Below are 55,846 nucleotides of genomic sequence, written 5' to 3'. Positions count from 1 at the left end.
ACTGCACACCCAGCCCTTGCCCTTCGGCCAGGGCAGCGTCCAGCGGGTAGTTCTCGAACACCAGCAAGGTATCGAACAGCGCATCGCTGCCCTGCCCCGACCAGCGCTGGATATCGAACAACGGCGTGTGCTCGTGCTCGCGCAGGGCCAGGTTGGTCTGCTGTACCTCCTGCAACCAGCAACTGAGGGTGTGCCCGGACTGCGGCCGGGCAATCACCGGCAGGGTGTTGATGAACAGGCCAATCTGTTGCTCGATGCCGCGAATCTGCATCGGCCGCCCAGCCACGGTAGCCCCGAAGGCCACCGTGTCCTGCCCGGTGTAGCGTTGCAACAGCAGCAACCAGGCCGCCTGCACCAGCGTATTGAGGGTGACTTTCTGCTGACGGGCAAAACCGCTCAGGCGCTCGGTGATCTCGCTGCCCAGGTGCTGATAATGATCGCCATGGGCACAACGCTCGGCGACGGCCGCGGGAGCCCGCAGGGCATTGGCCAGGCGTGTGGGCAGGGCCAGGTTGGCCAATTGCGTACGCCAGAACGCTTCACTGGCCTGCGCATCCTGACGCTGCAGCCACTCGATGTAGTCCCGGTACCGACCCGCTACCACCGGCACCGCCTGGCCGCTGTAGCGCTGGAGGACTTCGCCGAGCAGGCGAGCGTTGCTCCAGCCATCGAGCAACAGGTGATGGCTGGTCTGGATCAGGTGGTAGCGCGCTGCTGCGGTGCGTACCAGGGTCAGGCGCAGCAAGGGCGCCCGGCTGAGCGCGAAGCCATCCAGGCGTTGCTGCTCGGCCAGTTGCCCAAGGGCCTGTTCAAGGTCGTCGCGATCACGCCAGTCCAGTACCTGCCACGGCAGCTCGACCTGCTTGTAGACCATCTGCAGCGGGCGCTCCAGCTCACCTTCCCAGACGAACCCGCTGCGCAGAATATCGTGGGCCTGCACCGCACCTTGCCAGGCAGCGTGCAAGCGCTGTGGGTCAAGGCCATCAACATCGACGCGCATCTGGTTGATGTAATCGCTGCCACCTTGCTCGTACAGGCTGTGGAACAGCATGCCCTGCTGCATCGGTGACAACGGGTAGATGTCTTGCAGTTCGCGACTGCACACCGGCAGACGGTCAAGGGCGCCTTGATCCAGGCGTGCCAGGGCAAAGTCCGAGGCAGTGGCCTGGCCCGGCGCCTGCTGGCAGCAATGGGCAATCAGTTCGCGCAGCTCGTCGCTGAAGGCGTCGACCAGCGCCTGGATGCTGTCGGGGGCGAACATCTGCTGGCTGAAACCCCAGCGCAAGGCCAGCTCGCCGCCGTACACCTGCCCTTCCACGGTCAACCAGTTGGCCAACGGCGCCTGCGGGTCCTGGGCCCGGCCGCCGCTAGCGCTAGCCGGGACGAACAGCGCCTGCTCGTCGAACTGGCGATCGAACTGGCCCAGGTAGTTGAAGGTCACCCTTGGCTTTGGCAGCACAGCCAGGCGCGCAGCCAGCTGCGGCGCCCCCAGGTAGCGCAGCAAGCCATGACCGATGCCCTTGCCGGGGACGCCGCGCAATTGCTCCTTGACGCCCTTGATGGCCTCGCCGATCTCGGTTGCCGGCACCAGGAGCAGCGGATACAGGCTGGTAAACCAGCCGATGCTGCGCGACAGGTCGAGGTCATCGAACACGTCCTCGCGGCCATGCCCTTCAAGCTCGATCAACCCCCCCGGAGCCTTTGTCCAGCGGCTCAGCACCCGCGCCAGAGCCGTCAGCAACAAGTCATTGACCTGGGTGCGGTAGGCCGCTGGCGCCACTTGCAGCAACTGCCGGGTGGTGTCGGCATCGAAGCGGCACTCGATCTTCAGTTCATGGCGGTTTTCCAGGCTGGCCCCAGGGTCGGCGGCAGGCAACTCGGCAACGCTGCTGGCCTGCAGTTGCGATTCCCAGTAATCCACCTCGTCGCCGCGCCGCTGCGCTTCCTGCTCAAGCTGCAACGCCCAGTCCTGGTAGGCGCTGGTGCGAGGTGCCAGGGTGGGCACTTGCCCCTGCTGGACCTGGCGATACAGCGCTTGCAAGTCTTCCAGCAGAATCCGCCACGACACCCCGTCGACCACCAGGTGATGAAGCACCAGCAGCAGTTGCTGGGTCCCGTCAGCAAGGTCCAGCAGCAACACCCGCAGCAATGGGCCGTGCTGCAGATCCAGGCTGCGCTGCGCTTGTTCGCAGCATGCCAGCGCCTGCTGCGCGTCACTGGCCTGGCGTACCCAGAGCACTGCGCCCGGCTGCGCCGCGTACTGTTGCTGCCAACCAGCGGCCTGCGGGGTAAAACGCAAGCGCAAGCTGTCGTGATGGCCCAGCAGGTGGTCCAGCGCCTGTTGCAGGTGCTGCGCATCCACCGGCTCACGCGGGGTCAGGAGCAACGACTGGTTCCAGTGCTGGCGCTGCTCGATCGCCTGGTCGAAGAACCAGCGCTGGATCGGCGTCAGGACGACATCGCCACTGGCCGCCGCCCGCGCCACCACCGCCTGGCCGCGACCGGCCACCTGGGCCAGGCTGCGCACCGTCTGGAACTGGAAAATGTCCTTGGGACTGAGGACCAGACCTACCTGGCGAGCGCGGCTGACGACCTGCATGGAGACGATGGAATCGCCGCCCAGCTCGAAGAAGTTGTCCAGCACACTGACCTGCTCAAGCCCCAGCAGGTCCTGCCAGATCGCCACCAGCGCCTGTTCGTGTTCATCGGCGGCGTCCACGTGCTCGCGCGCCGCCAGGAGCGTATCGGCCGCCGGCAGCGCCTTGCGATCGAGCTTGCCGTTGGGCGTCAGCGGTAGCTGCGCCAGGAATATCAGCGCCGCAGGCACCATGTAGTCCGGCAGGTGCTCGGCCAGTGCGGCCTTGAGCTGTTCGCGCAGGGCGATCTGCCGGGCAGCCTGGGCATCAACGATCGTCGAGTCGACGGGCACCCCGTAGGCGACCAACTGCTGGCCGGCCGGTCCTTCCTGCACCAGCACCGCCACTTCCCGTAGCAACCGGGTGCCCAGCAGGCGGGTTTCGATCTCGCCCAGCTCGATCCGAAAACCGCGGACCTTGACCTGGTGATCGATACGCCCGACATACTGGATTTCACCGCCGTCGCGGTACCGCACCAGGTCGCCGGTGCGGTACAGGCGTTGACCTTCGCCGGCAAACGGATTGGGCAGGAACTTCTCGGCGGTAAGCCCCGGCCGGCCCAGATAGCCGCGCGTGATGCCGGCCCCCGCCAGGTACAGCTCGGCAGCCCGCCCCTGGGCTACCGGTTGCAACTCGGCATCGAGCAGATAACTGGCGGTATGCGGCAACGGGCGCCCGATACTGGCCCGCCCACCGGCCTGGCGACGCGTCCAGGTCGAATAGGTGGTGTCTTCGGACGGCCCGTACAAGTCGTAGACATGCTCCAGGCCCGGGAGTTGATAGAGGCTGTCGACCAGGCTCTGTTTCAGCGGCTCGCCTGCCAGGTTGATAATCCGCACGCCCGGCGGGATCTGTCCGCTGCGCTGCAATGCGCCAATCGCCGACGGCACGGTGTTGATCAGGCGCACCTGATCACGCCCAGGGAGTTCGGGCAACGCCAGGGCATTGCGCGCCAGCACGATGAAGCCACCACCGGCCAGGGTCACGAACAATTCCCAGACTGACAAGTCGAAACAGATCGACGTGGACGCCAGCACCCCCTGAATGTCTTCTGGGCGATAGGCCTGCTGCGACCAATGCACCAAGGCCAGGACATTGCGATGAGTAATCGCAACCCCCTTCGGACGCCCGGTGGAACCGGAGGTATAAATAACATAGGCGAGGTTGCTGGCGCTGCCGCGCAGGCCGGGGGCAGTGGGTGGCCAACTGCTCAGCGCCGACTCTTGAGGTTCGACCAGCATTACCTGTGCACGGGTTTGCAAGGCCAGTTGCTCGACCACTCCGGCATCACTGAGCAGCACCCGCGCACCGCTGTCCTCAAGCATGTACGCCACCCGCTCGGGCGGGTAATCCGGATCCAGCGGCACATAGGCACCGCCGGCCTTGAACACTGCCAGCAACGCCACCAGCAGGTGTGGGCTGCGCGGCAAGGCGATGCCCACTCGCACCTCCGGGCCAACCCCGGCGGCGATCAGGCGATGGGCCAGGCGGTTGGACCAACGCTCGAGCTCAAGGTAGCTGTAACCCTCGTGACCGTGCAGCAACGCCAGCGCATCGGGCTGTGCGGCGGCCTGCTCAGCGATCAGCTGGTGCACACACAGGTCCTGACGGTAGCCTGGGCCGACCGGGTTCCAGTCATGAACCATGCGCTGGAATTCAGCAGGGTCGAGCAGGCTCAGTTGGCCGATGCTTTGCTGGGGCGAGGCGACCATTGCACGCAGCAGGTTCAACCAGTGCCCGGCCATGCGCTGGATCGTTTCCAGCGTGAACAGGTCTTCGGCAAAGGTCAGTGCCGCCTGCAACTGCCCGGCCTTTTCCCAGGTGTCCAGGCTCAGGTCGAACTGAGTGGTGCGCCCCTGCTGTTCGATCAAGCCCAGGCTCAGGCCCGAAGCAGTCTTCACCGAGGTAATGTCGGTGACCACTGGCTGGTGGTTGTACATCACCTGAAACAGCGGGTTATGGCTCAGGCTGCGCTCCAGCTTGAGCGCTTCCACCAGGCGCTCGAACGGCAGCTCCTGATGTGCCTGCGCCCCTAGCGCGGCCTCGCGCACCCTGGCCAGCAGTTCGCTCACGCACGTCTGGCTGTCGACCTGGCAACGCAATACCTGGGTGTTGACGAAAAAGCCGATCAGGCCCTCGACCTCATTGCGATTGCGGTTGGCAATCGGCACGCCGACGCGCAGGTCGGTCTGCCCGCTGTAGCGATGCAACAGGCATTGGAATCCGGCCAACAGGACCATGAACAAGGTCGATTGATGGGCCTGGGCCAAACCCCGCAGTTGCTCGGCCAGCGCCGTATCGACCGTGAAGGTGTAGCGCTTGCCACGGTGGCTCGGCAACGCCGGCCGGGGGAAATCACAGGGCAGCTCCAGCACCGGATGCTCGTCGCCCAGCACCGATTGCCAGTACTGCAGTTGGCGCTCCTGTTCTCCGGCTTGCAACCAGCAACGCTGCCACAGCGCGTAGTCGCTGTACTGGATCGGCAGCGCTGGAAGCTCGGGAGCCTGGCCGCGCTCATGGGCGTCGTAACAGCGAACGAACTCATCGATCAGCACGTTCATCGACCAGCCGTCGGAGACAATATGGTGCAAGGTCAACAGCAGTACGTGGCGCTCGGAGTCAAGCTGCAGCACGGCCACCCGCCACAAGGGGCCCTGCTCAAGATCAAAAGGCCGCAGCGCCTGTTGTTGCGCATGTTCACGGACGGCGGCGTCCTGCTGCGCCGGGTGCAGTGCACTGAGGTCGATGCATTCTATCTGCAGCGCTTGCGGCGCCGGCACTTGCAGCAGGCTCCCGTCGTCCTGCCGGGCGAATGCGGTACGCAGGGTTTCGTGCCGCTCACTGAGGCTGATGAACGCTTTTCGCAGGGCCTGTTCATCCAGGCGGCCCTGCAAGCTGACCGCACCCGGCAGGTTGTAGGCGGCGCCTTGCGGCTCCAGTTGCCAGAGAAACCACATGCGCTGCTGCGCATAGGACGGCAGACCGCGCTCGGCTGCCTGAACCTGGGCGGGAATGGGAAAGAGCGCGAAATCGACCCCTTCACGGGCCAGTGCTTGCAGAAAGATCCGGCGCTTTTCCGGCGGCAATTCTAGGAATCGGCTGGCAAGTTTACGGGAGTCTTGTGCATTCATCGGCGTTCATCCATCCAGTGGGGCAGCGAGCCGGGCAGCTCGGTATCCATGGGAAACGGATGGCCAACGGGGAAAATTAACCGTTGTAGCGGGGCGCCACCGGTCGGCTGAAACATTTGCTTTCAACTAACCCTGCGGGTTTTACGATTCTCGTTCGTCTTATCTATTGCAGTCCCAAGGCTGAGCATCGGCTCGACCTCAATTTCTCTGAAAAGACACCTGCAATGTCCCAGAAAGCGAAAAAGTCCAAATCCAGGCTGTGGTTCCTGGTCCATAGCTGGCTCGCCCTGCCGATCTGGTTTTTCGTCCTGATCGTCTGCGTCACCGGCACCCTGGCGGTGGTCAGCCAGGAAATCGTCTGGCTGGCCAACCCCGATGTGCGCGCCAGCAAGCCTGATGGCGACGCCGAGCGGCTGAGCTTCCAGCAGGTGCTCGATGCCCTGCACAAGGCCGAGCCGGACATGGCCGTGAACTTCATCAGCCAGCCGGATGGCTCGCACTTCGCCCTCACCGCCTCCGTGGTATTCCCCGACGGCAGCGCGCCGACCCTGTACGTCAACCCCTACACCGGGGCGATCCAGGGCAAGAGCCCGTCGTTCAGCTTCGAGGCCTTCACCCGTGCCCTGCACGGCTGGTGGCTGGTGCCGTTCACCAATGGCTACAGCTGGGGCTGGTACCTGGTGTCGCTGCTCGGCCTGCCGATGCTGGCCTCGCTGGTCACCGGGCTGGTGGTCTATAAACGGTTCTGGAAAGGTTTCTTTAAGCCGACCTTGCGCTTCAACCATGGCGCGCGGATCTTCTGGGGCGACTTCCACCGCCTGAGCGGCATCTGGTCGATCTGGTTCATTGCGGTGATTTCCATCACCGGCACCTGGTTCCTGATCCAGGCGATCCTGGGTGACAACCACATCACCCTCTCCACGGAACCGGTGGTGCCGGTGATTGCCCGTGAAGACGTGCCACGCACCGAATCGGGTGCACCGGCCCCGCGCATCAGCCTGGATGACGCCACGCGCATCGCCAAGGAGCAGATCCCTGGCCTGGACGTGAGCTTCGTCTCCCTGCCCGGCAATGCCTATGCCCACGTCTACCTGGGCGGACGCGGCTGGTACCCGTTGATGTTCCAGACCGTCAACGTCAACCCGTACAACAGCAAGATCGAGTCGCAGTTCCTGATCGACGACCGCTCAACCCTGGAGTTCGTCACCGAATCCATGCGCCCGCTGCACACCGGCGACTTCGGCGGCCTGGCGATCAAGCTGATCTGGGCTTTCTTCGGCCTGGTGCTGTCGATGATGGTCTTGAGCGGCCTGCTGATCTGGACCAAGCGTACTGCCCAGGCCACCGCCGCCGCCCTCAAACGCGAGCAGAGGCCTCGCAAGCAAATCGCCACCGCTACCGATACCGCCACGGAGGCCAGCCTATGAGCAAGGCAGCAGTTGCGCCGCAAAGCCCGTTGAGCCGTTTCTGGCACAAATGGCGCTTTCACCTGAACATCCTGTTGTTGCTGATTCCGCTCGGCTTCATGCCCAAGTACTTTGCCGACGCGGCGTTGTTTCGCGGTGACAGCGGCCTGGGCGAGCGTGAGCTGGGCGAGATCCAGGTCGGCCCCTGGAGCGTGCAGCTGGCCGAGTTGCGCGATGAAGCTCCGCGCGCCGATGGCCCTGCCGGTTACTTCAAGGCCTTCAATCTGGCCCTGTGCCAGGCCTGTATCCCCGAGGTCAAGGCGGCTTACCTGCGCATCGGCAAGCCGCGCAGCCTGCGTGCCGCCGGGACAATCTTCTTCGGCACCCCGTACCGCATGAGCACCGGCCTGCCAATCCCGCTCAAGACCCGCGCGGACGCCGACATCTGGATCACCCTCGAAGGCTGGGACGGCAGCATGCACCAGGCCGCCGTGCCGCTGAGCAAGGCTTCGCCGGCCACCGTTGCCTGGCTGAACAAACAAGGAGGCAAATGATGAAGTCCCGCAAGCTGCTCCTGCCGTTACTGCTGCTCGGCGCTGCCGGCCCGGCCCTGGCCCACAACCCGATGTGCGAATGCAAGCCGATCGATGGCGAGCAGATCGAATGCACTGGCGGCTTTTCCGACGGTAGCGGCGCGCCCGGTGTAACCCTCGATGTGATCGGCTACAACGAAGAGATCCTCGTGCCGGGCAAGCTTGGTGAAAACTCCAAGCTGACTTTCAAGCGCCCGGACGGCGAGTTCTACGTGCTGTTCGACGCCGGCCCCGGCCATGTGGTGGAAATCGACTACGCAGATATCGAGCAATGAGCCGCGTCCAGGTGGTGCGCCCGGCCGGCGCCGGGCATGAAACCTTGTACGTGCTGCTGGTCAGCCTGCTGATCCTCGCGGTGGCCGCCGGCATCGTTGCCCTGCGCGGCGAACGGCATGACGAGGTGAGCATCGAGGCCCACCAGCTGGATGCCCGCCGCGACCTCAATGCGGCCGAGCAAGGGGTGTACGCCGACCTGCGGGTGGCCTTCGACGAGATCCAGGCACGCCGCGAAGAGGAGCCGCAACTGCTGGCTGTCGAAGTCCTCGCCGAAGAAGGCTTCCCTCCATTTGTGCTCGACGCCAGTAGCGCCAGCCGCGGCCAGCACCAGTGGCAACTGCTGCAGGAGCGTGCCTATCTGGGCCTGAGCCAGGCCAGCGCGGTGGCCGGCAGTTTCCTCCTGCTGGTGCCTGAAGCCCAGGACGGCGCCGCCGATGTCTGGCTGCAGCGCAGCCCCGCCGCCGCCGTGCCTGCCGACTTCAGCCAGGCCGCCCTGATCGCCGCCGGCTGGCAACAGATCGCCGCCCACTACGACGCCGGCGTCACCCGCCAGCATAGTCACTGACACAAGGACGCCCCATGTTTCGCGCCACCCTCGCCCGTCGTCTTCTAAGTGTGTTCCTGGCCTGCGCCCTGCCCGCCCTGGCCCTTGCCGATAACGGCAAGCCGCTGCGCATCGGCATCACCCTGCATCCGTACTACAGCTACGTGAGCAATATCGTCGGTGACAAGGCCGAGGTGGTGCCGCTGATTCCGGCCGGCTTCAACCCCCACGCCTACGAGCCACGGGCCGAGGACATCAAGCGCATCGGCACCCTGGATGTGATCGTGCTCAACGGTGTTGGCCATGACGATTTTGCCGACCGCATGATCGCCGCCAGCGAAAAGCCCACCATCGCCACCATCGAATCGAACAGCAACGTACCGCTGCTGGCCGCTACCGGCGTGGCTGCACGCGGTGCCGGCAAGGTGGTCAACCCGCACACTTTCCTGTCGATCAGCGCCAGCATCGCCCAGGTCAACAACATCGCCCGCGAGCTGGGCAAGCTCGACCCGGACAACGCCAAGTACTACAGCCAGAACGCCCGCGCCTACGCCAAGCGCCTGCGCAAGCTGCGTGCCGAAGCCCTGGCCCAAGTCACCGAAGCGCCGGGCGCGGAGTTTCGCGTGGCAACCATCCACGCCGCCTACGACTACCTGGTGCGCGAGTTCGGCCTGGAAGTCACCGCCGTGGTAGAACCGGCCCACGGCATCGAACCAAGCCCCAGCCAGCTGAAAAAGACCATCGACCAACTCAAGGCCCTGGACGTGAAAGTGATCTTCTCGGAGATGGACTTCCCCTCGGCCTACGTCGAAACCATCCAGCGTGAATCGGGGGTGAAGATCTACCCGCTGACGCACATCTCCTACGGTGATTACAGCAAGGAGAAGTACGAAGTCGAGATGAAGCGCAACCTCGACACCGTGGTGCGGGCGATCAAGGAGTCCCAGGCATGACCGTGGCGCAACCGCTGCTCAACCGCGCCTGCGGGCCGGACATCGCCTTTGCCGAGGTCGACCTGACCCTGGGCCGCACGCGAATCCTCGACAAGGTCAGCTTCAACGTCGCCGCCGGCAGCGTGCATGCGCTGGTCGGGCCCAATGGCGGCGGCAAGAGCTCGCTGATCAAGACCCTGCTCGGACAGATGCCGCACCACGGCCAGTTGACCCTGACCTGGCCGGGTGAAGAGCAGATCATCGGCTACGTGCCCCAGGCACTGGAATTCGACCGTGGCCTGCCGATGACCGTGGATGATTTCATGGCCGCCATGTGCCAGCGTCGCCCGGCTTTTCTCGGCTTGTCACGCAAGGTGGCGCCCGCCATCGATGCCGCGCTGCAGCGGGTCGGCATGCTCGACAAGCGCAAGCGGCGCATGGGCGCCCTCTCCGGTGGCGAGCGCCAGCGCGTACTGCTGGCCCAGGGACTGATCCCGGCGCCGCAACTGCTGGTGCTCGATGAGCCGATGTCGGCGCTGGACGAGGCTGGTATCCAGGTGTTCGAGCGCCTGCTGCACGAGTGGCGCGCCGCCGGGACCACGGTGCTGTGGATCGAGCATGACCTGGAAGCCGTGGCACGCCTGGCCGACCGCGTCACCGGCCTCAGCCGCCGGGTGCTGTTCGATGCGCCACCGAAACAGGCGCTGACCCCGGACCGCCTGCTCAGCCTGTTCTCCATCCACCCGCGCAGCGAGAGCATCGCCTGATGAACTACGAAGAATTTCGCCTGCTGATCCAGGGTTGGGCTACCGCCGGCTACCTGCCCGAAGCCCTGGCCTATGGTTTTGTGGTCAATGCCCTGCTTGCCGGCCTGATGATCGGCCCGGTGCTCGGCGGCCTCGGTACCCTGGTGGTGGTCAAGCGCTTTGCCTTCTTCTCCGAAGCCGTCGGCCATGCGGCGCTGACCGGTGTAGCCATCGGCATTTTGCTCGGCGAACCCTACACCGGCCCCTACGGCAGCCTGTTCGGCTACTGCCTGCTGTTCGGCATCCTGCTGAACTTTCTGCGCAACCGCACCGGCCTGTCGCCCGACACGTTGATCGGCGTGTTCCTCTCGGTGTCCCTGGCCCTGGGCGCCAGCCTGCTGCTGATGCTGGCCGGCAAGATCAACGTGCACATCCTCGAGAACGTGCTGTTCGGCTCGGTGCTGACCGTCAGCGGCCAGGACCTGCTGGTGCTCGGCATCGTCGGCAGCCTGGTGCTGGCCCTGGCCCTGCCGCTGTACAACCGCATCATGCTGGCCAGCTTCAACCCGCAGCTGGCAGCGGTGCGCGGCGTCGCGGTGAAGCGCCTGGACTACCTGTTCGTGGTGCTGGTGACCCTGGTCACCGTGGCCGCGGTGAAAGTCATCGGCGCGATCCTGGTCGGCGCCCTGCTGGTGATTCCGGCAGCGGCGGCGCGCTTGATCAGCCAATCGCTCAAGGGTTTTTTCTGGGCCTCGGTGCTGATTGCCACCCTGAGCACCCTGGTGGGCATCCTGCTGCCGATCGTCTTCGACCTGCCGGTGCCTTCGGGTGCGGCGATCATCCTCGTCGCCGGCTGCTGCTTCGCCCTCGCCGCCCTCGCCCGCGGCCTTGTTCCACGCCTGCAAGGAAACCCGGCATGACCTTCAAACTCCAGCACCTGTGCCTGACCCTGGCGCTCGCCGGCCTGCCGACCCTGAGCCTGGCCCAGAGCGCCCCGGCGGCGGCCAGGCAACAAGCGGCCGGGGTCACCGTCCTGGCTTCGCTGCCGGTGACCAACACCCTGGCCAGCGCCCTGCTCGACGGTACTTCGGTAAAAGTGCAGCGTGCGGCGCCGGCGAACATTCCGGCCTCACGCCAGCCGTCGTACTTCAGTGGCCGCGGTGGTGCCAGCCTGCAAAAAGCCGCTGGCGGCGCCGACGCGGTGATCGGCCTGCGCTCGATCTGGAGCGACGACCCGCTGTACCCGGTGGCCCGGCGCAGCAATATCCGCATCGTCGAGATCGACGCCGCGCGCCCGGTCGATGGTGCCCTGCCGGGCATCGCCGTGCAGGGCAACAACGCCTTTGCCGGCTACCCCTGGCTCAACCCGAGCAACCTTGGGCGCATGGCCGATGTGCTGGCCAACGACCTGGGGCGCTTGAGCCCGGCGGACCAACCGAAGATCCAGAGCAACCTGGCCGCCCTCAAGCGCCAGCTGCTGGAGCTCAGTGCCGGCAGCGAAGCGCGCCTGGCCGAAGCGGACAACCTCAGTGTGGTCAACCTGTCGGATCGCCTGGACTACCTGGTCAGCGGTTTGAACCTGGACCTGATCGATCACCCGCAAGTGGCCGATGACCAGTGGGATGCGGCGGCGCTCAAGCGCCTTGGCGATGAACTCAAGGGCCAGGACGTGGCGCTGGTGCTGCATCACAAGCAGCCGAGCAAGGCAGTGGCCGAGGTGATCGCCGCGTCCGGAGCCAAACTGCTGGTGGTGGAGACCGATGCCCAGGATTCGCTGGCGGGGTTGAAGGCCAGTGTCGAGCAGGTGGTGGGGGCGTTGGTGGCGGGTAGCAGCTGACCTTGGCTATTTTGGGGCTGCTTTGCAGCCCATCGTCGGCAAAGCCAACTCCCACAGGTATTGTGGGAGCTGGCTTGCCAGCGATAGCTTCACCACCGACTCATCGCTTCATACAGCGCTGATAGCGCTCATCCACCCGCTTGGCAAACCAGGCCGTGGTCAGTTTGCGGGTGATCTTCGGGCTTTTCAGCTCGATCCCCGGCAACTGCGCCCGTGCCACGGCCTTGCCCGCCGCGCCATCGGCCAGGGCATAAACGCCCTTGTACAAGCGGGTGTCTTCAAACTCCAGGCTGTCGCCCTTCTCCAGCTGGTTGCGGATGCTGACATTGCGCAAATCCAGCTTCAGCCCCAGGCGCCTTGCCGCCTGCTCGGTGGTACCGGGCATGATCGCCCCCGGCGCGATCAGGTCGCCGTCCAGCGCCAGCGCCACGCCCGTGGCCCGGCTCAAGGCACTCTGGAATGCCGCGTTGCGGCTGGCGTACCAACCGGCATTGAAGTCACCAAAGCGATAGAGCTGGCGATCATAGTGGGTGGGGTAACCGAGCAGGTGGGCGATGCCGAAGTACATGCCGCCGCGCCGACTGAAGACTTCCTGGCGGATGGTGCCGCCATAGGGATAGGGATAGTCCTGGGCATGCTGTTCGGCAAAGTCGATGCTGACCTGCATCGGCCCGCCGGTGCGCACCGGGTTCAAGCCGCCGAGCAGGGTCTTGCCCATGGGCAAGGCACCGATCAATTCATCGAACAGGTCGCTGAGCTCTTTTTCGCTGCGCACCGCATCCAGCCGCTGGCCATAGGTCTTGCCGGTCGGCGAGCGGGTTTGCAGGGTGGCGTCGATCAGCAGGTTGGGGATATGCAGGCTGGCGGCGCGGCGGTCGATCTCTTGCCGGGCGATGCGGCCCAGACCCGGTACTTTCGGGTCGGCCTGGAAGGTCGACTCCTGTTCGGTGACCGCCAGCACTGCGCACAGGTTGCTCTTGCTGGCGGTGATCTTCTGCGCGGCAAAGGCGCTCTGGATATCCCGCGCCCAGCCTTCGCGGTCCTTGGCGGTGGCCGGCAGCAGGCGCACGATCTGGGCGCGCACCTTGGCCGGGGCCTGCTCAGGCGCTTCACGCTGGGTGACGCAGCCCTGAACGGCCAACGCCACGCTGATAACAACCAGCCAACCGGGTAATTGCATGGGCTCTCCCGCCGCGTCTGGCAATAGCTGCACAGTAGCGGCGGGCGGCCACGACTGCAATCAGCAGCCTGGTTTGGTCAGTTGCGTACCAATGGTCACTGCGGTGATGGCCACCGGCTTGAAGCTCTGCAGGGCGACCGGGTCGAAGCTGCGTTCGCAGTTGTATTTGTTGTCGATGACAAAGTCATCGCCCTTGCGCTTCTTCATTTCGTCCGCCCATTTTTGCGAGGCAGCAATGGCCGCATCATCGATGAGTATGGCTTCCACCAGGACCTGGGTGAAGCCGACCGCACGGGGCCCTTCCCACAGCGCATACACCGATGGATCGAAGGCGTTGCCACACATCGTCAGACAGTCGGCATAGAACTCCAGCGGGCCACCGGTGGACTCATGCAGGGCGGCAAAGGTCAGCGGCTGGTTGGCGGGCGGGGCGAAGGTGCCGATGAACGAGCCGAGGTCGGCCTTGCAGGTCGGCGACAGCTCCAGGCGCAGGTCGTTGATGCTGCCGCCGGTTGCGTCGGCAGTGATTTCGCAGCCCTGCACCTTGTAGGTGTGCTTGTCGCCGAAGCTGGTGCGGGCGACGCCTGCGACCGATTCGAAATACTTGAGGTTGGTGCCGAGCATTTCACCATTGAAGACCTGGGCAACAGTGGCGTTGGCCTGGGCGATCATCGGCAGGCAAGCCAGGGCCAGGGTCGAGCCGATAGTCAGCAGTGCACGCGATTTCATCTGAACATCCTGTAAGCAATCAAGTGCCGCGCACTTTAATGCAGCGCCGCGCGCAACACCACTGGCCAGCGTCTCAGTTCGACGCTTACGGCTGCTCGCCCACCATGTAGGTCTTGCTGATATGACGGAACTGCTCATGGGCCGAGCTGCCCATCAGTTCGAACACCACCATCTCGCGGGTGACGATCTGCGCCCCGGCCGCGCGCATGCGGGCAATGGCGGCGTCGCGATTGTGGGCCCCGCGACAATCGCAGGCATCCTCGACCACGAATACCTGCTTGCCCAGTGCCAGCAGGCCGAGCACGGTTTGCAGCACGCAGATGTGGGTTTCCATGCCGCACACAACCACCTGCTCGCGAGCCAGCAGCGATGCGGGCAGGCACTCGGCAGCGACGCAGGAGAAGTGCAGCTTCTCCACCACCTGGGCACCTGGCGAAGCTTCCTTGAGTTCGGCCACGGTCGGCCCCAGGCCCTTGGGATACTGCTCGGAAAACACCGTCGGCAACCCCAGGGTGGCGGTCGCTGCCAACAACCAACGGGTGCGCGCCAGGGTGCCGGCCGGGTCGCTCACCGCGCCAATGAGTTTTTCCTGAACATCGATGACCAGCAAGCTGGCCTGGTTCGGCTTGATCAACATCGCATGCACCTGTGTTCCGGGTAAACCTCAAGGCTCGCCCATTCACCGTCGCTGCGTCAATGTTCAAGCCGACAGGCGATGGGGCTCCAGGGCCGCGCTGAGCACGCCGAGAACGCGCTCTTCATGCTCATGGATGAAGAAGTGTCCCCCTGGGAATACCTCCAGCGAGAAGTCACCGACACTCTCCTGACGCCAGGCCAGCAATTGCGCCTCGCTGGCTTTGTCGTCTTCCCCGCCCAATACATGCAAGGGGCAATGCAGGGGCGGACGCTGACGATAGACATAACGCCCGCACAGCAGAAAATCGGCGCGCAGCACCGGCAGGGTCAGGCTCATCAGCTCCTGGTTGGCCAGCACCTCTTCCGGCGTACCCTGCAGCTTGCGCAGCTCGTCGATCAGCACCTCATCGCTCTTGGGCTCACGCCAGTTGCCGCCGTCATAGTCTTCACGCCGGGTTGGCGCGGCCGTGCCGCAGGCAAACAGCGCCACCGGCGGCGGGCAGCCCAGCGCCTGCAGCTCGTGGGCCAGCTCGAAGGCAAGCAAGGCCCCCAGGCTGTGGCCGAGCAAGGCATAGGGCTGACTGGCTGCCAGACGCTGCTCGCTGGCCAACTGGCGGGCCAGCACCTGCATGTCAGTCAATAACGGCTCGCCCAAGCGCGCACCGCGCCCGGGCAGCTCCACCGGGCGCACGCTCAACCAGGCCGGCAGCTTGCGCCGCCAGCGGCTGTAGACCATGGCACTGGCACCGGAGTACGGCAGGCACAGCAGGGTCAATGCAGACACGCGCGCCCCTTACTGCGTCGCAGCGGTTTCGGCCATCTTCTGGCGCAGGCTCAAGGGGCGCATGTCGGTCCAGACTTCGTCGATATACGCCAGGCACTCCTTCTTCAGGCCGCTTTTGCCAACCGTGCGCCAGCCCGCCGGGATCGCCTTGTAGTCGGGCCAGATGGAATACTGCTCTTCGTGGTTGACCACTACCTGGAACACGATGTCTTCGCGGTCGAATACGGATGTCATTGCCTGTCTCCTGGATTGATTGGGCCCGTCACGCCGGTGGCGTACGGTGGCTTTCTAGAGAACGAACGACAGGCGCGACAAATTAATCCGCAGTGACCAGCACACTGGCCAGCTCACAACGCTGAAACGGACCCGAGGCCTGGCTGTCGCCGCTGACCACCACCTGCACGCTGTATGAACCCGGCACCGGGGTGTCGAGCCAGGTACCGAGCTGACCGGCAGCGGCCCCCAGGTGCACCACGCGCTGCTGGTGGGCGAGGATGTCCAGCTCCGGCAATAGCGTGTGGCGCAACGCGGCGAGCCTGGCCAGGGGCTCGGCGATGCCGGTGGCACGGTCGAACGGCAGCGCCTGCACCGTGCGGAGTTGACCGTGGTACTTGACCAGGGCGTCAGCCAGGCTGAGGGTCGGCCCCTGCACGATGGCATGGGCGCGGACATTGCTGATCACCTCGCCACCGGCCTGCAGGTGCGCCGTGAGTGCCAGCGGCTGGCCAACCGCGTGGCGCGCGGCCATTTCGACGCCCAGGCGAATGTTGGCAGGCCCGCTGCGTGCCGTCACCGAGTGCTGCAACGCCCCGGCCGTGCAACTGATCGATTGCCCGCTGCCGGCGAACTCGACCTGCAGGTACCACTGCCCCGGTTCCGGGTGGGGAAGATTGAAGATGACAAAACCGGCACCGATGATACTCGGCGCCAGCGGGCTGGTGACGCCACTGGGGTCGACCAGAGTCACCGACAGCTGATTGCCCCGCGGGCTGCCACTGGTATAGCTCACCTCGCGACTCGACCACACCAGCGACAGCTGCGCCGCACCCGGACGCTGGCCGATGACCAGCGGAATCAACTGGTAGCCATGCTGGGCGATGTCGTTGAGCTGGTTGGTCAATAGCGCTGCATTGGCGCTGGTTGCGCGGATCTGGTTGTAGACCTTCATCAGGTCCACCGCGCGGGGCGCATAGAAGTAGCGCCCGCCGGTGCGCTGGGCAATCTGCTGGAGCAGGTGCTGATCGGCCTGGGGGCCCAGGGCGCAGGCCATCACCGGATAGATCGGCAGCACCTCCAGCGGTGACGGCCCGTCATTGTGCTGGCCGTCGCTCAAGAGCACGCAGGCACGCGACAACCTGGACGAATCGAGAAAACTGCGGCTGTGCTGCAAACCCAGGCCGAGGGCGCTGGACAGGCCGTCAAAAGCCAACCCGGCCACCGCGGTGGCGGCACTGGCGGTGATATTGAGCAGCGGGTCGACCGTGGCCAGGCCACCGTTGCCGGTGAACACCGTGCGCGCCTTGTGATCACAGGCCACCACGGCCAGCTTGTCACCCGCCTTGAGCAAACGCAGGAACGCCTGGGTATCGATCAGCGCCTGCTCGACGTGACCGTATTGGCTCATGCTTTCCGATATATCGATTATCGGCACTACTGAAACCGTGCTCATGCCCTGTGCTCCCTGCTCATGGGCTGTTTCTGGATCATAGCTACGGCGAATACCCTGTCAAACGACCTGGGTGACATAAAAACACCATTGGTCGGCGCAGGGTACTCAAGACAGCGCGGGTCGAGGGACGACACCCGCCCCTCGCTGCACTGGCACTCAGGTGTTGGACTTGAGCTTGGTCCACAGCCGCGTGCTCAGGCGGGCGATGGCCGGTGGCAGGTCTTCGACGGTGAAGAGTTTTTCCAGCACGTCCTTCGGCGGATAAATCGCCGCATCCTGCTTCACCGCAGGCGTGAGGAACTGATCCGCAGCGCTGTTGGGGTTGGCGTAGTGGATGCTGTTGCTGATGTTGGCGATCACTTCAGGGCTGAGCAGGTAGTTGAGGTAGGCGTAGGCGTTCTTCTCGTGGGGCGCGCTTTTGGGAATGACCAGCATGTCCATCCACAGGGTCGAGCCCTCCTCCGGGATCGAGTAGGCGATATCGATGCCGTTGTTGGCCTCCCTGGCGCTGGCCGCAGCCTGGACCACGTCGCCGTTGAAACCGATCACCGCGCAAACGTTACCGTTGGCCAGGTCGCTGATGTACTTGGAGGCATGGAAGTACTGCACATAAGGACGGATCTTCAGCAGTGCCTGCTCGGCGTGCTTGTAGTCCGCAGGCGTATGACTGTGGTGCGGCAGGCCCAGGTAGTTGAGGGTGATCGGCAGGATCTGCGTCGGGTTGTCGATGATCGCCACGCCGCACTGGCTGAGCTTCTTGATGTTCTCTTCGTCGAAGAACAGCTTCCACGAACGGGTGACGTCGGTGCTGCCGAAAATTGCCTTGATCTTCTCGACGTTGTAGCCGATGCCGGCGGTGCCCCACATGTACGGGAAACCGTACTGGTTGCCGGGGTCGTTGACCTCGAGCTTTTTCATCAGCAGCGGGTCGAGGTTCTTCCAGTTGGGCAACTGGCTCCTGTCCAGGGGCTGGATCGCCCCGGCCTTGATCAGCCGTGACATGAAGTGGTTGGAGGGGCTGACCACGTCATAGCCAGTGTTGCCGGTCATCAGCTTGGACTCGAGCACTTCGTTGCTGTCGTGAATGTCGTAGGTCGCCTTGATGCCGGTGGCCCTGGTGAAGCTGGGCAAGGTGTCGTCGGCGATGTAGCCGTTCCAGTTGGAGATGTTCACCTCTTCGACAGCGTATGAAGCGGCGGAAAAAGTCGCGAGCAAGGCAACCAGGGGCAGCGTTTTGAATTGCATGATCATTCACCTTTCAAAGGAGCTTTGTTCTTGTTGGGATAGACGGTGTTCTAGATTTCAGTCCTGGCTCGCAGTGCTTCCACACGCATCCGCAGCATGGCACCGATATCGAGCAGCGGCTTGGGGGGCAACCAGCCGGGTTGCGCCCGGGCCATGACCGAGGTCAGCAGCGGCGAGCTTGCCCCGCTGGCAAGCTCTGCCAGCAAACGCCCCCACAAGGTGCCGCGGGCAACCCCGGAGCCATTGCAGCCGGCCACGGCAAACACGCCCTCTTCGACCTTGGCGAAGTACGGCTGGCCGGAGCGCGAGGCGCTGAGGTGGCCGGTCCAGGTGAACTGGATGTCTTGTGCGCTGAACCACGGAAAACGTCGCTGCAAGCCCCGCAGATGATGCTGCTGACGTTGCTGCAGTTCTCTCGGGCCAAGGTCCCGCGCGCGGTATTCGGCGGTGTTGCGGATCATCACCCGGCGGTCCGGGGTCAGCCGTACTGTGGCGCCCAGTGGCCGGGTCGAGAGCACGCCCCACGGCTCGACGTTGCCGATGGCGCTGAACTCGGCGTCGGTCATCGGTCGGGTGAGGCTGGCGCTCAATTCCATCGCGAAGGTGCCACTGGTGTCGATGCCGGCCCGTGGAACAAAGGCGTTCAGGCACACCAGTACCTGTTTGGCCTCGATGCTGCCATCGGCACTGTTGGCGCGCACGCGGCCCTGATCGAGGCGCTCAAGGCTGTTGATATCGGTGTTTTCATACAGTGTGACACTGGCCGGCAGTGCATCGAGCAAGCCCTTCACGTACTTGGCCGGTTGCAGCAAGGCGTTGCCGTTGCCGCACCAGATCGCTGCCTGGTAATGGCTGCTGCCGAGCTTGTGCTTGAGCGCCTCACCTTGCAGGAACTGCGCCTCGGCGCCGACGGCACGCAGGGTCGCCAGCTTGGCTTCGACATGGGTGAGCTTGTCCGGGTCGTTAACCGCGAAAAAGTAGCCGTCGTCGCGAAACTCGCAGTCGATGTCGTGGCGCACGATGCGCTGGCGCACTTCGTTGCTGGCGACCTGGCCGATCGCGGTATCGGTTTCGTAGTCGGCAAAGCCCCCATGGCCAAGCAATTCGTTGTCGGCCGGGTGTTCATGAGCGACGACAAAACCGGAGTTGCGTGCCGACGCGCCTTGCGCGGCGTGCTGGCGATCAACCACGACAACCCGCGCCTGCGGGTGCATTTCAGCCAGGGTATGGGCGGCACTGAGCCCGGTGATGCCCGCGCCGATCACCAGCCAGTCGGCTTTTTGCGCGCCGCTCAGGCGAGCGCGTACCGGTGAACTGCCCGCCAGGGCAATCCAGCCACATTGGTTTTTCATGCATCACCTCTCGACCTGTATGCACACAGCGCATGGACGTTTTATGCTGGTGGCGGTTGCCATGGCCAGAATCTAAAAGGTCTTTGCTGATACAACCAACGTTATAAATTCATCGGGGCATTCGAAAAACGCATGGATAAAGTTCGCCACCTGCCTTCGCTGCAAGCCCTGCAGGCGCTGGTTGAAGTTGCCGACGCTGGCAGTTTCACCCAAGCCGCGCACACGCTGTGCCTGACCCAGAGCGCAGTGAGCCGCAAGATCCAGTTGCTGGAGAGCCATTTTGGCGTAGCCATGTTCGTGCGCAGCAGCCGCAGCCTGCAGCTCACTGCCGAGGGCGAACAGGTGCTGGCCAGCGCACGGAGTATTCTCGAGCAACTGAAAACCCTCGAAGAACGCCTGTCGCCGCAACAGCGCCCGTTCCGCATCCGCATGCACGTGTCGCTGGCGGTGCGCTGGTTGCTGCCCAGGCTTAGCGAGTTCTACCGCTTGCACCCGGACATCTCGTTGTCGATCGAGACGGTGGCCACCGAGATTGTGGAACCGGCCACGGACAGTGATGCGTACATCCTTTACCTGCCCGAGCCTTCCAGTGATTCGGCCTGCTCGACACTGTTCGAGGAAACCCTGGTGCCGGTGTGCACGCCCGGCCTCGGGCTGGATTCAGAGGCAGACCTGGTGCGCTTTGCACTGCTGCATGGCTCCACCGACCAGCAGACCTGGAGCCAGTGGCTGGCGGCGCGGAGCGGCAAAGCGCTGGCGGATTACCGGCACATACCGTTCAACCTCGACGAACTGGCGCTGGATGCGGCGGCGCGAGGCTTGGGGGTGGCGATGACCGACCTGACCCTGGCCGCGGAATCGATTGATCGCGGCGTGCTGATCGTGCCGTTCGGGCAGCCACTGAAGACCGGCGGGGTGTATTCGTTGTGCCTGCAGGCCGCAGGAGCCGGGCATCCGGCGTGCGCGGTGGTGATGCAGTGGTTTGCCGAGCAGCGCGGTGGCTGATCCTGTTACATTTACCGCCTGTCCAACCCTCCAGAGCCTGAAAATGGATCTTCACGCACTTCTCGCCTTCACCCTGGTTGCCGCGATTGCCATCGCCAGCCCCGGCCCCGCTACCTTGATGGCGATCAACAACAGCCTGGCCTACGGGCCGCGTTATGCGGTGTGGTCCTCGCTGGGTAACGCCAGCGGGCTGTTCTGCCTGTCAGCGGCGGCCATGCTCGGCCTCGGCGCGCTGCTCGCCAGCTCCGAGTGGTTGTTCAACGCGGTGAAGATCCTCGGTGCCGGCTACCTGTTCTACCTCGGTGCCAAACAGTTGATGAAAAAGAGCCCGATGCTGGCAAGCGATGTTGCAGCGGGCCAGGCACCGGTCAAGCCCTCACGCTGGAAGCTGTACAAATCGGCCTTCCTCACCGCCGCCACCAACCCCAAGGCAACGATGTTCTTTACCGCCCTGTTCCCGCAATTCATCGACCAGAGCGCTGCGCTGTTGCCGCAGTTCCTGATCCTCACCGCGATTTTCATGGGCTTGTCGCTGACCTCCCTGAGCCTGTACGCCGCCCTCGCCTCGCGGGCCAAAGGCGTGCTGACCCGGCCGGCGTTCTCGCGCTGGGTGAGCCGGGTGGTGGGCTCGACGTTTATCTTCTTTGGTGCGGCAATTCTGACCATGCGCCGTCAGGGTGCTTGATCCAGAGAGCAGCGCAAATCCTGAGGGAGCTGGACTTGCCAGCGATCGAGCGCGTAGCGGTCGTAATTCAGGCAATACAGCCGGCGCCCTTCCTCACACTGCCGACACACCTTTCGGGGCTTGTGCTGCAGGTCATCCTCCGTTGATTTCTGTACGCGTCGGAATCGAGGCGCATGACGCGTTGCGGCCCATCGCTGGCAAGGCCAGCTCCCACAAGTTCTGCTGCGATCCCCAGAGCGACACAAAACCTGTAAGAAAAGAGTTTGCCTCATCCAATGCCTACCCCCCTGAAAAGCTGTTGGCCGTCAAGCTGGCGCAACGTGCCCGGTATCGACTACAGCGCGCCGACCCTCGACCTGCAGGCCATTGTGCCGAAGGCTGGCGACAAGACCTGGGCGCAGTTCGACAGGCACGACAGTGTGCAGGCTGGCGAGACCGTGCAACTGCTATGGTGCCCACCGCTGTCCGCCATCAATGGCTGGAGCGAACAGCCTTCGGAAATTGCCCTGAGCTACCTGCTGAAGGCGCTCGTGCTCAGCTGCATGGGCGACACCTATGAACTCGACATCCTTGGCAGCGAGCGGCTACTGCCAATGCTCAGGTCCCTGCCCCACGATCAGGGCGCCTGGGCACTGCAGCAAGTCGGTGGCGAGGAGGCGCAGATCTTTGCCCTGGAGGAAGCCTGCTGGAGTGCCTGCGCGGTGGTCGAGGGGCTGACCTACCTGAGTGCCTGCACACCATTCGAAGCGCATATGGAGCTGCTACTCGAGGTGACAGGCGATGAGGTTGTCGGGCTGTTCTCGGCGCATGTCGACCCGGGCGGGGCTTTCTATTCGTTTGGCCGGCGCAAGCTGGAAGGTCGGGAGCTGAAGGCGGTCGAGCAGGTGCTGAAGGTTGCGCAACCGCTCAAAGACTCTCAGGGCCGCTCCTGCTGACTTGAAGGCCTCATCGCTGGCAAGCCAGCTCCCACAGGCCCTGCACCTTTCCTGAGAACAGCGGCAAACCTGTGGGAGCTGGCCTTGCCAGCGATGGGTTGCAAGGCAACCCCGAGGGCCTACTGGCCGAGTAGCTCCCGCGACATCAACCACTGCTCCTTGCCCCAGGCCTCGAACCGCTCGCGCACGCTCCAGCCGCGTTTGGCGTAGTACGCGCTCTGGTCATGGGTGTGCAGGTACAAGGTGGCCACGCCGCGCTCCCGGGCTCGCTGACAAATCCCTTCAATCAGTTTTTCCGCCAGGCCCTGCCCGCGTGCCTGCGGCTCGACCAGCACACAAGCAAGCCAGGGCCCTAGCTCCGGGCGCCCGGGCAGGTCATCGCGGGCCAGCGCAGCGCCACCGAGCAAGCGTTCTTGATCGAGCGCAACCAGGCATTGCCAGTCACCGTTGCGCTGGCCCTCGGCGAACTCTCGCCGCCATGCTTCCAGCGAAATATCGGCGTACTCATAGCTGAACTGCCGATACAGCCGCTCGGCGAAGGTGTCGCAGTGCTGCATGTGGTGTTCAAGCCATTCCAGGTTCGGCATGTGCAGTCCTTTTTATGTTTTGCTCAGGTGCCCGAGCGCTCGGGCAACAGACTACGGTCAAACACGAAGGGCGTCTCGGCTTTCGGCGTGTGTTCGAACAGTTGCTGGGGCCGGCCCATTTTCGGGAAGTTCTTGTCGCCGGTGTCGCGAATCCAGCCCTCGTCCTTCATGCGCTCCAGGCGCTTGCGCAGGGAGGTGTTGTTGACCGGGTGACCGAGGCAGGCCTGCACGGCGTTGAGTGCATCGAGCACGGTGAAGCGCTCGGGCGCCAGGTACAGCGGCAGGTTGGTATACACCGCCTTGGACGCCAGGCGCTCGCACGCCAGCTGCACCAGCAGGTTATGGTCGAACGGCAGCACCCGCTTGCGCCCGATGACGCTGGCGACGTCGACAAAGCACAGCTGCTCAGTGCCGGCCTCGACCTCCGGGCCGAGCAAGGCCAGGTAGTAGGTACTCATCGACCAGCCACGCGGGTCGCGAAAGGCGTTGCCCTCGGTGCCCACCTGTTCCAGGTGACGCGGCAGGATCCGGGCCTTTTCGCTCATCGCCCGGTCAGCCGCGGCCGCCAAGGTATTGTCCGGGGTGCGGCCGTTGACGATCACCCCGGGCAGCGCCCATTCACCTTCGTGGGGCGCGCGATCGCGCCGGTACAGCAGCACTTCCAACTGCTTGCTCTCGGGGTTCAGGCGCAACGCGACGATGTCGACGCTGGCCAGTACTTCTGCAGCACTCACTGTGGACTCCTATACACCTCAAACTCTGCAACGATGTCGGGCAGGCACCAGGCTGCCGGCAACGCCTGGCCATTGCGCAGGCCGGCGCGGATGGCCGAGCTGTGCACGCCCAGTTGCTCCTCGGCCACCAGCAGGCCGAAGTCGTCCAGCAGTTCCTGGCCTCGATAGAAGCCAGCAACATTGGCCTGGTTATCCTCGCCGATGACCAGGGCGATATCAGCGCGGGCAATACCTCTGCGCTCGCTCAACGCGCACAGCAGGTCATAGCTGTACACCGCCCCGCCCTCGCCGCCCAGCTCACGCTCCACGGCCGAGCAACTGACCCGCTCGCTCCCGAGCCGCTCGATCAGCCGCTGCAACCAACGACAACGCAGGTCGAAGTCGACCATGCGCTTGCCATGGGCATGCCGGTAACTGGGCACCACGACCACCTGATCGGCCCACTCCAGCGCCCGGGTGATCACGCTCAGGTGGCCGGGGTGCGGTGGGTCGAAAGCACCACCGTACACGGCCAGACGAAACCGCACCGGGCCCGACTCATATATTTCACTATGCATACTATATCCACCGTGGTTGCTTCTGAAAAAGAAAAAGCGGTTGACATACATATTACACCTAGTGAATTATGTGTCCACACCCAGTGCAGGAGCCACCCCATGAAAATCGCCAGCTTCGATGTCGACGCCCAAAACGGCTTCACCGACAACGCCCCCTCCGAGTTGCCAGTCCCCGGCGGCGCCGAGATCGCCCCGGCACTCAACGCCATGGCCAAGCGCGCCAGCCTGCGCATCGGCAGCAAGGATGCCCACACGCCGAAAGCCGCCTGGGTGGTGGGTAGTCACGCCGAGATGCTGCAGCCACTGGACATGGCCAACGCCGACCTGACCTGGGTCAGCCACTGCGTGCCGGGCACGCCGGGCTTCGAGCTGCTGGCCGGCCTGCCTGCGCCGATCGACTACGACTTCTTCGTGTGGAAAGGCATCGAACCCGACCTGCATCCCTACGGCGCCTGCTACCACGACCTGGCCAGCCGCCGCTCCACCGGGGTTATCGAGTACCTCAAGGTGCAAGAGGTCAAAGCCGTGATTGTCGGCGGCCTGGCCCTGGATTTCTGCGTCAAGAACACCGCCCTGCAACTGCAGGCCGCAGGCTTGCAGGTGTTTCTCTACCAACCGGCATGCCGGGCGATTTCCGCCCAGGGCGCCGCAGCGGCCATGGCCGAGATGACCGGCCAAGGCATCATCGCCTGCGCCGACCTCGCCAGCCTCGACCAGCAACTGAACGCATTCAAGGGAGCATGAACATGAGCGAGAGCGTCTTCGGCCCAAGCATCATCCAGAACCTGCTGGACACCGACTTCTACAAGATCACCATGATGCAGGCGGTGCTGCACAACTACCCCAACGCCGAGGTGGAATGGGAATTCCGCTGCCGCAACAGCGAAGACCTGACCCCGTACCTGGCCGAGATCCGCTACCAGATCGAGCAGCTGGCCGAGGTCTCGATCACTCAGGACCAGCTGGCTTACCTGGGGCGCATCCCTTTCATCAAGCCGGACTTCATCCGCTTCCTCAGCCTGTTCCGCTTCAACCTGCGCTACGTGCACGTTGGCGTCGATGATGCCGGGCAACTGGCGATCCGCCTGCGCGGGCCCTGGCTGCACGTGATCCTCTACGAGATCCCGCTGCTGGCGATCGTCTCCGAAGTGCGTAACCGCTACCGCTACCGTGAAGTGGTGATGGAACAAGTGGGTGAGCGCCTGTACGAAAAACTCGACTGGCTCAAGGCCGAAGCGTCGCCTGCGGAACTGGCCGGCCTGCAACTGGCTGATTTCGGTACCCGTCGGCGCTTCTCCTACCGGGTCCAGGAGCACGTGGTGCACACCCTCAAGCAGGACTTCCCGGGGCGTTTTGTCGGCACCAGCAACGTGCACCTGGCGCGCGAACTGGACATCAAGCCGATCGGCACCATGGCTCACGAGTGGTTCATGGCCCACCAGCAACTGGGCCCGCGGCTGATCGACAGCCAGGTTGCCGCGCTGGAATGCTGGGTCAAGGAATATCGCGGGCTGCTCGGCATCGCCCTGACCGACTGCATCGGCATGGACGCCTTTCTCAAGGACTGCGACCTGTACTTCGCCAAGCTGTTCGACGGCCTGCGCCACGACTCCGGGGACCCGCTGCTCTGGGCCAACAAGGCCATCGCCCACTACGAGAAACTCGGCATCGACCCGAAGAGCAAGACCCTGGTGTTCTCCGATGGCCTGAACTTCGCCAAGACCCTGCACCTGTACCGCGAGCTCAGCCCACGAATCAACGTCAGCTTCGGCATCGGCACCAACCTGACCTGCGACATTCCCGGCGTTGAGCCGATGAACATCGTGATCAAGATGACCGCCTGCAACGGCGCTCCGGTGGCGAAGATCTCCGACAGCCCAGGCAAGACCCAATGCCGTGACGAGAACTTCGTCAGCTACCTCAAGCACGTGTTCAAGGTTGAAGGCCAGTAAAGGAGAAGCACATGAACAGTCGCCAGATCGAGATTGCCAAGGCCCTGGGCGTGGTGGCGCCCTTCGCAGATAACGCGGCAGTACAGAACGAGATCCGCCAGCGCATCGATTTCATCAAGCAGACCCTGCTCGATGCGCGCTTGAAGGTGTTGGTGCTGGGCATCAGCGGCGGCGTCGACTCGTCAACCGCCGGGCGCCTGGCGCAGCTGGCGGTCGAGCAATTGCGCGCCGAACAAGCCGACAGCGGCTACCGCTTCATCGCCATGCGCCTGCCGCACAACACCCAGCATGACGAGCCCGATGCCCAGGCCGCACTGGCCTTCGTCGGCGCCGATGAGTGCATCACAGTGAACATTGCAGACGGCGTCAACGGCCTTGCCGGGCAACTGCCGCAACTGGCCGAGCTCGCTGACGGGCAACGGGATTTCGTCCTCGGCAACGTCAAGGCGCGCCTGCGCATGCTGGCCCAGTACACCCTGGCCAACGCCCGCAATGGCCTGGTGATCGGCACCGACCATGCCGCCGAAGCGGTGATGGGCTTCTTCACCAAGTTCGGCGACGGCGCCTGCGACCTGGCCCCCCTGAGCGGGCTGTGCAAGGGCCAGGTGCGGGCCATTGCCGCCGCGCTGGGTGCGCCGGAACACCTGGTGCACAAGGTGCCTACCGCCGACCTTGAAGAACTGCGCCCGGGCCTGGCCGACGAGCAGGTACATGGTGTCAGCTACGGGCAGATCGATGCCTTCCTGCAGGGTGAAAACGTCGATGACGCGGTCGCAGCCATCATCATCAATGCCTACGACAAGACCCGGCACAAACGCGAATTGCCCAAGGCACCGGCGGCACGATTCGCTACAATGCTGCCATCCTGAATGGACTCACCGGAGACTGTTGTGCAACGCCTGATCCTCACCGCCCTGTCCGCCGCCGCCCTCGCCGGCTGCGCGACGCCCTCCAAGGAAAGCCTCGACCAGTACATCGGCACCATGCTCGCCCAGCCGCTGTCGACCTACAGCCTGTTTCGTGAAGGCGATGTGCTGAGTTTCCAGGTTAACGTACCGGCCAACAACGGCTTGACTGATCGCAGCTTCCAGCTCGAAGCCTCCTGCGTTGAGCCGAACGTGGCGATCATGTATCTGGACGCCGACCAGCGCGCCTACTTCAAGAACCCCAGCGGCTACGCCCCGCCGCAGCCGATGCCTGATCGCTTCCATGCCATCCTGCTGAACAACCCGAGCTTCGCCGGAGCCTGCAAGACTCAAGCAAAGGCCGACTGGCGCAAGCTTAAAGGTGAAGATGGCGAGCCATGGGTGCTGGTCGACCGCAACAGCATCAACAAGATGGGCAACGATGTCAGCCTGTGGGCCGCCTTCGACCAGCCGAGCATCCTCCTCGACCTGCCGTACAACGCGCCCTACGCGCAAAAGCGTGAGCATCATCGCTTCAACTGCAGCGCCGGTACCTACACCCTGCTGGCCGGCTACGATGTCGATGCCAACAACCGGGTCACCGACGGCATGGTCCCGTCACTGCCCAAGCCCGAGCCTGTGGCCGACAGCAACGCCGACTACCAGGCGCTGTTCGCCCTGGCCTGCGCCACGCCGGATAAAGTCGCGCAACTGGCGCCATTCAGCCCGCGCTTCAAGGCACCGATCGTCACGGCTGTGTTGCCGCCGGTCAGCCCGTCGGTGATGGTCGCCCTCGAGCGCCTGCAACTGCCCAAGCCGGCGCAGCCGCTCACGTACCTGGATGCCGTCGGCACCTCGACCATAAAAGGCAAGACCTCGCCCATGCGCGAGGAGCAGTTCCTGTCGGTTGATGCCAATAGCCAGCAACTGATGGTGATCCTGCGCGGCAAGGGCTATGAGGCGCAAAAGATCACCTGGCGCGGATTGATCCCGCTGGTGAGCAAGACCGACTTCACCGGCATGAGCGAAAGCAGCGCGCTGACCAGTCTGAGCTTCAAGGGAGACTGGAAGACCATGGCGGTGGGCAGCAAGCTCAGCTATTCACAGCAAGGTGCGACCAACAACAACGTGATCGGCCAGTACGGCAAGGACCTGAAGATCACCGAGTGCACGGTGCAACAGCAACTGCCGGCCAGCACCCTCAACGCCAGCTTGAGCGGCAGCGCCAAGGCGCTGGACTGCAGCGTGCAGGGTGACGAGGATAAACGCGTCAACCACCTGTTCTACCTGGAAGACTACGGCTACTTCTTCAGCGCCAGCATCGACAAGAATACCTTCTACTACAATGATCTGCGCCTGCAGACGGTGAAGTGAACCCTGGGGCCGCTGACGCGGCCCATCGCCGGCAAGCCGGCTCCCACATTGGGTCGGCATGCACCATTGCCTGTGGGAGCTGGCTTGCCAGCGATCGACCGCGAAGCGGTCGCAAACCAGGCGACTCAGTCAAGCAGGCTGTCCCCCCGATTTGCAGCCCCCACGCTTTGGCTGGCAAACTTCGCCCATGCACGATACCCCGCTACAACCCGCTCAGCTCGGCGTCGCCCTGCGTCGCTGGCGCCTGCTGCACCGCATCAAGCAAGCGCATGCCGCACAGCTGTTCGGCGTGGCGCAATCGACTGTCTCGCGCTGGGAAAATGGCAGCCAGGCCATCGAGCCCAACGAACGCGCGCTGATCGAATCCCGGCTCGCCGCGCGCCTTGACGCCCCTGCCGAACAGGCCCTGGCCCGCCTGGTCAACGACAGCCCACGCCCCGTGCACCTGGTCTGCGACCTCAGCCACCGCTTGCTGGCCTGCTCCCCGGCCCGCGCCGCGCAGTTCAGCATCCCGTTGAGCGAGCTGCTCGGTCGTTCGCTGTGGCGCTATTGCAGCGCAGAAATCATCAGCAAGGAGGCGGCCCTCGACAGTCTCGGCTGGCGCGAGGTACTCGCCCCGCCAGCGCTGGAATTCGCCAGCGGCTGCAATGACTCGGCGCTCGTCCCCATCACCCAGAGCCTGTGCCGCTGGACCCGCATCACCCTCTCCGACGGCAGCGCCGCGCGGCTGGTGGAAACCCTCTGATACCCCACGGATTCTTTATCCATGGACGTTTGGCCATCGCCCTCCTAGGCTTTGCCCCATGCCCACCACCTGGATCGACAACCCCATGAGTAGCACCACCCTCACGGGCCGCCTGGCATTCCTGCGCGAGGCCGAGAAACTCAAGGATGTATTGCGCAGCGCCCATACCTCCAGTGGCCGCCCGGAAAGTACCGCCGAACACAGCTGGCGCCTGTGCCTGATGGCCATCGTCTTCGCCGACCAGTTGCCCGCGCTGGATATGCTCAAGGTGCTCAAGCTTTGCGTCATTCACGACCTGGGCGAAGCCCTGCACGGCGACATCCCCGCGGTCAGCCAGGCTGACCACCCGGATAAGAGCGAACAGGAGCGCGCCGACCTGCTGGAGCTGACCCGTTCACTGGATGCTCCAATACAAGCCGAAATCCTCGCCTTATGGGAAGAGTACGAGCATGCCAGCAGCGAGGAAGCCCTTGCAGTCAAGGCCCTCGACAAGCTGGAGACCCTGCTGCAACACACCCAGGGCGATAACCCGAGCGACTTCGACTACGCCTTCAATCTGGGTTACGGTCGCAAATACACCAACGCCAGCCCACTCTTCCAGAACCTGCGCGCGCTGATTGACGAAGACACCCGCCGCCTTGTCGCCAATACTGGTTCAACCCCCGAGAACGCCATGATCCTGCGCCCCGAAACCCTGGCCGACTGCCCGGCCATCGAACTACTGACCGCTGCCGCCTTTGCGCACGCGCCACACTCGAGCCACACAGAGCATTTCATCGTCAACGCCCTGCGCCGCGCCGGGCAGTTATCGGTGTCGCTGGTGGCCGAAGAGGCCGGGCACATCATCGGCCATGTGGCCTTGTCGCCGGTGAGCCTGTCCGACGGTTCTACCGGCTGGTATGGCCTGGGCCCGATCTCGGTGGCGCCCGAGCGCCACGGCCAGGGCATCGGCAGCCAGTTGATGCGCGCGGCGCTGCAGGCCCTGCAAGCGTTGGGCGCTGCCGGCTGCGTGGTACTGGGCGATCCTGGCTACTACGGGCGCTTCGGCTTTGTTGTGCGCCCGGAGCTGGTATTGCCCGGTGTACCGCCCGAGTATTTCCAGGCCCGGAGCTACACCAGCCGGTGGCCACAGGCCCAGGTCAGCTATCACCCGGCTTTCGAAGCCACGAGTTGATCACAACTGCCGACGGAATGATTTGCACACGCGGCGAACCTTGTACAAAATCGCCGCCTTTGCCTCGAAAGGATGCGTGCAATGAAGTTCGAAGGGACTTTCCAATACATGGGCCAACACGGGATCGTCTTCAACGTCTCGCAGATCACCCTCACCGATAGCGAACGCGGGCGCCTGCGCGAGCTGCATTTTGGCGAAGCGAAAAGCGCCCACTACGAGGTTAACAGCAAGGTTGTCGAGGTCTACGACAAGATGCTGGCCAAGAACCTGCCGTGCACCATGATGATCGGCATCTCCAAGCCGCTGACCCGCCAGCAGGGCGACGTGCTTAACGCCCAGCGCACCAAGATCGCCAACCTCGCCGCCTCGGCCTTCGCCGGCGCCACCAGTTCCGTCGCCTCCCCTTATGTCGGTGTGCCTGTAGGCGCCGGTGTGCGCATGTACGCCAACGAAATCCTGCCCACCTACCATGCCGGCGACGTGCTGGTCAGCATTGAAGCGCGGGTCAACGGCGGCATCGGCCCGCAGAGCACTATCTCGACCCTGATCATCAAGACCTGAGTGGAGCCGCACATGTCCGAGATTACCCAGCTGGTTTTGGCCCTGGTGCTGTTCTTTTTGCTCGATCGCTTTCTCAAGCCCTACCCGCTGCGCAAGTGGCTGGGGGTCGCGCTGGTGGCGGTGGGTGCGGTCGGCTGCGTAGCGGCGAGCCAGACCCGCCTGCTGGGGGCGGACCTGGGGTTGCTGTCGATCTTCGCCGTTGCCCTGGGGGTCGGACTGTTCCTCAAGCGCCGTCGGTTTGAGCAGGTTGGCTGAGGTTTTGTAAGGGCTGATCGCTAATTTGGGATCGGTCCTACCTTCATGTCGGAGTAGTACGACATACGCCCGAAGTTGATTTGGGCATCTTTCCCTGCATGTCGATGAGGTGCGCGTGGCGCGTCTGCATTACACAGGGAAGGTTGTTGTGCAGATCGAAAAAACCTATGAGTACGCCGGAAACTTCGGCATCGTTTTCCACGTTTCGCAAATTGTGGTCCTGCCGGAAGATCGCCCGAGGCTGCGCGAGCTGCATATCAGCGAGGCGAAGGGCGCGCACTACGAGGTCAACAAAATGCTCGTGGCGCTCTACGACAGAATGCAGGCCGGTAGTCGTGCTTGTGAGATGAGAGTCGCTGTTTCCCAGCCGCTTAATCGGCGTCAAGCAGACAAGCTGAATGACCAGAGAATTTATACTTCCGGTGTTGTCGGCAGCGCTGCTGGGGGGCCTGTCGGCCTGCTTACAAAGGCAATCGTCGGAACAGCCGTTACAGCGATAACAACTTACTTGGCCAAGCGCAGACTCCCCACTCACCACGCGGGTGACGTAATCGTCAGTATCCAGGCACTTGTCAGCGGCGGCATCGGCACTCAGCAGTCAAACGTTTCGACGATCATCAAGAATCAAGGCTGAAAACACATGACGGAATTCAGTCAATTTTTTATCGCCTTCGTATTCTTCGCATTGATTGAGCGCCTGCTCAAACCCTCCAAACTACGAAAATGGCTAAGTTTGACATTCTTGCTGGGCGGCCTGCTGGGTAGAGTCACGCTGAGCGAAGAAAGTTACTGGGGTGGTTTCGACCTGTATCTGGTGTCGCTTTTTGCAATTGTCGGAGGACTTGAGTTGTTCTTCAGGCGCAATCGCCACGAAGAAGATGCCTGAGCGGAGCACACATCATGTCTGAAGTTACCCAGCTATGTTACGCGTTGATCATCATCGCCTTTCTGGATCACTGCCTGAAGCCCTACCTGATTCGTAAATGGCTAGGGTTGTTCCTATGGGCCGTCGGTATTACTTTACTGTTCAAACCGGGTGGCAGCTATTGGGAGGCAATGGATCTGTTCCTAGTGCCTGTGCTCGTATTCTGCGCAGGTACGACGCTGATCATCGGACGCCGCAAGTTTCAGCCTGACGAATGAGTAAGTATCTTCAATACACCATCCTTCCGGTTGTGTTTCACCTCCTGTATTTCCTCGTCAGGCCTTATCGGCTAAGAAAACGTTGTGGCGTCGTATTGTTTGGCGTCGGCATGATTGCTAGCTTGGAATTGCTCTTCAGGCGCAACCGATTCGATGAGGACGCTTGAGTGCTGCCCATGTCTGACGTTACCCAGCTGTGCTACGCACTGATCCTGATTGCATTTATAGATCATTGCCTGAAACCCTATTTACTCCGCAAATGGCTGGGCCTGGCGTTGATGATAGCTGCCGTTACATTGCAGTTTGTGCCGGGCGGTCTCTATTGGCATGAGTTGAATCTGAAACTGCTCCCTTTGTTCGTATTATTCGCGGGCATGACTCTGGTTAAGGGACGCCGCAAGTTTCAGCCGGACGAATGAGCGAACACCTTCAATACACCGTCATCCTAGGTGTAGGACTGCTCCTCAAACGCCGTCGGCTTGAGCAGGCTGGCTGAGATTTTCCAGGGGCTGATTGCTAATTTAGGATCGGTCCTACCTTCATGTCGGAGTAATACGACATACACCTGAAGTTGATTTGGGCATCTTTCCCTGCATGTCGATGATGAGGTGCGCCTGGCGCGCCTGTATTACACAGAGAAGGTTGTTGTGCAGATCCAGAAAACTTATGAGTACGCCGGTCCTCACGGAATAGTTTTCCATGTTTCCAAGCTCGTTATTATGGAGGGCGATCGCGGACAGCTGCGAGAACTGCACTTCCCCGAAGCGAGAAACGGAAACTATGAAGTTGCTCAAAGAGCAGTCGCAGTTTATGACAGGGTGCAAGCGGGTGGTCGCACCTGCACCATGACCATTAGAATCTCAAGACCACTGACTCGCGTGCAGGGCGATATCCTTAACGAACAACGTCATCAAGTCTCCAACGTTTCTACTTCCAGCACCAGCAGGATTGCAATGCTTGCAGGACCTGTTTTCACTATTCCGGTGGCAATCTTGACCCGTTTTTTTGTAAGCGGCTCATTACGTACCTATCACACAGGGGACCTGATCATAAGCATTGAGGCTCGTGTCGACGGGGGCATCGGCCCACAATTTTCAGCTGATTCGATAATCATACCGAAAGCAGGTCTGGCTTCATGAATGAATACCTTCAGTACGCAATCCTCTTGATTCTATTTTACCTATTGTACTTCTTAGTCAAGCCTTATCGTCTACGAAAGCGCTGTGGCATCGTGCTGTTTTTCGTCGGCATGATTGCCAGCTACCTGCTCCCTACCCGAGCAGGCTCATTAGATATCGAATTCATCGCCATCTGTGTATCAGGAGCCGGCGGTGCGCTCTTCATGACACGACGCAAGTATCTCGAGCATGGTTGACCCGCTTAGCCTCAGCTCACCCAACGACCACCTTCCTCAGTGATCATCAAGAATCAAGGCTGAAGACAACATGGCAGAATTCAGCCAGCTATTCCTCGCCTTCTTCATCTTTGTTGCGATTGAGCGCCTGCTCAAATCCAGCACACAGCGAAAATGGTTAAGCCTGATGTTATCGCTGGACGGCCTGCTGGGTAGAGCCACGCTGAGCGAAAAAAGTCACTGGGGCGGTTTTGACCTGCATCTGTTTTCGCTTTTTGCAATTGTCGGAGGCCTTGAGTTGTTCTTCAGGCGCAACCGCCACGAAGAGGATGCCTGAGCAGAGCACACATCATGTCTGAAGTTACGCAACTATGTTACGCGTTGATCCTGATCGCATTTCTGGATCACTGCCTGAAACCCTATTTAATTCGTAAATGGCTAGGACTTTCCCTATGCGCTGCCGGCATCACTTTACTGTTTAAACCAGGTGGCACCTATTGGGAGGCTAGGGATCTGTTCCTAGTGCCTTTGCTCGTATTCTGCGCAGGCACGACGCTGATCATCGGACGCTGCAAGTTTCAACCTGACGAATGAGTGAATATTTTCTAGTTGGGGCCTTTGCCATCTTCTCCATCTACGAGAGTCAAGGCTGAAAAGACCATGTCAGAGTCCAATCAACTCTTCCTCGTCCTGGCGTTTTTCATCCTGATAGATCGTCTGATCAAGCCGTACAGGCCGCGAAAATGGCTCGGCCTGACGTTCCTGGGTGGCGGCTTGCTGGGCAGATTAACGTTGACCGAAAGCCATTGGCTTGGCTTTGACTTGCACCTCGTTTCACTCTTTGCCGTTGTCGGCGGGCTGGAGCTGTTCTTCAGACGTCACCGATTCAATCCCGACCTCTGGGCCTGAGCAGGGCATACGCCATGTCTGCAATTACACAACTGTGCTACGTAATGATCCTGATGTTAGTGGTAGACCACTGCCTGAAACCCTACCCGATCAGAAAGTGGCTGGGGATTTCGCTGTGGGGGGCCGGTACTTATGGTCTCTTCGCCTTTCCTGACAAGTACTGGTACGGGCTGGACATCTGGCTAGTGTCATTGCTCATCTTGAGTTCCGGCTCCAGTTTATTCTTCAGGCGCCGCAGGTTTGACCACCTGGACTGAATGGTTCTTTACCTGCAGCGCTCTGCGCCCTAAGCTGTCCCCTTCACCCATCTCCCCGAGGTATTCGTCCAATGCGCCATTAATGCCGCCGTCTTTGCGACGGCCAGTCTTCAGCCCCTTTCCCGGGGGACGTCGCGGGCATTTTATGGAGCATTCCATGACGAATACGTCGATCCTGACGCTGGACAGCGTCACCCTGGCCTTGCCGGATGGCAGGGTGTTGTTTTCCGATCTTGTCGAGACGTTCGACCAGCGCCGCACCGGCCTGGTCGGGCGTAATGGCGTGGGCAAGTCGCTGCTGGCGCAGATATTGGCCGGGCGGTTGCAGCCCAGCGAAGGACGCTGCCTGCGCGGCGGCCGGGTGCACTATGTGGGTCAGCATCCCACCGCTGCCAATACCACGGTGGCAGATCTGGCCCAGGTGAGCGAGGTGGTCGATGCCCTGCTGCGCATCGAGGCCGGCAGCAGCCAAGCCGCCGACTTCGATACCGTCGGCGAGCGCTGGGATGTCCGCGAACGCCTGCAGGCGCAGCTTGATCAGCATGGTTTGGCGCAACTGAGCTGGGAGCACCGCGCAGCTGTTCTGAGCGGCGGCCAGGCCATGCGCGTGGCGCTGCTCGGGGCCTTTATCGGTGATGCCGATTACCTGATCCTCGACGAACCCAGCAACCATCTGGACGCCGCCAGCCGCGAGACGCTGATGACCCTGCTCGAGGGCTGGAACAAGGGCCTGCTGGTGATCAGCCATGACCGCGCACTGCTTGAACGCATGGAGCGCATCGTCGAACTCTCGCCCATGGGCCTGAGCAGTTACGGCGGCAATTACAGCTTCTATGCCGAGCGTAAAGTCGAGCGGACCGAGCAGGCCGAACGCACGCTCGAACGCCTCAAGCTCGAACGCCAACGCCAGGCCCGCGAACTGCAACAACAGCGCGAGCGCCTGGAGCGCCAGCAGTCGCGGGCCAGCAAGGCGGCGCGCTCGGCCAATCAGGCGAAGATCCTCCTCGACCGCAAGCAGGAGCGCAGCGAGAGCACCGCCGGCAAGCAGCAACGTGACCATCAGGTGGCGCGCCAGGCCCTGAACGCACAGGTGCGCGACGCTGCACAGCAGGTTGAAACTTGCAGCCCGATCGTGATCCATGCGCCCGCGCCACAGCAGCCGATTGGCAGCCAGGTGGTGGTGCTCACGGACCTGCAGTTGCCCTTCGCCCGCCAAGGCCCGCTCAATGTCCGCCTGTACAGCGGTGAACGCGTGGGCCTGAGCGGTGCCAATGGCAGCGGCAAATCAACCTTGCTCAAGGTGCTGGCGAGTCAATTGGCACCAGCCGCAGGCCAGTGTGAGGTACGCGGGGAAGTCGCCTTGCTCGACCAGCACTGCAGCCTGCTGCCCGCCGAACAATCGGTGCTCGATTACCTGCGCAGCGCCACCGGCAATCCGGATGAGAGCCTCCTGCGCACCCGCCTGGCGCAACTGGGCCTGGGCGCTGAGCGCGTCACCTTGCCCAGCGGCGTGCTCAGCGGCGGCGAACGGCTCAAGGCAACACTGGCCGGGGTGCTGTACCGCGACACCCCGGTCCAGTTGTTATTACTCGACGAGCCGAGCAACCACCTCGACCTGCCCTCCCTCGCCGCCCTGGAAGCCATGCTGCGCCAGTATCGCGGGACCTTGCTGGTGGCGTCCCATGACCGGGTGTTCATGCAGCAACTGGCGCTGGACGGCTACCTGCAGTTGGGCGAAGGCTCAGAACTGCAGATCCGCCGTTGATTGCAGGCTGGCAAAGGCGCCGCCCAGGGTCAGGTTGTGGTGGGCGATGATCGCCTCGGCCGGCAAGCCGGGCGTGTCCATGCAAGTGTGGGCATCGCTGACCAGTACCACGTTGAAGCCCAGTTCACGGGCAACCCGGCAGTTGGTGTCGACGCAGTACTGGGTCTTGAGGCCGACGATGACCAGCTCATCAATGGCGGCCTCTCGTAACTGGTCCGCCAGCGACGTGGCAAAGAAGGCGCTGGGGCGGGCCTTGTCGAACACGATGTCGCGCGCAGGATCGACCGCCAGCGCGGGCAACAGCTGCCACGCGGGGCTGCCTGCGGCAATCGGCGAACCCTCGGGGCCGGTGTGGCGAACCGCAAAAACGGGGGCGTGGGCGGCGTGGGCGGCAGCGATCAGGGTGTTGACCCTGTTCAACACCTGCTCACCCTGCCAGGGCTGTTCGGGGCCATGGAACAAACCCACCTGCATATCCAGGACCAGCAGTGCGCGTTTTGCGTGCATCTTCATCTCTCCGTGATTGGCCAGCCCGGACGGAGAAAAGACAAGGCCCCGTCCATTGCTGGCGGGGCCTTGGTTTACCTGCTGCCTAAGGTTAAGCAGCCGTACCCGCCCCGCGTATAGCGGTGGTAGTGGTACGCGACGAGGTCAGCAGGCAAAGCTTCATGCTTCGATAATGCGCCCGGACTGTGGAACGGTCAATGCCTGTCGCGCCAGGCAGCGGCAAAGATTTTCCCTGCGACCAAGGTCCAATCTATGACTGGGCGTTTCCGATCTGCACGGGATGTATTATCGTGGCCAAGTGCGCAATAAGAACCGCCTGCCAAAGCAGGCATCTGCAACCGAATCGAGGGTGCCATGAGTAACGAAAGCATTAACTGGGACAAGCTGGGCTTCGACTACATCAAGACCGACAAGCGCTACCTGTCCTATTTCCGTAACGGCGAGTGGGACAAGGGCACCCTGACCGAAGACAACCAGCTGCACATCAGCGAAGGCTCGACCGCGCTGCATTATGGCCAGCAATGCTTCGAGGGGATGAAGGCCTACCGCTGCAAGGACGGTTCGATCAACCTGTTCCGCCCGGACCAGAACGCCCTGCGCATGCAGCGCAGCTGCGACCGCCTGCTGATGCCGCAGGTGCCGACCGAACAGTTCATCGACGCCTGCAAGCAGGTGGTCAAGGCCAACGAGCGTTTCATTCCGCCGTACGGCAAGGGTGCGCTGTACCTGCGACCGTTCGTCATCGGCGTGGGTGACAACATTGGCGTGCGGACCGCGCCGGAGTTCATCTTCTCGATCTTCGCCATCCCGGTCGGCTCGTACTTCAAGGGCGGCATGACCCCGCACAAGTTCCTGATTTCCGACTACGACCGCGCCGCGCCACAAGGCACCGGCGCTGCCAAGGTGGGCGGCAACTACGCGGCCAGCCTGCAACCGGGCTACAAGGCCAAGCAAGCCGGCTTTGCCGACTGCATCTACCTTGACCCGCTGACCCACACCAAGATCGAGGAAGTCGGCTCGGCCAACTTCTTTGGTATCACCGCCAACAACGAGTTCATCACGCCGAAGTCCGCTTCCGTGCTGCCGGGCATCACCCGCCTGTCGCTGATGGAACTGGCGCAATCGCGCCTGGGCCTGAAGGTCATCGAAGGCGACGTGCTGATCAACAATCTGGACCGCTTCGTCGAGGCTGGCGCCTGCGGTACCGCCGCGGTGATCACCCCGATCGGCGGCATCCAGTACGGCGACAAGCTGCACGTGTTCTACAGCGAAAGCGAAGTTGGCCCGGTCACCCAGAAGCTCTACAACGAGCTGACCGGTATCCAGAGCGGCGACATCGAAGGCCCGGCGGGCTGGGTTGTGAAAGTCGCCTGACCTGCAACAGGGGCCGCGTTGCGGCCCATCGCCGGCAACGCCGGCTCCCACAGGGGTCGGTGCAGGCCGGCCCATTGTGGCCCCTCTCCTAGATGAATTTTTCTTTAACCCGGGCACCGCCTATTCTTTGGCACAATCAAGTCTCTACCCGCCGCCCAGGTAAAAGCATGCCCCGCGTACTGACTATCGAAGACGACGCTGTCACCGCCCAGGAAATCGTCGCCGAACTTTCCAGCCATGGCCTGGAAGTGGAATGGGCCGACAACGGCCGTGAAGGCCTGGCCAAGGCCATTGCCGGCGGCTACGACCTGATCACCCTGGACCGGATGCTCCCGGAGGTCGACGGCCTGACCATCGTCACGACCCTGCGCACCCTGAAGATCGCCACGCCAATCCTGATGATCAGCGCCCTGTCGGATGTCGACGAACGGGTCCGCGGCCTGCGCGCCGGCGGTGATGACTACCTGACCAAACCGTTCGCCTCCGATGAAATGGCCGCCCGCGTCGAGGTGCTGCTGCGGCGTAACAGCGTGCCCCTGGCACAGACCCGCCTGCAAGTCGCCGACCTTGAACTGGACCTGATCAGCCACGAGGCCAAGCGCGGCGAGCAGACCCTCAACCTGCTGCCCACCGAGTACAAGCTGCTGGAATTCCTCATGCGTCATGCCGGCCAGGTGATTACCCGGATGATGATTTTCGAGGAAGTCTGGGGCTATCACTTCGACCCGGGCACCAACCTGATCGACGTGCACATCGGACGCTTGCGCAAGAAGATCGACGCCGCTGGCCAGACTCCGCTGATTCGCACCGTGCGGGGCTCGGGCTATGCCATTGCCGAACCCGTCTAAGGGCTGGAGCTCGTCCACCAGCCGCCTGCTGGCGCTGTACAGCTTCCTGTTCGTGGCCTGGAGCAGCATCCTCATGGGGGTGCTGTACTTCGAGGTCTCGGGATACCTGAACAAGCTCACCCGCCATTCCTTGCTGCAGCGCCAGCACCTGTTCGCGCACATGAGCGGCAAGCAGCTCGATGATGCATTGATTGCCAGCCAGGCCTTTGAGGAGCGCAGTTTCGATGCCTATGGCCTGTTCGACGGGCAGTTCAATCCGCTCGGCGGGCAGATCCGCCAGGTGCCGCCCGAGCTGGGCCTGGATGGCAAGATTCATGAACTGAGCCGTTGCCTGGACGCCGACGACCCGCACCTGCCCCGCGACAGCTGCGATGCGGTGGCGATCAAGGTCCGCGATGGCCGCTGGCTGCTGCTGGTGCGCGACAACGGCTCGCTGTTCGTGGTCACCCGGATCATCCTCCACGCGCTGCTCTGGGGCCTGTCGCTGACCATCATCCCCGGCATCGCCGGCTGGTACCTGCTGCGCCGCAGGCCGCTCAAGCGTATCCGCGCGATCCAGGCCAGCGCCGAGCAGATCGTTGCCGGCGACCTGACCCGGCGCCTGCCGCTGTCGGCGCGGCGCGACGAACTGGACATGCTGGCGGCCATCGTCAACGCCATGCTCGATCGCATCGAGCGCCTGATGCATGAAGTCAAAGGCGTGTGCGACAACATCGCCCACGACCTGCGTACCCCGCTGACCCGCCTGCGCGCCCAGCTCTACCGCATTCGCCAGCAGGCCGGCGATGACTCGCCGCAGGCCGAAGCGCTGGAGCAGGCGATTGGCGAAACCGACACCTTGATGGCGCGTTTTCGCGGCTTGCTGCGCATCAGTGAACTGGAAGACCGCCAGCGCCGTGCAGGCTTCGTCGAGCTTGACCCCCACGGGCTGCTGCAGGAACTGCATGACTTCTACCTGCCCCTGGCCGAAGACGGCGAGATCGACCTGACCCTGGAGATGCCCGAACAGCTACCGGCGCTGCATGGCGACCGCGAGCTGCTGTTCGAGGCACTGGCCAACCTGGTGGGCAATGCCATCAAGTTCACGCCAGAGCAGGGCCAGGTGCTGATGCGGGCGCTGAGCGATGCCAAGGGTGTGCATATCGAGGTGCACGACAGCGGCCCGGGGATTCCCGAGAACGAGCGTGGGGCGGTGTTGAAGCGCTTTTATCGCAGCGAGGAAGGCCAGCGCCACCCGGGGTTCGGGCTGGGGTTGTCGATCGTTGCGGCGATCGTCGACCTGCATGGCTTTGAGCTGGAGGTGGGGGGGAGTGAACTGGGTGGGGCGAAGCTGGTGTTGCACTGCAGGACGGGTGTCGTCAGTTAGGGGCTCATCGCGGGGCAAGCCCGCTCCCACAGAGGATTGCAGTCTTCTGTGGGAGCGGGCTTGCCCCGCGATTGCTTAGTCAGCCAAGCGCCAGGTCGTGCCGCCCTTGCCGTCTTCCAGCACCACGCCCATGGCGGTCAGCTGGTCGCGGATGCGGTCGGACTCGGCCCAGTTCTTGTCGGCACGCGCTTGCAGGCGCGCCTGGATCAGGGCTTCAACCTCGGCGGCATCGACCTTGCCTTCGGCACCGGCACGCAGGAAGTCATCAGCGTCCAGTTGCAGCACACCCAGCAGATCACCCAGCTCACGCAGACGGCCAGCCAGGCCAGCAGCGGCCTGTGGATCGCTCTCGCGCAGACGGTTGATCTCGCGCACCAGGTCGAACAGCACGGCGCAGGCTTCAGGGGTGCCGAAATCGTCGTTCATCGCCGCCGTGAAGCGCTCGACGTACTCTTCGCCACCCTTGGCCGCCACTCGCGGCAGGCCGCGCAGGGCGTGGTAGAAACGTTCCAGAGCACCCTTGGACTCACGCAGGCTGTCTTCGGAGTAGTTGATCGAGCTGCGGTAGTGGCTCGACACCAGCAGGTAGCGCACCACCTCCGGGTGATACTTGTCGAGCACGTCGCGAATGGTGAAGAAGTTGTTCAAGGACTTGGACATCTTCTCGCCATTGATGCGAATCATGCCGCAGTGCATCCACGAGTTGGCGTACTGCTTGCCGGTCGCGGCCTCGCTCTGGGCGATTTCGTTCTCGTGGTGCGGGAACTCCAGGTCGTTGCCACCGCCGTGGATGTCGAAGCTCTCGCCCAGGCAGCAGGTGGACATCACCGAGCACTCGATGTGCCAGCCCGGACGGCCCGGACCCCAGGGCGACTCCCAGCTCGGCTCGCCCGGCTTGACGCCCTTCCAGAGGACGAAGTCGAGCGGGTCCTGCTTGGCTTCGTCGACCTCGATGCGGGCACCGATGCGCAGGTCTTCGATCTTCTTGCGCGACAGCTTGCCGTAGCCGACGAACTTGCCGACCCGGTAGTACACGTCGCCGTTGCCCGGCGCGTAGGCATACCCCTTGTCGATCAGGGTCTGGATCATCGCGTGCATGCCGGCGATATGGTCGGTGGCACGCGGCTCCTGGTCCGGCGGCAGGATGTTCAGGCGGCGCTCGTCTTCGTGCATCGCGTCGATCATGCGGGCGGTCAGGGCGTCGAAGGATTCGCCGTTCTCGTTGGCCCGGTTGATGATCTTGTCATCGATGTCGGTGATGTTGCGCACGTAGGTCAGGTCGTAGCCGCTGTAACGCAGCCAGCGGGTCACCAGGTCGAAGGCGACCATGCTGCGCCCGTGGCCCAGGTGGCAGAAGTCGTAGACGGTCATGCCGCAGACGTACATCCGTACCTTGTTGCCTTCAAGCGGTTTGAAGACTTCCTTGGTCTTGCTGAGCGTGTTGTAGATGGTAAGCACGAGAGTTCCTTAGCTGCCCCACGAATCGCGCAGGGTCACGGTGCGGTTGAACACCGGGCGACCCGGCTGGGAGTCTTTCAGGTCGGCGCTGAAGTAGCCTTCGCGCTCGAACTGGAAGCGGTCTTCTGGCTGGGCCTGGCCCAGGGAAGGTTCCGCACGACAACCGGTCAGCACCTGCAGCGAATCAGGATTGATGTTGTCAAGGAAGTTGCCGCCATCTTCGGTCTTCTCGGGGTTGGCCGAGCGGAACAGGCGGTCGTACAGACGCACTTCGCATTCGACGCTGGCGTCGGCCGGCACCCAGTGGATCACGCCCTTGACCTTGCGGCCCTCGGGGTTCTTGCCCAGGGTGTCCGGGTCGTACGAGCAGCGCAGCTCGACGATGTTGCCGTCGGCGTCCTTGATCGCCTCGCCGGCGCGGATCACGTAGCTGCCGCGCAGGCGCACTTCACCGGCCGGCTCCAGGCGCTTGTAGCCCTTTGGCGGCTCTTCCATGAAGTCGTCGCGGTCGATGTAGATCTCGCGGGCGAATGGCAGCGCGCGCACGCCCATGTCTTCTTTCGGGTGGCGCGGCAGTTCGAGGTTCTCGACCTGGCCTTCAGGGTAGTTGGTAATGACCACTTTCAGCGGGCGCAGCACGCACATGGCGCGTGGCGCGGTGCGGTCGAGGTCGTCACGGATGCTGAATTCGAGCATCGACATGTCGACCACGCCGTCGGAGCGGTTGGTGCCGACCATTTCGCAGAAGTTGCGGATCGACGCCGGGGTGTAACCACGGCGGCGGAAGCCCGACAGGGTCGACATGCGCGGGTCGTCCCAGCCGTTGACGTGCTGCTCGTCGACCAGTTGCTTGAGCTTGCGCTTGCTGGTGATGGTGTAGTTCAGGTTCAGGCGGCTGAACTCGTACTGGCGCGGCTTGGCCGGCACCGGCAGGTTGTCGAGGAACCATTCGTACAGCGGGCGATGGCCTTCGAACTCGAGGGTGCAGATCGAGTGGGTGATGCCTTCTATGGCGTCCGACTGACCGTGGGTGAAGTCGTAGTTCGGATAGATGCACCACGCGTCACCGGTCTGGTGATGGTGGGCATGACGGATGCGGTAGAGGATCGGGTCGCGCAGGTTCATGTTCGGCGAGGCCATGTCGATCTTGGCCCGCAGCACGCGCTCGCCGTCCTTGAACTCGCCGGCTTTCATGCGCGCGAACAGGTCGAGGTTCTCGTCAACCGAACGCTCGCGGAACGGGCTGTTCTTGCCAGGCGTGGTCAGGTTGCCACGGTATTCCTTGGCCTGTTCCGGGGTCAGGTCGCAAACATAGGCCTTGCCGGCCTTGATCAGCTCGACCGCCCAGTCGTGCAGCTGGTCGAAGTATTGCGAAGCGTAGCGCACCGGGCCGGTCCACTCGAAGCCCAGCCACTTGATGTCGCTCTGGATCGCGTCGATGTACTCCTGGTCCTCTTTGGCCGGGTTGGTGTCATCGAAACGCAGGTGACAGGCCCCGCCGAATTCCTGGGCCAGGCCGAAGTTCACGCAGATCGACTTGGCATGGCCGATGTGCAGGTAACCGTTGGGCTCTGGCGGGAAACGGGTGACGATGCTGCTGTGCTTGCCCGAGTCCAGGTCTGCCTGCACGATCGGACGCAGGAAGTTCGCAGGGATGGCGGGAGCGCCTTTGGCAGCGGCGTTGGGAGCGGTGTCGGCAGTGGGCTTGCTCATAGGATCCTTGAATACGGGGTGCACGGCCTGGGTAGGCCGACTGAATCAAAGCGCTTATCATAGCCGAAGCGGTCGAGCTGCCGACAGCATCGCGCCGACAAACTGGCGCGATATTCGCCGGCGAATGCAAAAAAACTGCCGCGAACCACGTATCGCGGGCTGTAGACTGTGCGTCAGGTGTGTATCGCGATACTGCGCGAACTATTTTCCAATGCCTTGAATAGCGAGAATTTGAGCATGACCCAAGTCAAATTGACTACCAATCACGGCGACATCGTCATCGAACTGAACGCCGAGAAAGCCCCGATCACCGCGGCCAACTTCATCGAATACGTTAACGCTGGCCACTACAGCAACACTGTATTCCACCGCGTCATTGGTAACTTCATGATCCAGGGCGGCGGTTTCGAGCCAGGCATGAAAGAGAAGAAAGACAAGCGTCCAAGCATCCAGAACGAAGCCGACAACGGTCTGAGCAACGACAAGTACACCATTGCCATGGCCCGCACCATGGAGCCGCATTCGGCTTCGGCACAGTTCTTCATCAACGTCGCCGACAACAGCTTCCTCAACCACAGCGGCAAGAACGTGCAGGGTTGGGGCTATGCAGTGTTCGGTAAAGTTACCGAAGGCACCGACGTTGTCGACAAGATCAAAGCCGTTGCCACCGGTTCCAAGTCCGGTCACCAGGACGTGCCGAAGGACGACGTGATCATCGAGAAAGCCGAGATCATTGAGTGATACTGCTGATCTCTGATCTGCACCTGCAAGAAGAACGCCCGGACATTACCCGGGCGTTTGTTGATCTGCTTGACGGTCGTGCGCGGCACGCCGAGGCGCTGTACATCCTCGGTGATTTCTTCGAGGCGTGGATCGGCGACGACGCCATGACGCCCTTCCAGGCCTCGATCTGCCAAGCCCTGCGCGCCTTGAGCGACAGCGGCACGCAGGTCTTCTTGATGCACGGTAACCGCGACTTCCTGCTTGGCCAGGCCTTTTGCAAGGCCGCGGGCTGCACCCTGCTGGCTGACCCCAGCGTGGTCGAGATGGGCGGTGAGCCGGTGTTGCTGATGCACGGCGACAGCCTGTGCACCCGCGACCTGGCCTACATGAAAATGCGCCGTTACCTGCGCAATCCGCTGAGCCTGTGGATTCTCCGGCACCTGCCGCTGAGCACCCGCCAGAAGCTTGCGCGCAAGCTGCGCAGCGAAAGCCGGGCGCAGACGCGGATGAAGGCCAACGACATTGTCGATGTGACCGCGGAGGAAGTGCCGCGGATCATGCAGCAGTTCGGCGTGCGCACCCTGGTGCATGGGCATACCCATCGACCGGCGATTCACAAGCTGGTGGTCGGCGATCAGCCGGCGCGGCGCATCGTGCTGGGGGATTGGGACCGGCAAGGCTGGGCGTTGCAGGTGGATGAGCAAGGGTTTCAACTGCAGCCTTTTGCTTTTCCCTGATTGAAGGCCCTGCGGGCCTTATCGCTGGCAAGGCCAGCTCCCACAAGGGGCCTGTGCATACAGTTCCTGTGGGAGCCGGCCTTGCCGGCGATGCTTTTACTTCAATGCCCCGCCGACGCCGGCCCGGCCTTGGCCGCGAACGGCGGCTTGGCCAGCCATACCAACAGAACCAGGCCAGCGAAAATCCAGCCCATCAGGGTGAAGTAATCCACCGTCGACATCATGTACGCCTGACTGCTGAGCATTCGCTCCAGCTGCGCATACGATTGCCCGTTCGCCCCGCCCAGCTGGTTCAGCGCCTCACGGGTGGCCGGATCAAAGGTGCTGATGTTCTCGCTGAGGTAGGCATGATGCTGGTCCGCCCGGCGAATCCAGATCCAGGTAGTCAGCGACGCGGCAAAACTGCCGCCCAGGGTCCGCAGGAAAGTCGCCAGCCCCGAGCCATCGGCAATCTGGTGCGGCGGCAGGTCGGAAAGCAGGATGCTCAAGGTCGGCATGAAGAACAGCGCCACACCGATACCCATGAACAACTGCACCAGGGCGATGTGCTGAAAGTCGACTTCGTTGGTAAAGCCGGCGCGCATGAAGCAACTGGTGCCAATCGCCAGGAATGCCAGCCCCGCCAGCAAGCGCAGGTCGAACTTGTGCGCGTACTTGCCGACAAACGGCGACATCAGCACCGGCAACAGGCCGATCGGCGCCACCGCCAGGCCCGCCCAGGTGGCGGTGTAGCCCATCTGCGTCTGCAGCCACTGCGGCAGGATCAGGTTGATGCCGAAGAACCCGGCATAACCGCCGACCAGCACGATGGTGCCGATGCGAAAGTTGCGGTGCACGAACAGGCGCAGGTTGACCACCGGGTGCTTGTCGGTCAGCTCCCAGATGATGAACACCGCCAGGAACACCACCGAGATCAGGCTGCCGATGACGATGAAATTCGACTCGAACCAGTCCAGGTCATTGCCCTTGTCGAGCACGATCTGCAAGGCCCCGACGCCGATGATCAGGCTCAACAGGCCGATATAGTCCATCGGCTGACGGCTGGTGCTGACCGGGCGGCTGCGCATCTGCTGGCGCACCACGGCAGCGGCGAACAGGCCGATCGGCACGTTGATGAAGAAAATCCACGGCCAGCTGTAGCTGTCGGTGATCCAGCCACCGAGAATCGGCCCGGCAATCGGCGCCACCACCGTGACCATCGCCAATAGCGCGAGTGCCATGCCGCGTTTCGCCGGCGGATAGACCGCGATCAGCAGGGTCTGGGTCATCGGGTAAAGAGGCCCGGCAACAATACCCTGGAGCACGCGAAAGCCGACCAGCTCAGGCATCGACTGGGCGATGCCGCACAGGAACGAGGCCAGCACGAACAGCAGCGTGGCCCAGATGAACAGCTTGACCTCACCGAAGCGCCGGCTCAGCCAGCCGGTCAGCGGCAAGGCAATGGCATTGCTCACCGCAAACGAGGTGATGACCCAGGTGCCCTGCTCCGAACTCACGCCGAGGTTGCCGGAAATGGTCGGCAACGCCACGTTGGCGATGGTGGTGTCGAGCACCTGCATAAAGGTCGCCAGCGACAGGCCGATGGTGGTCAGCAACAGGCTCGGCGGTGTAAAGGAAGCCTGATTGCCGCTCATCGCTGCGCCGTCTTGCTGGAGCCTGCACTGTTGTCATGGATCAGCTTGCTGATCAGGGTATCGGCCTCGACCAGCTGACGGTCGTACACCTGGGTGGCGAACGAAGCCTTCTGCGGCGGCTGCTGGGCCAGGACCGGGCCACTCTGGTCGTGCAGGTCGACCTCGACCTGGGTCGACAGGCCGATGCGCAGCGGGTGCTTGGCCAGTTGTTCGGCATTGATATGGATGCGCACCGGCACCCGCTGGACGATCTTGATCCAGTTGCCGGTAGCGTTCTGCGCCGGCAACAGGGCGAAGGCGCTGCCGGTACCGGCGCCGAGGCTGTCGATGGTGCCGCTGTACTTGACGTCGCTGCCGTACAGGTCGGCAACAATATCCACAGGCTGGCCAATGCGCATGTTGCGCAGCTGGGTTTCCTTGAAGTTGGCGTCGATCCACAGCTGGTCCAGGGGGATCACCGCCATGGTCGCGGTGCCCGGCTGCAGGCGCTGGCCCAGTTGCACGGTGCGCTTGGCCACGTAGCCCGTGACCGGCGCCACCAGGGTGGTGCGGGCGTTGTTCAGATAGGCCTGGCGCAGTTCAGCGGCAGCGGCCATCACCTCGGGGTGCGACGACACCACGGTGTCATCGACCAGCGCGGTAGTGGTGTTGAGTTGCTGCCTGGCATTGCTCAGCGCACTCTGCGCCGATGACAGGTCGTCACGGGCGTGGGACAGCTCCTCCTGGGAGATGGCCCCGCCGGCGGCGAGGGTCTTGCGTCGATTGAAGTTTTCCTGGGCCTTGCTCAGCTCGGCCTGACGCGCCGCCACCTGGGCTTTCATGCCGTCGACATTGCTGTACAAGCCGCGCACCTGGCGTACGGCGCGGGCCAACTTGGCTTCGGCGGCCTGCAGGCCGACCTCGGCATCGCTGGGGTCGAATTCGAGCAGCACCTGGCCTTCGTGGACCAGGTCGCCATCGTCAGCGCCGATGCTGACTACGGTGCCGGTAACCAGCGGAGTGATTTCCACCACGTTGCCGTTTACATAGGCATCGTCGGTCTCTTCGCTCCAGCGCCCGTAGAGCTCGTGCCAGGCCCAGACCGCGCCGCCAGCGACGACGATCAGCAGCGCAAGGGCCAGCAGCCAGGTCTTGCGCTTGCGCTGGTTGTCGAGGTCCTGCGTGGTGTCATCCGCAGAAGAAGTAGTGGCCATTGCTAATTCCTTGGCTTAGTGAATACGTGAAGTCGAAGGCAGCGCGGCTGCCTGGGTGTCACCCTGGAAACCACCACCCAGGGCTTGCATCAGCTGGATCGACATGTCGATCTGTTCGGCATTGAGCTCGGCCAGTTGGCGCTGGGCCTGGAGCAGCTGCTGCTCGACGCTGAGTACATCGAGGTAGTTGCCGATGCCGGAGCCGTAGCGCTGCATCACCGTGTCATAGGACTGCTGGGCGATGTCGGTGGCGTGCTGCTTGGCGACGATCTGCCGGCCCAGGGCATGCAACTGGTCAATGCTGTCGCTGACCTCGCCGAGGGCACTGACCAGGCGTTTGTTGTACTGGGCCACGGCCAGGTCGTAGTCGGCGTCACGGGCATCGAGGTCGGCGCGCAGGCGGCCTCCATCGAAGATCGGCAGCGACACCGCCGGGGCAATATTGAAGAAGCGGCTCGGCGCACCGAAGATCGCATCGCCCAACAGCGCCTGGGTGCCAGCGGCGGCACTGAGGTTGAGGTTGGGGTAGAAGCGGGTCTTGCTGGCGTCGATCTCCTTGCTTGCCGCCTCGACCCGCCAGCGTGCGGCCACCAGGTCCGGGCGACGCCCGAGCAGCTCGGCCGGCAAGGCTGAAGGCAAGGCCACGGCGCCAGGCTTGAGCACGGCCGGGCGGCTGATCTGGCCACCGCGATCCGGGCCTTTGCCAAGCAGTACCGCCAGGGCGATCTGGGCGCTGCGCAGTTGTTTCCCGGCGTTGATCGCCTGCTCTTCGGAGCTGGCCGCCAGGCTTTCGGTCTGCTGGTACTGGTAGGTACTGTCGATGCCCGAGGCCAGGCGGCGCTGGCCCAGTTCGAGCATCTGCCGGGTGCGCTTGAGGTCGTCCTGGGTCAGGTCATGGACGATATAGGCCTGGCCCAGCTGGCTGTAGGCGCGGGCGACATCGGCAGCGAGGGTCAGGCTCGCGGCCTGGCGGTCGATCTCGGCGGCGCGGGCTTCGCCCAGGGCAGCTTCCCAGGCATCACGCTGGCCGCCCCAGAGGTCGAAGGTGTAATTGAAGTCGACACCGAGGCTGCGCAGGGTCGAGTAGCTGCCGCCCTGCCCGCTCGGGTCCTGGTCGCGAGCCAGGCGCGAACGGCTGACGCTGGCCTCGGCATCCAGGGTCGGCGTGCGTGCAGCATCGGCGGCATAGGCCGCGGCGTTGGCCTGGTGGGCACGGGCGCTGGCGATCTGCATATCAGGGCTGTCTTGCAGGGCTTCACGGATCAGGCCGTCGAGCTGTGGATCGCCCAACTGGGTCCACCAGTCGCTTTTCGGCCAGGCGGCGGGCGACAGTTTGACGCCGTTCAGGGTCTGCGCGGCGTTCAACCCTGCAGCGTTAATGCTGCTGGCTTCGGTGTGCAGGCCACGGTAGCTGGCGCAACCGGCCAGGGTCAGGGCCAGCACCAGCAGGCTCAGGCCGGCACGCAAGGGGCTGGCGCTCATTTGGCACCTACACGCATGGCCGTCAGGGTGTCGCCGGAAGCCAGCAGCACCTTGGTCAGGATGGCTTCGAGGGTAGCCAGCTCGCTCGGCTCGAGCACGCCCACCAGCTCGTTCATCGCTGCTGCGCCGATCTGCGGCAACTGGTCGGCGAGCTTCTGGCCGTCTTCGCTCAGTTCCAGGCGAATTTGCCGACGGTCGTCAGGGCAACGGCGGCGGATGATCAGGTCTTTCTGTTCGAGACGGTCGAGCATGCGCGTCATCGAACCGCTGTCTACCGACAGGTAGCGGCACAGCTCGGCCGGGGTGTCGACGCCGTACTGGGCGACGATGATCAGCACCTTGAACTGCGCAGCGGTAACGCCGTAGGGCTGCATGTGGCTGTCGATGATGCGGTCTTTGACCAGCGCGGCGCGGCCCAGAAGCATGCCGAGGGTGCAGTTCTGGAAGTTTTCCGGGGTGTAATGCTGCATGGACGGAGATACCTGCTTAGGCAGTAAGTTACACAATGTTACTGCTTAGGCAGCTAACGTCAAGGCATTAATTAGCTTGCTTATTATTTGGGCGATAGAAGGCAATCGCGGGGCAAGCCCGCTCCCACACTGTGGGAGCGGGCTTGCCCCGCGATCAGGCATTCAAAAGAAGTGATTAATCAGGCAGGCACGCCACTGTGAAAGCGAAACTCTTCATCCGGGCTGCTGATCAGTTCGGCCTCGACCGCCCTGACCTTCTCCACCACCCGTTCGATATCCGCCGCATCACCGTACTGATGGGCGAGCTTCAGGTAACCCTGGTAATGCCGCGCCTCGCTGTTGAGCAGGCCGTGATAGAACTTGCCCAGCTCTTCGTCCAGGTGCGGCACCAGTGCGGCAAAGCGCTCGCAACTGCGCGCTTCAATAAAGGCACCGACGACCAGGGTGTCCACCAGCTTCACCGGCTCATGGGTCCGCACCACCCGGCGCAGGCCCGAGGCATAGCGCCCGGCCGACAACGGACGCAGGGCAATCTTGCGCCGTTTCATCAGGCGCAGCACCTGCTCGTGGTGCACCAGCTCTTCACGGGCCAGGCGCGACATCATGTTGATCAGATCCAGGTGCGTGTTGTACTTGGCCATCAAGCTCAGCGCGGTGCTGGCGGCCTTGAACTCGCAGTTCTTGTGATCGATCAGCAGGGTCTCCTGGTCGGCAAGCGCCGCCTGGACCCAGGCGTCAGGGGTACGGCAACCAAGGAAGGCTTCGATTTCGGGAATAAGGGACATAGGCTCACAAACAGGCAGGGCAAACGGCAAGACCGGCGATTATACCGGCAGCAGCGCCGATCACCAGTGAACTATGCTTGATACATATCAACGCCCATTGCAGTTGGCGCCGACTATAGTCAGGCATTGGCCGCCATTTATGAAGGGAGTTCACGCTCATGCTAGAAGTACGCAGCATCCTGGTGGTACTTGATCCCGAACACGCGCACAGCCGGGCGCTGACCCGGGCCAAACTGATCGCCGGGGTCACCGGCGCGCGCCTGCACCTGCTGATGTGCGACAAGAGACAGGACCACAGCGCGCTGCTCAGCCTGCTGGCCAGCCAGCTGCATGATGACGGCTACGATAACGTGACCCATGAGCAGGCCTGGCACGACTCCCTGCACGAGTCGATCATCGACGTGCAGCAGGCCGAAGGCTGCGAGCTGGTGATCAAGGAACATCGCCCGGACAACCCGCTCAAGCGCGCCCTGCTCACCCCCAGCGACTGGAAGCTGCTGCGCCAGTGCCCGTGCGCGGTGCTGATGGTCAAGACCGAGCGGCCGTGGACTGGCGGAGTGATCCTCGCCGCGGTGGATGTCGGCAACCACGACGAGGCCCATCGCCTGCTGCACACCAGCATCATCGACCATGGCTACGCGATTACCAGCCTGGCCAAGGGCGAGCTGCATGTGATCAGCGCCCATCCGTCGCCGATGCTGTCAGCGGCAGACCCGGTGTACCAGCTCAAGGACACCATCGAACGCAAGTACCGCGAGGAATGCGCGGCGTTCCAGGCCGAGTTCGACATCAGCGATGAGCACCTGCATGTCGCCGAAGGCCCGGCGGATGTGCTGATCCCCTATACGGCGAGCAAGTACGACGCGGTGGTGACGGTGATCGGTACCGTGGCCCGTACCGGGATTTCCGGCGCGCTGATCGGCAACACCGCCGAGGTGGTGCTGGATGCGCTGGAGTGCGATGTGCTGGTGCTCAAGACCGAGGAAGTTAAGGTGCACCTGACGGAACTGGCACAAAGCTGAGGGCCTCATCGCGGGGCAAGCCCGCTCCTACAAACCTGTGGGAGCGGGCTTGCCCCGCGATGGCTTCAACCCAAGGCATCCTTGAGAAACCCCGGCGCGATATAGCGCTGGTAATGGGCCTCGGACAGCAAGAAGAATTCCCGATCAATGGCATCGCGCAACTCGGGCAGTTCCCAGTCACGAAACTCCGGCAACAACACCATGCCGTAAGCCTCCAGCTCACGGATCACCCGCGCCCCGCGGGCAATCAGTTGATACGCCCAGCAATATTCGGACTGGTGCGGCACGAAGCGGATCTTGCGCAGCTCCAGTTGCTCGCGCAGGCGCGTGGCATCAAAGACTTCAAGTTTGGCCACCATGACCTGCACCAGCAATTGCTCCAGGCGCAGCCACACCGCACGCTTTTCGTCTTCGTTGTAGCCGTTCCAGTTGATCACTTCATGGTGAAAACGCTTGCAGCCACGGCACACCAAGTCCCCGTAAACCGTGGAGCAGAGGCCGACACAAGGCGTTTTAATTGACTGATTGGACATGAAAAAATCGACAGTTTGGCGGTGGAACAGGCTGCCATGTTAGCCCTTTGTCTAACGAGGGTCACCCGCTAAAGTCATCCAGCGCGCCTTACCTTTATCGACTTTTTACCGTAGAATCATCCGGCCTTTTTAAGGCAGCAATGTCCGTTAGAAGCTGTTTTCAAAGCGTCACGAGCACAGTTCATCCGGTAGAACGGCGTTGGCCCGGGATATTCGTCAAGCGCATGTCCCGCGCCAGCCCTCATCAGCCTCCGTTCTACAGGCGTAAAACTTTGAAAGCAGCTTCTGTAAGGATTTCCTGCAACCCTGGCTACGCGGCCCAAGAAGCCGTATTGCGCACGGGTGCCGGAATTTCTGGATGAGCGTCCCGGACACCCATTTGGGACCACTGATGAGGGTAATAACTGTGCTTGAAGCCTACCGCAAACACATCGAAGAGCGTGCCGCCCAGGGTATCGTGCCCCAGCCGCTTAACGCCGAACAAACCGCAGGCCTGGTCGAGCTGCTGAAGAATCCCCCTGCTGGCGAAGAAGCAGTCCTCGTCGACCTGATCACCAACCGCGTTCCACCAGGAGTGGACGAAGCCGCCTACGTCAAGGCCGGTTTCCTTTCCGCCGTCGCCAAAGGCGAAGCCAACTCCCCGCTGATCGACAAGAAGCGCGCCGTTGAGCTGCTGGGCACCATGCAGGGCGGCTACAACATCGCCACCATGGTCGAGCTGCTGGACAACGCCGAACTGGCCCCTGTCGCCGCCGAACAGCTCAAGCACACCCTGCTGATGTTCGATGCGTTCCACGACGTCGCCGAAAAAGCCAAGGCGGGCAATGCCCACGCCAAGGCCGTGCTGGATTCCTGGGCCGCCGGTGAGTGGTTCACCAGCAAGCCAGCCATCGCTGACAAGTACAGCCTGACCGTGTTCAAGGTCCCCGGCGAAACCAACACCGACGACCTGTCCCCTGCCCCGGACGCCTGGTCGCGCCCAGACATCCCGCTGCACGCCCTGGCCATGCTGAAAATGGCCCGTGACGGCATCGTGCCTGAGCAACAAGGCGCCATCGGCCCGCTCAAGCAGATCGAAGAAGTCAAAGCCAAGGGCTTCCCGGTTGCCTACGTCGGCGACGTGGTCGGTACCGGTTCTTCGCGTAAGTCCGCGACCAACTCGGTACTGTGGTTCTTCGGCGACGACATCCCGTACGTACCGAACAAGCGTGCTGGCGGCTTCTGCTTCGGCTCGAAAATCGCCCCGATCTTCTACAACACCATGGAAGACGCCGGCGCCCTGCCGATCGAGTTCGACGTGTCGAACCTGAACATGGGCGACGTCATCGACGTCTACCCGCACGCCGGCAAAGTCTGCAAGCACGGCACCGAAGACGTCATCACCACCTTCGAACTGAAGACCCCGGTGCTGCTCGACGAAGTCCGCGCTGGCGGCCGTATCCCGCTGATCGTCGGCCGTGGCCTGACCGAGAAAGCCCGTGCCGAGCTGGGCCTGGGCCCAACCGACCTGTTCAAGCTGCCTGAAGCACCTGTCGACACCGGCAAGGGCTACACCCTGGCACAGAAGATGGTCGGTAAAGCCTGCGGCCTGCCGGAAGGCAAAGGCGTGCGTCCAGGCACCTACTGCGAACCGAAGATGACCACCGTCGGCTCCCAGGACACCACTGGCCCGATGACCCGCGACGAGCTGAAAGACCTGGCGTGCCTGGGCTTCTCCGCCGACCTGGTCATGCAGTCGTTCTGCCACACCGCGGCCTATCCAAAGCCGATCGACGTCACCACCCACCACACCCTGCCGGATTTCATCCGCACCCGTGGCGGCGTGTCCCTGCGTCCAGGCGACGGCATCATCCACAGCTGGCTGAACCGCATGCTGCTGCCGGACACCGTCGGTACCGGTGGTGACTCGCACACCCGCTTCCCGATCGGCATCTCGTTCCCGGCCGGTTCCGGCCTGGTCGCCTTCGCCGCTGCCACCGGCGTCATGCCGCTGGACATGCCGGAGTCGGTACTGGTGCGCTTCAAGGGCAAACTGCAACCGGGCATCACCCTGCGTGACCTGGTCCACGCCATCCCTTACTACGGCATCCAGAAAGGCCTGCTGACCGTCGAGAAGAAAGGCAAGATCAACGCCTTCTCCGGCCGCATCCTGGAAATCGAAGGCCTGGACGAGCTGACCGTCGAGCAAGCGTTCGAACTGTCTGACGCCTCGGCTGAACGTTCGGCTGCCGGTTGCACCATCAAGCTGCCGGAAAAAGCCGTTGCCGAGTACCTGAAGTCGAACATCACCCTGCTGCGCTGGATGATCAGCGAAGGCTACGGCGATGCCCGCACCATGGAACGTCGCGCCCAAGCGATGGAAGCCTGGCTGGCCAACCCGCAGCTGCTGGCTGCCGACAAGGACGCCGAATACGCCGAGATCATCGAGATCGACCTGGCCGACGTCAAAGAGCCTGTGCTCTGCGCCCCGAACGACCCGGACGACGCCCGTCTGCTCTCCTCCGTACAGGGCGAGAAGATCGACGAAGTGTTCATCGGTTCGTGCATGACCAACATTGGTCACTTCCGCGCTGCCGGCAAGCTGCTGGACAAGGTCAAAGGCTCGATCCCGACCCGTCTGTGGCTGTCGCCGCCAACCAAGATGGACGCTCACCAGCTGACCGAAGAAGGCTACTACGGCATCTACGGCAAGGCTGGCGCGCGCATGGAAATGCCGGGCTGCTCGCTGTGCATGGGTAACCAGGCACGTGTTGCAGCGAACTCGACCGTTGTGTCGACTTCGACCCGTAACTTCCCGAACCGTCTGGGTGATGGTGCCAACGTCTACCTGGCGTCTGCCGAGCTGGCCGCTGTTGCCTCGATCCTGGGCAAGCTGCCAACCGTCGAAGAGTACATGGAGTACGCGAAGAACATCGACAGCATGGCTGCCGACGTTTACCGCTACCTGAGCTTCGACCAGATCGCCGAGTTCCGTGAAGCGGCTGCGAACGCCAAGATCCCGGTTGTTCAAGCGTAAGCTGACTTAGCGTGAAAAAAAGCCCCGCCAATTGGCGGGGCTTTTTATTGGGCCTGCTTTGCAGGCCATCGCTGGCAAGGCCAGCTCCCACAGGGAATGTCTACACAGGACCACTGTGGGAGCCGGCGTTGCCGGCGATGAGGCCCTTCAGATCACGAACAAATCCACAAACCGCTGCACCGCCATCACCTCAAGCGCCGCCTGGTCTTTGCACAAGGCAAAGATCTCGGCGCTGCGCTGCCCGGTAAAACGCGTTGCCAGGTTGGCCTTGAACTTCTCTTCCAGCAATGGGATCCCCTCGGCCCGCCGCCGGCGATGACCGATCGGGTACTCCACCACCACCTGCTCGGTGCTCGAACCGTCATTGAAAAACACCTGCACGGCATTGGCGA

Annotated in this window: 57 protein-coding genes and 1 pseudogene (2 of these 58 only partly in view); 36 read left to right on the top strand and 22 right to left on the bottom strand. The window is 63.0% G+C overall.

The features are described from left to right. Window positions 1–5,767: the 5' portion of a non-ribosomal peptide synthetase gene (locus JV241A_RS09035; protein WP_134062039.1), read on the bottom strand. 3,515 nt of this gene lie to the left of the window's left edge; 5,767 of the gene's 9,282 nt are visible here — the first part of the coding sequence; its start codon is at window positions 5,765–5,767; its stop codon lies beyond the left edge, outside the window. A 224-nt stretch (window positions 5,768–5,991) separates the two neighbouring features. On the opposite strand from JV241A_RS09035, the gene JV241A_RS09030 reads away from it, so the two are divergent. Genes JV241A_RS09030 through JV241A_RS08995 form a run of 8 tightly spaced genes read left to right on the top strand, consistent with a single transcriptional unit; the run spans window position 5,992 to window position 12,101 of the window. Then, window positions 5,992–7,194 (top strand): PepSY domain-containing protein, encoded by a 1,203-nt coding sequence (locus tag JV241A_RS09030; protein WP_115086242.1) that lies wholly within the window; start codon window positions 5,992–5,994, stop codon window positions 7,192–7,194. Then, a complete protein-coding gene (locus JV241A_RS09025; protein WP_115086241.1) occupies window positions 7,191–7,727 on the top strand; it encodes a thiamine pyrophosphate-binding protein in 537 nt (178 codons plus the stop codon). Before JV241A_RS09030 ends, JV241A_RS09025 begins: the two co-directional genes overlap by 4 nt. Beyond that, window positions 7,727–8,041, top strand: a complete 315-nt coding sequence (locus tag JV241A_RS09020; protein ID WP_115086240.1) for a hypothetical protein — start codon at window positions 7,727–7,729, stop codon at window positions 8,039–8,041. Before JV241A_RS09025 ends, JV241A_RS09020 begins: the two co-directional genes overlap by 1 nt. Then, on the top strand, window positions 8,038–8,607 hold the full coding sequence (locus JV241A_RS09015; protein ID WP_115086239.1) for a DUF6162 family protein: 570 nt from the start codon (window positions 8,038–8,040) through the stop codon (window positions 8,605–8,607). The genes JV241A_RS09020 and JV241A_RS09015 overlap by 4 nt, the downstream gene beginning before the upstream one ends. A 14-nt stretch (window positions 8,608–8,621) precedes the next feature. Then, on the top strand, window positions 8,622–9,539 hold the full coding sequence (locus tag JV241A_RS09010) for a metal ABC transporter substrate-binding protein (protein ID WP_115086238.1): 918 nt from the start codon (window positions 8,622–8,624) through the stop codon (window positions 9,537–9,539). Beyond that, the gene (locus JV241A_RS09005; protein WP_115086237.1) at window positions 9,536–10,285 is read left to right on the top strand and encodes a metal ABC transporter ATP-binding protein; all 750 of its coding nucleotides are present in this window, start codon (window positions 9,536–9,538) and stop codon (window positions 10,283–10,285) included. The genes JV241A_RS09010 and JV241A_RS09005 overlap by 4 nt, the downstream gene beginning before the upstream one ends. Further along, window positions 10,285–11,184 carry a metal ABC transporter permease gene (locus JV241A_RS09000; RefSeq protein WP_115086236.1) on the top strand — a complete coding sequence of 300 codons (900 nt, stop codon included), beginning with the start codon at window positions 10,285–10,287 and terminating at the stop codon, window positions 11,182–11,184. Before JV241A_RS09005 ends, JV241A_RS09000 begins: the two co-directional genes overlap by 1 nt. After that, window positions 11,181–12,101: a zinc ABC transporter substrate-binding protein gene (locus JV241A_RS08995; RefSeq protein WP_134062037.1), complete on the top strand. Its 921-nt coding sequence runs from the start codon at window positions 11,181–11,183 to the stop codon at window positions 12,099–12,101. The genes JV241A_RS09000 and JV241A_RS08995 overlap by 4 nt, the downstream gene beginning before the upstream one ends. A 100-nt stretch (window positions 12,102–12,201) precedes the next feature. Here the strand turns inward: JV241A_RS08995 and JV241A_RS08990 are convergent, their stop codons facing one another. The 8 genes from JV241A_RS08990 to JV241A_RS08955 all read right to left on the bottom strand — a co-directional run bounded on the left by JV241A_RS08990 (window position 12,202) and on the right by JV241A_RS08955 (window position 19,696). Continuing rightward, window positions 12,202–13,281, bottom strand: a complete 1,080-nt coding sequence (locus JV241A_RS08990) for a DUF1615 domain-containing protein (protein ID WP_166675666.1) — start codon at window positions 13,279–13,281, stop codon at window positions 12,202–12,204. Window positions 13,282–13,341: 60 nt separating this feature from the next. Then, window positions 13,342–14,010, bottom strand: a complete 669-nt coding sequence (locus tag JV241A_RS08985) for a hypothetical protein (RefSeq protein WP_134062035.1) — start codon at window positions 14,008–14,010, stop codon at window positions 13,342–13,344. Between the two features lie 85 nt (window positions 14,011–14,095). Beyond that, complete coding sequence (locus JV241A_RS08980) at window positions 14,096–14,647, bottom strand: hydrolase (protein WP_115086233.1); 552 nt, start codon at window positions 14,645–14,647, stop codon at window positions 14,096–14,098. 63 nt (window positions 14,648–14,710) lie between these two features. Beyond that, window positions 14,711–15,430, bottom strand: a complete 720-nt coding sequence (locus JV241A_RS08975) for an alpha/beta fold hydrolase (RefSeq protein WP_115086232.1) — start codon at window positions 15,428–15,430, stop codon at window positions 14,711–14,713. Window positions 15,431–15,439: 9 nt separating this feature from the next. Then, window positions 15,440–15,664, bottom strand: coding sequence for an MbtH family protein (locus JV241A_RS08970; RefSeq protein WP_115086231.1), 225 nt, complete (start codon window positions 15,662–15,664; stop codon window positions 15,440–15,442). 82 nt (window positions 15,665–15,746) lie between these two features. Then, the gene (locus JV241A_RS08965; protein WP_134062033.1) at window positions 15,747–17,099 is read right to left on the bottom strand and encodes a vWA domain-containing protein; all 1,353 of its coding nucleotides are present in this window, start codon (window positions 17,097–17,099) and stop codon (window positions 15,747–15,749) included. Window positions 17,100–17,255: 156 nt separating this feature from the next. Beyond that, complete coding sequence (locus JV241A_RS08960) at window positions 17,256–18,344, bottom strand: polyamine ABC transporter substrate-binding protein (RefSeq protein WP_134062031.1); 1,089 nt, start codon at window positions 18,342–18,344, stop codon at window positions 17,256–17,258. A 50-nt stretch (window positions 18,345–18,394) separates the two neighbouring features. Beyond that, entirely contained in the window at window positions 18,395–19,696 is a 1,302-nt protein-coding gene (locus tag JV241A_RS08955; protein WP_134062029.1) for an FAD-dependent oxidoreductase, read from the bottom strand. Window positions 19,697–19,828: 132 nt separating this feature from the next. Between JV241A_RS08955 and JV241A_RS08950 the strand changes: the two genes are divergently transcribed. The 3 genes from JV241A_RS08950 (at window position 19,829) to JV241A_RS08940 (ending at window position 22,321) form a co-directional block, all read left to right on the top strand. After that, window positions 19,829–20,701: a LysR substrate-binding domain-containing protein gene (locus JV241A_RS08950; protein WP_134062027.1), complete on the top strand. Its 873-nt coding sequence runs from the start codon at window positions 19,829–19,831 to the stop codon at window positions 20,699–20,701. Window positions 20,702–20,744: 43 nt separating this feature from the next. Further along, window positions 20,745–21,386: a LysE family translocator gene (locus tag JV241A_RS08945; RefSeq protein WP_134062025.1), complete on the top strand. Its 642-nt coding sequence runs from the start codon at window positions 20,745–20,747 to the stop codon at window positions 21,384–21,386. 275 nt (window positions 21,387–21,661) lie between these two features. Next, entirely contained in the window at window positions 21,662–22,321 is a 660-nt protein-coding gene (locus JV241A_RS08940) for a hypothetical protein (protein ID WP_240047843.1), read from the top strand. 119 nt (window positions 22,322–22,440) lie between these two features. Here the strand turns inward: JV241A_RS08940 and JV241A_RS08935 are convergent, their stop codons facing one another. Genes JV241A_RS08935 through JV241A_RS08925 form a run of 3 tightly spaced genes read right to left on the bottom strand, consistent with a single transcriptional unit; the run spans window position 22,441 to window position 24,199 of the window. Then, window positions 22,441–22,908, bottom strand: a complete 468-nt coding sequence (locus JV241A_RS08935) for a GNAT family N-acetyltransferase (RefSeq protein WP_134062023.1) — start codon at window positions 22,906–22,908, stop codon at window positions 22,441–22,443. Between the two features lie 23 nt (window positions 22,909–22,931). Then, window positions 22,932–23,642: an NUDIX hydrolase gene (locus JV241A_RS08930; protein ID WP_134062021.1), complete on the bottom strand. Its 711-nt coding sequence runs from the start codon at window positions 23,640–23,642 to the stop codon at window positions 22,932–22,934. Then, on the bottom strand, window positions 23,639–24,199 hold the full coding sequence (locus tag JV241A_RS08925; protein ID WP_134062019.1) for an adenylyltransferase/cytidyltransferase family protein: 561 nt from the start codon (window positions 24,197–24,199) through the stop codon (window positions 23,639–23,641). The genes JV241A_RS08930 and JV241A_RS08925 overlap by 4 nt, the downstream gene beginning before the upstream one ends. A 99-nt stretch (window positions 24,200–24,298) precedes the next feature. On the opposite strand from JV241A_RS08925, the gene JV241A_RS08920 reads away from it, so the two are divergent. The 18 genes and pseudogenes from JV241A_RS08920 (at window position 24,299) to JV241A_RS08840 (ending at window position 36,593) form a co-directional block, all read left to right on the top strand. Then, the gene (locus tag JV241A_RS08920; protein WP_115086219.1) at window positions 24,299–24,943 is read left to right on the top strand and encodes an isochorismatase family protein; all 645 of its coding nucleotides are present in this window, start codon (window positions 24,299–24,301) and stop codon (window positions 24,941–24,943) included. Between the two features lie 2 nt (window positions 24,944–24,945). Beyond that, entirely contained in the window at window positions 24,946–26,151 is a 1,206-nt protein-coding gene (gene pncB / locus JV241A_RS08915; RefSeq protein ID WP_010222497.1) for a nicotinate phosphoribosyltransferase, read from the top strand. Window positions 26,152–26,162: 11 nt separating this feature from the next. Then, window positions 26,163–27,020, top strand: coding sequence for an ammonia-dependent NAD(+) synthetase (gene nadE, locus JV241A_RS08910; protein WP_134062017.1), 858 nt, complete (start codon window positions 26,163–26,165; stop codon window positions 27,018–27,020). Window positions 27,021–27,041: 21 nt separating this feature from the next. Then, a complete protein-coding gene (locus tag JV241A_RS08905) occupies window positions 27,042–28,430 on the top strand; it encodes a hypothetical protein (protein ID WP_134062015.1) in 1,389 nt (462 codons plus the stop codon). A 187-nt stretch (window positions 28,431–28,617) separates the two neighbouring features. Further along, window positions 28,618–29,175, top strand: a complete 558-nt coding sequence (locus JV241A_RS08900; protein ID WP_134062013.1) for a helix-turn-helix transcriptional regulator — start codon at window positions 28,618–28,620, stop codon at window positions 29,173–29,175. A gap of 85 nt (window positions 29,176–29,260) precedes the next feature. Continuing rightward, window positions 29,261–29,833 (top strand): annotated as a pseudogene (locus tag JV241A_RS27600) (HD domain-containing protein); the annotation flags it as partial. A gap of 15 nt (window positions 29,834–29,848) precedes the next feature. Further along, on the top strand, window positions 29,849–30,349 hold the full coding sequence (locus tag JV241A_RS27595) for an N-acetyltransferase (protein WP_240047847.1): 501 nt from the start codon (window positions 29,849–29,851) through the stop codon (window positions 30,347–30,349). Window positions 30,350–30,430: 81 nt separating this feature from the next. Then, window positions 30,431–30,910, top strand: a complete 480-nt coding sequence (locus JV241A_RS08890) for a hypothetical protein (protein WP_115086215.1) — start codon at window positions 30,431–30,433, stop codon at window positions 30,908–30,910. Between the two features lie 12 nt (window positions 30,911–30,922). Beyond that, the gene (locus JV241A_RS08885) at window positions 30,923–31,165 is read left to right on the top strand and encodes a hypothetical protein (protein WP_115086214.1); all 243 of its coding nucleotides are present in this window, start codon (window positions 30,923–30,925) and stop codon (window positions 31,163–31,165) included. Between the two features lie 115 nt (window positions 31,166–31,280). Then, a complete protein-coding gene (locus tag JV241A_RS08880; protein ID WP_240047842.1) occupies window positions 31,281–31,799 on the top strand; it encodes a hypothetical protein in 519 nt (172 codons plus the stop codon). Between the two features lie 6 nt (window positions 31,800–31,805). Next, the gene (locus JV241A_RS08875) at window positions 31,806–32,051 is read left to right on the top strand and encodes a hypothetical protein (protein WP_134062011.1); all 246 of its coding nucleotides are present in this window, start codon (window positions 31,806–31,808) and stop codon (window positions 32,049–32,051) included. A gap of 14 nt (window positions 32,052–32,065) precedes the next feature. Continuing rightward, entirely contained in the window at window positions 32,066–32,308 is a 243-nt protein-coding gene (locus JV241A_RS08870; protein ID WP_134062009.1) for a hypothetical protein, read from the top strand. Window positions 32,309–32,484: 176 nt separating this feature from the next. Next, window positions 32,485–32,727 carry a hypothetical protein gene (locus JV241A_RS08865; RefSeq protein ID WP_134062007.1) on the top strand — a complete coding sequence of 81 codons (243 nt, stop codon included), beginning with the start codon at window positions 32,485–32,487 and terminating at the stop codon, window positions 32,725–32,727. A gap of 189 nt (window positions 32,728–32,916) precedes the next feature. Then, on the top strand, window positions 32,917–33,447 hold the full coding sequence (locus JV241A_RS08860; RefSeq protein ID WP_134062005.1) for a hypothetical protein: 531 nt from the start codon (window positions 32,917–32,919) through the stop codon (window positions 33,445–33,447). Further along, a complete protein-coding gene (locus JV241A_RS08855; RefSeq protein ID WP_134062003.1) occupies window positions 33,444–33,683 on the top strand; it encodes a hypothetical protein in 240 nt (79 codons plus the stop codon). Before JV241A_RS08860 ends, JV241A_RS08855 begins: the two co-directional genes overlap by 4 nt. A 70-nt stretch (window positions 33,684–33,753) precedes the next feature. Then, window positions 33,754–33,999 carry a hypothetical protein gene (locus JV241A_RS08850; RefSeq protein WP_134062001.1) on the top strand — a complete coding sequence of 82 codons (246 nt, stop codon included), beginning with the start codon at window positions 33,754–33,756 and terminating at the stop codon, window positions 33,997–33,999. 323 nt (window positions 34,000–34,322) lie between these two features. Then, window positions 34,323–34,571 carry a hypothetical protein gene (locus JV241A_RS08845; protein WP_115086212.1) on the top strand — a complete coding sequence of 83 codons (249 nt, stop codon included), beginning with the start codon at window positions 34,323–34,325 and terminating at the stop codon, window positions 34,569–34,571. A gap of 414 nt (window positions 34,572–34,985) precedes the next feature. After that, window positions 34,986–36,593, top strand: coding sequence for an ABC-F family ATP-binding cassette domain-containing protein (locus tag JV241A_RS08840; RefSeq protein ID WP_134061999.1), 1,608 nt, complete (start codon window positions 34,986–34,988; stop codon window positions 36,591–36,593). Here JV241A_RS08840 and JV241A_RS08835 read toward each other — a convergent pair. Then, window positions 36,570–37,106, bottom strand: a complete 537-nt coding sequence (locus JV241A_RS08835; protein ID WP_134061997.1) for a cysteine hydrolase family protein — start codon at window positions 37,104–37,106, stop codon at window positions 36,570–36,572. The genes JV241A_RS08840 and JV241A_RS08835 overlap by 24 nt on opposite strands. Before the next feature lie 348 nt (window positions 37,107–37,454). Between JV241A_RS08835 and JV241A_RS08830 the strand changes: the two genes are divergently transcribed. The 3 genes from JV241A_RS08830 (at window position 37,455) to JV241A_RS08820 (ending at window position 40,688) form a co-directional block, all read left to right on the top strand. After that, on the top strand, window positions 37,455–38,474 hold the full coding sequence (locus JV241A_RS08830) for a branched-chain amino acid aminotransferase (protein WP_115086208.1): 1,020 nt from the start codon (window positions 37,455–37,457) through the stop codon (window positions 38,472–38,474). 167 nt (window positions 38,475–38,641) lie between these two features. Beyond that, entirely contained in the window at window positions 38,642–39,322 is a 681-nt protein-coding gene (locus JV241A_RS08825) for a response regulator transcription factor (protein WP_115086207.1), read from the top strand. Beyond that, window positions 39,300–40,688 (top strand): HAMP domain-containing sensor histidine kinase, encoded by a 1,389-nt coding sequence (locus JV241A_RS08820; protein ID WP_134061995.1) that lies wholly within the window; start codon window positions 39,300–39,302, stop codon window positions 40,686–40,688. The genes JV241A_RS08825 and JV241A_RS08820 overlap by 23 nt, the downstream gene beginning before the upstream one ends. 75 nt (window positions 40,689–40,763) lie before the next feature. Here the strand turns inward: JV241A_RS08820 and cysS are convergent, their stop codons facing one another. Then, entirely contained in the window at window positions 40,764–42,146 is a 1,383-nt protein-coding gene (cysS, locus tag JV241A_RS08815; RefSeq protein ID WP_134061993.1) for a cysteine--tRNA ligase, read from the bottom strand. A 9-nt stretch (window positions 42,147–42,155) separates the two neighbouring features. Further along, entirely contained in the window at window positions 42,156–43,859 is a 1,704-nt protein-coding gene (locus tag JV241A_RS08810) for a glutamine--tRNA ligase/YqeY domain fusion protein (protein ID WP_134061991.1), read from the bottom strand. A gap of 237 nt (window positions 43,860–44,096) precedes the next feature. Here JV241A_RS08810 and JV241A_RS08805 point away from each other — a divergent pair, with 237 nt between their 5' ends. Both JV241A_RS08805 and lpxH read left to right on the top strand, forming a co-directional pair. Then, entirely contained in the window at window positions 44,097–44,600 is a 504-nt protein-coding gene (locus JV241A_RS08805; RefSeq protein ID WP_134061989.1) for a peptidylprolyl isomerase, read from the top strand. Beyond that, window positions 44,597–45,319 carry a UDP-2,3-diacylglucosamine diphosphatase gene (lpxH, locus tag JV241A_RS08800; RefSeq protein ID WP_134061987.1) on the top strand — a complete coding sequence of 241 codons (723 nt, stop codon included), beginning with the start codon at window positions 44,597–44,599 and terminating at the stop codon, window positions 45,317–45,319. The genes JV241A_RS08805 and lpxH overlap by 4 nt, the downstream gene beginning before the upstream one ends. Window positions 45,320–45,420: 101 nt before the next feature. Here the strand turns inward: lpxH and JV241A_RS08795 are convergent, their stop codons facing one another. The 5 genes from JV241A_RS08795 to miaE all read right to left on the bottom strand — a co-directional run bounded on the left by JV241A_RS08795 (window position 45,421) and on the right by miaE (window position 50,883). Further along, the gene (locus tag JV241A_RS08795; RefSeq protein ID WP_134061985.1) at window positions 45,421–46,953 is read right to left on the bottom strand and encodes a DHA2 family efflux MFS transporter permease subunit; all 1,533 of its coding nucleotides are present in this window, start codon (window positions 46,951–46,953) and stop codon (window positions 45,421–45,423) included. Continuing rightward, complete coding sequence (locus tag JV241A_RS08790) at window positions 46,950–48,146, bottom strand: HlyD family efflux transporter periplasmic adaptor subunit (protein ID WP_115086201.1); 1,197 nt, start codon at window positions 48,144–48,146, stop codon at window positions 46,950–46,952. Before JV241A_RS08790 ends, JV241A_RS08795 begins: the two co-directional genes overlap by 4 nt. A gap of 15 nt (window positions 48,147–48,161) precedes the next feature. Further along, entirely contained in the window at window positions 48,162–49,628 is a 1,467-nt protein-coding gene (locus JV241A_RS08785) for an efflux transporter outer membrane subunit (RefSeq protein ID WP_134061983.1), read from the bottom strand. Next, window positions 49,625–50,098, bottom strand: coding sequence for a MarR family transcriptional regulator (locus tag JV241A_RS08780; RefSeq protein WP_115086199.1), 474 nt, complete (start codon window positions 50,096–50,098; stop codon window positions 49,625–49,627). The genes JV241A_RS08785 and JV241A_RS08780 overlap by 4 nt, the downstream gene beginning before the upstream one ends. Window positions 50,099–50,277: 179 nt before the next feature. Then, complete coding sequence (gene miaE, locus JV241A_RS08775) at window positions 50,278–50,883, bottom strand: tRNA isopentenyl-2-thiomethyl-A-37 hydroxylase MiaE (protein ID WP_115086198.1); 606 nt, start codon at window positions 50,881–50,883, stop codon at window positions 50,278–50,280. Between the two features lie 158 nt (window positions 50,884–51,041). Between miaE and JV241A_RS08770 the strand changes: the two genes are divergently transcribed. After that, complete coding sequence (locus JV241A_RS08770) at window positions 51,042–51,905, top strand: universal stress protein (RefSeq protein ID WP_134061981.1); 864 nt, start codon at window positions 51,042–51,044, stop codon at window positions 51,903–51,905. Window positions 51,906–51,970: 65 nt separating this feature from the next. Here JV241A_RS08770 and JV241A_RS08765 read toward each other — a convergent pair whose 3' ends face one another. Further along, complete coding sequence (locus JV241A_RS08765) at window positions 51,971–52,438, bottom strand: DUF1289 domain-containing protein (protein WP_134061979.1); 468 nt, start codon at window positions 52,436–52,438, stop codon at window positions 51,971–51,973. A 406-nt stretch (window positions 52,439–52,844) separates the two neighbouring features. On the opposite strand from JV241A_RS08765, the gene acnB reads away from it, so the two are divergent. Next, window positions 52,845–55,454, top strand: coding sequence for a bifunctional aconitate hydratase 2/2-methylisocitrate dehydratase (gene acnB, locus JV241A_RS08760; protein ID WP_166675671.1), 2,610 nt, complete (start codon window positions 52,845–52,847; stop codon window positions 55,452–55,454). A gap of 147 nt (window positions 55,455–55,601) precedes the next feature. On the opposite strand, the gene prpD is transcribed toward acnB, so the two are convergent. After that, a protein-coding gene (gene prpD, locus JV241A_RS08755; protein ID WP_134061977.1) for a 2-methylcitrate dehydratase crosses the window boundary here: on the bottom strand, window positions 55,602–55,846 show its 3' end. The gene runs 1,240 nt beyond the window's last position; the window shows 245 of its 1,485 coding nt (coding positions 1,241–1,485); its start codon lies off the right edge, out of view — the gene reads right to left on this strand; it ends in the stop codon at window positions 55,602–55,604.

The organism is Pseudomonas sp. JV241A (genome assembly GCF_900275665.1).
GTDB lineage: Bacteria > Pseudomonadota > Gammaproteobacteria > Pseudomonadales > Pseudomonadaceae > Aquipseudomonas > Aquipseudomonas wadenswilerensis.
Note: the sequence above shows the minus strand (reverse complement) of the source record. Positions and strands in the feature narration are given on the sequence as shown.

Bases quoted from the DNA above. Each gene is read 5' to 3' on its own strand.
- JV241A_RS08995 (WP_134062037.1), top strand. From the start codon at position 11,181: ATGACCTTCAAACTCCAGCACCTGTGCCTGACCCTGGCGCTCGCCGGC.
- JV241A_RS09030 (WP_115086242.1), top strand. From the start codon at position 5,992: ATGTCCCAGAAAGCGAAAAAGTCCAAATCCAGGCTGTGGTTCCTGGTC.
- JV241A_RS08765 (WP_134061979.1), bottom strand. From the start codon at position 52,438: ATGTCCAATCAGTCAATTAAAACGCCTTGTGTCGGCCTCTGCTCCACG.
- JV241A_RS08950 (WP_134062027.1), top strand. From the start codon at position 19,829: ATGGATAAAGTTCGCCACCTGCCTTCGCTGCAAGCCCTGCAGGCGCTG.
- nadE (WP_134062017.1), top strand. From the start codon at position 26,163: ATGAACAGTCGCCAGATCGAGATTGCCAAGGCCCTGGGCGTGGTGGCG.
- JV241A_RS08920 (WP_115086219.1), top strand. From the start codon at position 24,299: ATGAAAATCGCCAGCTTCGATGTCGACGCCCAAAACGGCTTCACCGAC.
- JV241A_RS08840 (WP_134061999.1), top strand. From the start codon at position 34,986: ATGACGAATACGTCGATCCTGACGCTGGACAGCGTCACCCTGGCCTTG.
- JV241A_RS09020 (WP_115086240.1), top strand. From the start codon at position 7,727: ATGAAGTCCCGCAAGCTGCTCCTGCCGTTACTGCTGCTCGGCGCTGCC.
- JV241A_RS09015 (WP_115086239.1), top strand. From the start codon at position 8,038: ATGAGCCGCGTCCAGGTGGTGCGCCCGGCCGGCGCCGGGCATGAAACC.
- JV241A_RS08885 (WP_115086214.1), top strand. From the start codon at position 30,923: ATGTCCGAGATTACCCAGCTGGTTTTGGCCCTGGTGCTGTTCTTTTTG.
- JV241A_RS08850 (WP_134062001.1), top strand. From the start codon at position 33,754: ATGGCAGAATTCAGCCAGCTATTCCTCGCCTTCTTCATCTTTGTTGCG.
- JV241A_RS08830 (WP_115086208.1), top strand. From the start codon at position 37,455: ATGAGTAACGAAAGCATTAACTGGGACAAGCTGGGCTTCGACTACATC.
- JV241A_RS09010 (WP_115086238.1), top strand. From the start codon at position 8,622: ATGTTTCGCGCCACCCTCGCCCGTCGTCTTCTAAGTGTGTTCCTGGCC.
- miaE (WP_115086198.1), bottom strand. From the start codon at position 50,883: ATGTCCCTTATTCCCGAAATCGAAGCCTTCCTTGGTTGCCGTACCCCT.
- JV241A_RS08795 (WP_134061985.1), bottom strand. From the start codon at position 46,953: ATGAGCGGCAATCAGGCTTCCTTTACACCGCCGAGCCTGTTGCTGACC.
- JV241A_RS08940 (WP_240047843.1), top strand. From the start codon at position 21,662: ATGCCTACCCCCCTGAAAAGCTGTTGGCCGTCAAGCTGGCGCAACGTG.
- JV241A_RS08825 (WP_115086207.1), top strand. From the start codon at position 38,642: ATGCCCCGCGTACTGACTATCGAAGACGACGCTGTCACCGCCCAGGAA.
- JV241A_RS08965 (WP_134062033.1), bottom strand. From the start codon at position 17,099: ATGAGCACGGTTTCAGTAGTGCCGATAATCGATATATCGGAAAGCATG.
- JV241A_RS08990 (WP_166675666.1), bottom strand. From the start codon at position 13,281: ATGCAATTACCCGGTTGGCTGGTTGTTATCAGCGTGGCGTTGGCCGTT.
- JV241A_RS08960 (WP_134062031.1), bottom strand. From the start codon at position 18,344: ATGCAATTCAAAACGCTGCCCCTGGTTGCCTTGCTCGCGACTTTTTCC.
- JV241A_RS08890 (WP_115086215.1), top strand. From the start codon at position 30,431: ATGAAGTTCGAAGGGACTTTCCAATACATGGGCCAACACGGGATCGTC.
- JV241A_RS08970 (WP_115086231.1), bottom strand. From the start codon at position 15,664: ATGACATCCGTATTCGACCGCGAAGACATCGTGTTCCAGGTAGTGGTC.
- pncB (WP_010222497.1), top strand. From the start codon at position 24,946: ATGAGCGAGAGCGTCTTCGGCCCAAGCATCATCCAGAACCTGCTGGAC.
- JV241A_RS08980 (WP_115086233.1), bottom strand. From the start codon at position 14,647: ATGTTGATCAAGCCGAACCAGGCCAGCTTGCTGGTCATCGATGTTCAG.
- JV241A_RS09005 (WP_115086237.1), top strand. From the start codon at position 9,536: ATGACCGTGGCGCAACCGCTGCTCAACCGCGCCTGCGGGCCGGACATC.
- JV241A_RS08780 (WP_115086199.1), bottom strand. From the start codon at position 50,098: ATGCAGCATTACACCCCGGAAAACTTCCAGAACTGCACCCTCGGCATG.
- JV241A_RS08855 (WP_134062003.1), top strand. From the start codon at position 33,444: ATGAATGAATACCTTCAGTACGCAATCCTCTTGATTCTATTTTACCTA.
- JV241A_RS08870 (WP_134062009.1), top strand. From the start codon at position 32,066: ATGTCTGAAGTTACCCAGCTATGTTACGCGTTGATCATCATCGCCTTT.
- JV241A_RS08945 (WP_134062025.1), top strand. From the start codon at position 20,745: ATGGATCTTCACGCACTTCTCGCCTTCACCCTGGTTGCCGCGATTGCC.
- JV241A_RS08770 (WP_134061981.1), top strand. From the start codon at position 51,042: ATGCTAGAAGTACGCAGCATCCTGGTGGTACTTGATCCCGAACACGCG.
- JV241A_RS08785 (WP_134061983.1), bottom strand. From the start codon at position 49,628: ATGAGCGCCAGCCCCTTGCGTGCCGGCCTGAGCCTGCTGGTGCTGGCC.
- JV241A_RS08900 (WP_134062013.1), top strand. From the start codon at position 28,618: ATGCACGATACCCCGCTACAACCCGCTCAGCTCGGCGTCGCCCTGCGT.
- JV241A_RS09000 (WP_115086236.1), top strand. From the start codon at position 10,285: ATGAACTACGAAGAATTTCGCCTGCTGATCCAGGGTTGGGCTACCGCC.
- JV241A_RS08790 (WP_115086201.1), bottom strand. From the start codon at position 48,146: ATGGCCACTACTTCTTCTGCGGATGACACCACGCAGGACCTCGACAAC.
- JV241A_RS27595 (WP_240047847.1), top strand. From the start codon at position 29,849: ATGATCCTGCGCCCCGAAACCCTGGCCGACTGCCCGGCCATCGAACTA.
- JV241A_RS08865 (WP_134062007.1), top strand. From the start codon at position 32,485: ATGTCTGACGTTACCCAGCTGTGCTACGCACTGATCCTGATTGCATTT.
- JV241A_RS08820 (WP_134061995.1), top strand. From the start codon at position 39,300: ATGCCATTGCCGAACCCGTCTAAGGGCTGGAGCTCGTCCACCAGCCGC.
- JV241A_RS08835 (WP_134061997.1), bottom strand. From the start codon at position 37,106: ATGAAGATGCACGCAAAACGCGCACTGCTGGTCCTGGATATGCAGGTG.
- JV241A_RS08935 (WP_134062023.1), bottom strand. From the start codon at position 22,908: ATGCCGAACCTGGAATGGCTTGAACACCACATGCAGCACTGCGACACC.
- JV241A_RS08985 (WP_134062035.1), bottom strand. From the start codon at position 14,010: ATGAAATCGCGTGCACTGCTGACTATCGGCTCGACCCTGGCCCTGGCT.
- JV241A_RS08805 (WP_134061989.1), top strand. From the start codon at position 44,097: ATGACCCAAGTCAAATTGACTACCAATCACGGCGACATCGTCATCGAA.
- JV241A_RS08955 (WP_134062029.1), bottom strand. From the start codon at position 19,696: ATGAAAAACCAATGTGGCTGGATTGCCCTGGCGGGCAGTTCACCGGTA.
- JV241A_RS08810 (WP_134061991.1), bottom strand. From the start codon at position 43,859: ATGAGCAAGCCCACTGCCGACACCGCTCCCAACGCCGCTGCCAAAGGC.
- JV241A_RS08875 (WP_134062011.1), top strand. From the start codon at position 31,806: ATGACGGAATTCAGTCAATTTTTTATCGCCTTCGTATTCTTCGCATTG.
- JV241A_RS09025 (WP_115086241.1), top strand. From the start codon at position 7,191: ATGAGCAAGGCAGCAGTTGCGCCGCAAAGCCCGTTGAGCCGTTTCTGG.
- JV241A_RS08845 (WP_115086212.1), top strand. From the start codon at position 34,323: ATGTCAGAGTCCAATCAACTCTTCCTCGTCCTGGCGTTTTTCATCCTG.
- JV241A_RS08925 (WP_134062019.1), bottom strand. From the start codon at position 24,199: ATGCATAGTGAAATATATGAGTCGGGCCCGGTGCGGTTTCGTCTGGCC.